A 56,733-nucleotide genomic window follows, 5' to 3' on the forward strand; every position below is an offset into this window, starting at 1 on the left:
TGATCTGCTGGAGCGGCGCCGGCTCGCGGTGACGCTGTGTGTGGCGACGGCGCTGTTCCTGACCGTCACGGCGAGCGCGCCGAACGCCGCGCTGCTGCTGACCGGCACCGCGCTGACCGGCCTGGCGTCGGTCGCCGCACAGGTGGTGGTGCCGTACGCGGCGACCCTGTCGGCTCCGGAGGAGCGCGGCCGGACGGTCGGCACGGTCATGACCGGACTGCTGCTGGGCATCCTGCTGGCCCGCACGGCGGCGGGGCTGCTGGCCGATCTGGGCGGCTGGCGCACCGTGTACTGGGTGAACGCCGTGCTGATGCTGCTGATGGCGGTGCTGCTGCGGCTGCGGCTGCCCGTCCTGCACACCACGGCGGGGCTGCGCTATCCGGCGCTGCTGCGCTCGACGCTGGCGCTGTTCGGGCAGCAGCCGGTGCTGCGGTGGCGGGCGGCGCTCGGCGCGCTGGCGTTCGGGACGTTCAGCGTGCTGTGGACGGCGCTGGCCTTCTTGATGTCCGGGCCTTCCTACGGCTGGTCGGAGTCGGCGATCGGACTGCTGGGGCTGGTGGGCGCGGCCGGTTCGCTGTCCGCTTCGGCGGCCGGACGGCTCGCGGACCGCGGCCTGGTGCACCGGGTGACCGGCGCGGGGGCGGTGCTGCTGCTGGGGTCCTGGGGGCTGCTGGCGGCCGGCGGCGCGGGCGGTGCCTGGGCGCTGGTGGCCCTGCTGGCTGGGGTGATCGTGCTGGACCTGGCGGTGCAGGCGGTGCACATCAGCAACCAGAACCTCGTCTACGCGGTCAGCCCCGAGGCCCGCAACCGCCTCAACTCGGCCTATATGACCGTCTACTTCGTCGGCGGGGCGGTCGGCTCCGCGCTCACCTCCGCGGTCTGGAGCGCGGCCGGGTGGCCCGGGGTGTGCGCGGTGGGCGCCGCGCTGTCGGCGGCGCTGGTCGCGGTGTGGTGCGCGGAGCGGCTGAGCAGCAGGCCCCGGGGCGGCGACGGAACGCGCACCGGGGCCGTGGCGGACTCCCCTGCGGCCGCCCCTTCGGTCACTCCGTGACGGTGTCCGGCTCCGCTCCCGGGGCATCCCGCTCGGCGGCCAGTACGGCGTCGCGGTCGGCGCGGGCCGCGGCCCGCAGCGCCGCTTCCGGATCCACTCCGTCCGCCTCGGCCTTGATGGCCATCGCCAGCAGGGCGTACCCGACGCCCTGGCCCTCGGGCGGTATGACGTCGAGCCCCGCCGTCCGCACCCGGGACGCGAGCTTCGCCGCCAGCGCCAGGCCGGGCTGGGCCACCGGAATGCCCTCGGTCACCGAATCCCGCTGCTTCTCCTCGGCCTTCCTCCGCAGCCAGTGGACCTTGACGTCCTCGGGGGTCTCGGCGCTTTCGTCGCCGAAGACGTGCGGGTGGCGGTGGATGAGCTTGTCGACGATCGTGCCCGCGACGTCGTCGACGGAGAACGGCGCGTCGGGGTCGTCCTGGGCGATCCGGGCGTGGAAGACGACCTGGAGCAGGACGTCGCCCAGCTCTTCGCGCAGCGCCTCGCGGTCGCCTTCCTCGATGGCCTCGACGAGTTCGTACGCCTCCTCCAGGCCGTACTTGGCGAGGTCTTCGTGGGTGCGGATGCCGCTCCAGGGGCAGGCGGTGCGGATCCGGTCCATGACCTGGACGAGATCCAGCAGCCGGGCGCCCGGCAGGTCGTAGGAGCCGGGCAGCAGCTCCAGGTCGGGCATGGTCTCGCGGCCCGACCCGGCGAGCCTGGCCAGCCCGTCGGTCAGCGCGCTCTCGCCGTCGGCGGAGGTGAGGACGACGACGGTGCGGTCCGCGGCGACGCAGTGGTCGACCAGCTCGCGGGCGGTGGGTACGGCGGCGTCGACGGTGATGCCGGCCTCGCGGAGGTAGGGCAGCTGCGGGTGGCCGGCGTCGGCGCACAGCACCGCGTCGGCGGCGCGCAGCGTCTGCCAGGCGTTCCAGGACAGCAGGCCGGGGGCGACGCGGTGGCTGGTGGTGAGCAGGACGAGGCGTCCGGTGCCGCCGCTCTCGGGGCGGGCTTCGGCGCCGGCGTCGGCGAAGGAGGCGTCAGCGTTCACCCCTCGAACGTAGCGCACCCCACCGACAACGCCCCGGGCCGCCCGCGCCCGCGGGGAACGCCCCGCAGGCACGGGAAGGCGCCGCCCTACGCCTGCTGCTTGGTGGCCGGGGCCTTGGTGATCCAGGGGTCCTTGGCCTGGCCGAGAATGACCTGCTTGTCGTTCCACTTTCCGAAGCGCGGGTTGACGTCGATGCCCATCGCGCGGGAGGTCGTGGCGAGCGCGTCGGCGAGCTTCTGCTGGCCCTGGGGGCTGCCGCGGTCCGCGCCGATCTTCTTGGCGAGGCCGTCCAGGAGCAGCTGGTTGCGGACGGTCGCGTCGATCGCGTCCGGGGCGATGCCCTGCTGGAGCCACATCGCCCGCAGCCGCGCGGCGCCGCCCGCACGTTCCTCGGCCGCCGACCGCCACTTCTGCACGTCGTCGCGGTCGACCGTGACCCCCGCCTTCCTGGCGCCGCGCTCCAGGACCCGGTCGAAGATCATGCCGTTGAGGGTGGCCAGGCTGAGCCGGCCGGTGCTCGCGACGAGTTCGGCGCCCTGCGGGGACCTGCCCTGGGCCTCCCGTACGTCCTTCACCTTCGCCTGGAGCTGGGAGACGGTGATCCGCTTGCCGTCGACGATGGCGGCGGCACCGGGGTGCGCTTCGCTGCCGCAGGCGGTCAGCAGCGGGACCGCGGCGAGCAGACCTGCGGTGAGGGATACGGAGAGCGCTGTCCTACGGCGGAACACTTGGCCTCCCGGCAAAGATCGTGAACGAGGCGGCGCGGGGCGTGCGCCCGTGCGGTGGCGGTCGAAAGGGGCGTCCCGGCGGTTGCCGGGACGGTCGGCTCATCGATCTGGCGTTGATCGATGGTAAGGAGTCCCCGTGGTCCAGGCCACTGTTTGGCCAACGATTGCCCGTGAATTTGGGTGCGCACCGTGCCCGCAACGACCGTGCCGGACCGCCGAGTTCCGCTCCGCCCGCCCCGCCGCCGCTACTTGGCGGAGAACCGCGCCGGCGCCTCCGTAGGACTGCCGCCGCCCGGCAGCTTCTCCTGGGGGCAGGTGTCCAGCACCTTCCGCATCGCGTCCCGCTCGCCCTGCGTGACCCACAGGCCGTACTTCTTCTTCACCGCCACCTGGTGCGCCACGTACGTGCAGCGGTACCCCTTGTACGCGGGCAGCCAGGTCGCCGCGTCGCCGTCGCTCTTCTGCCGGTTCGCCGATGCGTCCACCGCGATGAGGTTCAGCGGGTCGTTGGCCAGCGCGATGCGCTTGCGCGCGGGCCACTTCGCGGCGCCCTTCTGCCAGGCGTCGGACAGCGCCACCACGTGGTCGATGTCGACCTTGCTGCTGCCGCGCCGGTAGCGCACGCTCTCGCCCGTGTACGGGTCCTTCTCCAGCGTCCCGGCGACGACGACGCAGTCCCCGCCGCGGAACGAGGGCGCGCGCAGGTCCCGCTTGAGTATGTCGTCGCGGGTGCCGCAGCCGTTGCCGTCGGTGTCGGCCCAGGCGCTGCCGAACCGGTTCCTGGCGTAACCGGTCTTCGGCGCGCGGCCCTTGACGGGGAGCGACGCCACGGCGGCCAGGGCACTGCCCGGCTGCGCGGTGGCGGACCCGTCCCCCTTGGCGTCCTTTCCGCTCCCGTCGGGCGAACAGCCGGTGAGGGCGAGCAGCGCGGCCAGGGCGGCGGCCGTGGTCGCGGTGAGGGTGGCGGGGCGGGCGGGGAGCGCGGTAGGTATCAAGTCGGTTGTCCCATCCGGTTGCTGAGGTCGCGGGCGCGGCCGCGGCGCCGGGCGGACGGGTGTCAGCCGGGCCGGTGGCCGGTCCCGGCGGAGGAGCGTACGCGCGGACTGATGCGCGTGCGCCGGGGCCGTCCTGTTCGACGGCTTCGAGTATCTTTCCGGAAGTTGAGAGTGAGGACCCTCATGGAAACGGCCGCAGCAACGGCGAGGGGGGACGCGGCACCCGCCACCGGAACCGCAGCCTCCGGCGGCCCGGCGCCCGCCCGCCCCCCGAGGCAGCGCGCCGCCCCGCAGGACAGCGGTCCGGTACGGCGCACCGCGCACCGGCTCGGGGAGCGCACGGCGGCCCTGCGCGCGCCCCGTCTCGACCCGTACTGGACGGCCGCGCTCCTCTTCGTCGCGTACGCCGTGATCTCCCTGTGCCGCTACCGCACGATGACCACGGCCTCCTGGGATCTGGGGATCTTCGAGCAGGCCGTCCGCGGCTACGCCCACCTCCGGGCGCCGATAGTCGACCTGAAGGGTCCTGGCAGCAACATCCTCGGCGACCACTTCAGCCCGGTCCTGATCGTGCTCGCCCCCTTCTACCGCCTCTTCCCGTCGGCGATGACGCTGCTGACCGCGCAGGCCGCGCTGTTCGCGCTGTCGGCGCTGCCGGTCACCCGGGCCGCCGCCCGCCACCTCGGCCGCGGCCGCGGCCTGGCCATCGGCGTCGCCTACGGACTGTCCTGGGGCATGCAGAAGGCCGTCGACTTCGACTTCCACGAGATCGCCTTCGCGCTGCCGCTGATCGCGTTCGCCCTCGAAGCGGTGCTGCGCGGCCGCTGGACGGCCGCGGTGTGCTGGGCCGCGCCGCTGGTGCTGGTCAAGGAGGACCTGGGGGTCACCGCGGCCGTCATCGGGGCGCTGGTGCTGATCCGCTCGCGCCGCGCGGTGCCGCTCGCCGTCGCCCTGGTCGCCTTCGGCGTCACCGCGACCGCCGTCACCCTCGGCGTGATCATCCCCGGCTTCAACGGCGCGGGCTCGTACGACTACTGGACGAAGCTCAGCGGTGACGGCGCGGGCGGCCCGGTCATTCCCGTCGACACCGCCGTCCGCACCCTGCTGTGGATCGTGCTGCCCACCACAGGACTGCTCGCGCTGCGCTCCCCGCTGCTGCTGGTCGCGCTGCCCACCATCGGCTGGCGGTTCCTCTCCCACGAGCCGCACTACTGGAGCATCGACTGGCACTACAGCGCCGTCCTGATGCCGGTGGTCTTCCTCGCCCTCGTCGACGCCCTGCCGCGGGCCCGCCGCGCCGCCCGCCCGTGGCTGCGGTCCTACGCCCTGCACCTGCCGGCCGCCGTACTGGCCGCGGCGCTCGCGCTGACCTGCGCCCTCCCGCTGTCCCGGCTCACCGAGGCGGCCACCTACCAGGTGCCGCCGGGCGTCACCGCCGCCGAGCGCCTGCTGGACACGATCCCGGACGGCGCGACGGTCGAGGCCGACATCCAGCCGCTGAGCCATCTCACCGGCCGCACCCGCGTCTTCTGGATCGGCGACACCCGCGGCATCTCCCCCGACTACATCGCCGTCCAGCTCCACGACGGCCGCACCCCACAACAGGCACTCGCCGACGCCGCCCACCGCCACCCCGGCTCCACCTACGTCCCGGCAGGCCATGCCGCGGACCTGGCGGTATTCCACCGGACGTCGGCCCGCTGAGGGGCCTACGGCGGCGCGATGGCCATCGACGTGATCGTTCTCAACGGCGGCTCAGGCTCCGGCACTTCCACGCTCGCCCGCGCCTTGCAGGACGTACTGCCCGGGCCCTGGCCTGCTTTCGGCGTCGACGCCTTCATCGAGGCGCTGCCGCCTGCCCTGCCGGACGCACCGGACGGACTGGTCCTCGGCCCCGACGGCGGGGTGTCCGTCGGCCCGGCCTTCCGGGCGCTGGAGGCTGACCGGCGGCGTGGCATCGCGGCGATTGCGCGGGCCGGGAGCGGGGTGATCCTCGACGAGGTGTTCCTCGACGGCGGGGGCAGCCAGGGCCGGTGGCGGGCGGCGCTGGACGGGCTGTCCGTGCTGTGGGGCGGCGTGCACTGCGCCCCGGCCACCGCCGCCGCCCGCGAGCGGGCCCGTGAGGACCGGGTGACGGGGATGGCGAAGTCCCAGGCCACGCGGGTCCACCGCGGCAGGGACCACGGCCTGGAGGTCGACACCACACACACCGACCCCCTGGAGTGCGCCCGCCGGATCGCGGCCCACCCGGCCGGACGGACGCGGCCCACGACGGCCCGCTGGGGCGTGTCCGGCCGGGAGCGTCCCTACGCATCGGCACGGCCGCTCACGAAGAGGGAAAGGGCCGTGGCGCACCCTCTGCCGACGGTCCCGTCCCTCACCCGCCCAGGATCGTCGTCAGGAACTCCCCCACCCACGCGAGGAGTTCGCGGCCGACCAGCGGCTTGCCGCCGATCTTGCCGGTGGTCGGGCGGGGGACCAGGATCTGCTGGGTGGCGGGCTTGAGGACCGTACGCGGGTGCAGCCGCTTCAGCCGCAGTTCCTGGGACTCGCGCAGTTCCACCGGGCCGAAGCGGATGTTGGAGCCCTGGAGGGTGATGTCGGCGACGCCGCAGGAGCGCGCCAGCATCCGCAGCCCGGCGACCAGCAGGAGGTTCTCGACCGGCTCGGGCAGCTTGCCGTAGCGGTCGGTGAGTTCCTCGCGTACGGCGGCGATGTCCTCCTCCGTCGACGCGGACGCGATGGCGCGGTACGCCTGGAGGCGCAGTCGCTCGCCGGGCGCGTAGTCGTGCGGGACGTGCGCGTCGACCGGCAGCTCGATCTTGACCTCCAGCGGCGGCTCCTCCGCTGCTTTTCCGTCGGCACCCTCCAGTGACGCCCGGTAGTCCGCGACGGCCTCGCCGACCATCCGGACGTAGAGGTCGAAGCCGACGCCGGCGATGTGGCCCGACTGCTCGCCGCCGAGGAGGTTGCCCGCGCCGCGGATCTCCAGGTCCTTCATGGCGACGTACATGCCCGCGCCCATCTCGGTGTGCTGGGCGATCGTCGCCAGCCGCTCGTGGGCGGTCTCGGTGAGCGGCTTCTCCGGCGGGTAGAGGAAGTAGGCGTAGCCGCGGTCCCGGCCGCGGCCCACCCGGCCACGCAGCTGGTGCAGCTGGGAGAGGCCGAAGTTGTCGCCGCGTTCGACGATCAGGGTGTTGGCGTTGGAGATGTCGATGCCGGATTCGACGATCGTGGTCGAGACCAGTACGTCGAACTTCTTCTCCCAGAAGTCGACGACGACCTGTTCCAGCGCCGTCTCGCCCATCTGGCCGTGCGCGGTCTGGATGCGCGCCTCGGGCACGATCTCGCGCAGCCGCGCGGCCGCCCGGTCGATGGACTCGACGCGGTTGTGGATGTAGAAGACCTGGCCCTCGCGCAGCAGTTCACGCCGGATCGCCGCACCGATCTGCTTCTGCTCGTACGGGCCGACGAAGGTCAGGACCGGGTGCCGCTCCTCGGGCGGGGTGGTGATCGTGGACATCTCGCGGATGCCGGTGACCGCCATCTCCAGGGTGCGCGGGATCGGCGTCGCGGACATGGTCAGCACGTCGACGTTGGCGCGCAGCTTCTTCAGCTGCTCCTTGTGCTCGACGCCGAACCGCTGCTCCTCGTCGACGATGACCAGGCCCAGGTCCTTGAACTTGGTCTCGGACGAGAACAGCCGATGGGTGCCGATGACGAGGTCGACGGAGCCGTCCCGCAGCGCCTCCAGTGTGGCCTTCGCCTCGGTGTCGGTCTGGAAGCGGGACAGCGCCCTGACGTTGACAGGGAACTGGCCGTACCGCTCGGTGAAGGTGCCGTGGTGCTGCTGCACCAGGAGGGTGGTGGGCACCAGGACCGCGACCTGCTTACCGTCCTGGATGGCCTTGAAGGCGGCCCGCACCGCGATCTCGGTCTTGCCGTAGCCGACGTCGCCGCAGATCAGCCGGTCCATCGGGACCGACTTCTCCATGTCCTCCTTGACCTCGGCGATGGTGGTGAGCTGGTCGGGCGTCTCCGCGTACGGGAAGGCATCCTCCAGCTCGCGCTGCCAGGGGGTGTCGGGGCCGAAGGTGTGGCCAGGCGCCGCCATCCGCGCCGAGTACAGCTTGATCAGGTCGGCGGCGATCTCCTTGACGGCCTTCTTGGCGCGCGCCTTCGTCTTCGTCCAGTCGGCGCCGCCGAGCCGGTGCAGCGTCGGGGCCTCGCCGCCGACGTACTTGGTGACCTGCTCCAGCTGGTCGGTGGGGATGTAGAGGCGGTCGCCCGGCTGGCCGCGCTTGGCGGGCGCGTACTCGACGAGGAGGTATTCGCGGGTGGCGCCCTGGACCGTGCGCTGCACCATCTCGATGTAGCGGCCGACGCCGTGCTGCTCGTGCACGATGAAGTCGCCGGCCTGGAGGGTCAGCGGATCGATGGTCTTGCGGCGGCGGGCCGGCATCCGGCCCAGCTCCTTGGCGGCCGCCTTCTGCCCGGACAGGTCCGTCTCGGTGAGCACCGCCAGGCGCAGCGCCGGGTCGATGAAGCCGTTGTCGAGGGAGCCGCAGGCGACGTGCACGACGGCGGGGGCGAGCGCGGTCAGCGTGGCGTCGAGCCGGGCGGCGATGCCCTCGCCGCCGAGCACCTCGACGGTGCGGGCCGCGGTGCCGTGCCCCTCGGTGACGAACACCGTGCGCCAGCCGTCGGCCAGCCAGCCCTTGGTGTCGGCGAGGGCGCGCGCGGTGTCCCCGCGGTACGTGTCGGGCGCGTGCATCCCCAGTTTGAGGGTGTCGCCCGCGTCGGGCGCGGTCTCCTCGTCGGCGGCGAACGGGCTCACCGACCACCACATCATGCCCAGTTCGCGGGCCCGCTCCCGGACGTCGGCGATGCCCCACAGGGAGGCGGCACCGACGTCGATCGGCGCGTCACCTCCGCCGGCACTTGCCGCCCAGGACGCCTGGAGGAATTCCTGGCTGGTCGCCACCAGGTCGGCGGCCCTGGTGCGTACTCGCTCCGGGTCGCACACCACCGCCATGCTCCCGGCGGGCAGCACGTCCAGCAGCAGCTCCATGTCGTCGACGAGGACCGGAGCCAGCGACTCCATGCCCTCGACGGCGATGCCCTCGGCGATCTTGCCGAGCAGTTCACCCAGTTCCGGGTGCTGCTCGGCGAGCGCGGCGGCCCGCTCGCGCACCTCGTCGGTCAGCAGCAGCTCCCGGCACGGCGGCGCCCACAGGCCGTGCTCGGCGACCTCAAGGGACCGCTGGTCGGCAACCTTGAAGTAGCGGATCTCCTCGACGTCGTCGCCCCAGAACTCGACCCGGAGCGGGTGCTCCTCGGTCGGCGGGAAGACGTCCAGGATGCCGCCGCGTACCGCGAACTCGCCGCGCTTCTCGACCAGTTCGACGCGCGCGTAGGCGGCCGCCGCCAGCCCGTCGACGACCCGGCCGAGATCGGCGCTGCCGCCCGTGCGCAGGCTGACGGGCTCCAGGTCGCCCAGCCCCTTGACCTGCGGCTGGAGCACCGAGCGGATGGGCGCGACGACGACCGAGACGGGCCCTGCCGTCGGGTCGTCCGCACGCGGGTGGGCAAGGCGGCGCAGCACCGCGAGGCGGCGTCCGACGGTGTCCGAGCGCGGCGAGAGCCGCTCGTGCGGCAGCGTCTCCCAGGAGGGGAACTCCACGATGGTGTTCTCCTCGCCGGCAGGCACCAGGCTGCGCAGCGCCGCCGCGAGATCCTCGGCCTCCCGGCCGGTCGCGGTCACCGCGAGCACCGGGCGTCCCGCGTCCCTGGCGAGGGCGGCCACCGCGAACGGGCGGGCGGCGGGCGGGCCGACCAGATCCACGTGCGGCCGGTGTCCGTCGGCCGCGGCCTGCACCGCTTCGGCGAGCGCCGGGTCCTTGACGACGGCGTCGAGCAGTCCAGCAAGGCTCATGAGAAGGTTCCGTCCCAGCGAGGCGAACAACGCGAAAGGCCCGACACGTCGTACGGGCCGGGGTTGCCCACCTTACGCCCGCCCTCCGACATCCCGCCCCGCGAGCGAACGGCCGCCCCGGGGCGTGCGCCTCTGCCCCCGGGAAGCACCGTTTCGCACGCCGACCCGGCATGGAAGGGTGTCGGCTACACACAACGGCGCCGGTGGGCCGCACCGGCGGGGCAAGGGGGCCGGGTGAACCGCAGCGCCAGGGACAACGCCGTCGGCGGCAGGGCACGCCGCACGGGCACGGGCCGCGCATCCGGCGGCGGCCAGGACACGGCGGCGGGCGCACATGCCGGGCGGCGCGGCCCGGTCGTCGCCGCCCTGATGCTCGGGATGGCGCTGGCCGCGCTGGACTCGACGATCATCGCCACCGCCATCCCGCAGATCGTCGGCGACCTCGGCGGCTTCGCCGTCTTCTCCTGGCTGTTCTCCGGCTACCTCCTCGCCGTCACCGTCACGCTGCCCGTCTACGGCAAACTCTCCGACACCTTCGGCCGCAAGCCCGTCCTCGTCACCGGCATCGCCCTCTTCCTCGTCGGCTCCCTCGCCTGCGCCGGCGCCTGGGACATGGCCTCCCTGATCGCCTTCCGCATCGTGCAGGGCCTGGGCGGCGGCGCCCTCCAGGGCACCGTGCAGACCATCGCGGCCGACCTCTACCCGATGGCGGAACGCCCCAAGATCCAGGCGAAGCTCTCCTCGGTCTGGGCCGCCTCGTCGGTCGCCGGGCCCGCCCTGGGCGGCCTGCTCGCCGGCTACGCCGACTGGCGCTGGATCTTCCTGGTCAACCTGCCCGTCGGCGCCCTCGCCCTGTGGCTGATCGTGCGCTACTTCACCGAGGACCCGCGCAGGGCCGCGGCCGGGGAAACGGGCCGCTCCCCCGGCGCCGCCGCGAAACCGCGGGTGGACTGGCCCGGCGCGCTCGCCGTCTTCGCCTGCGGCGGGCTGCTGCTGACGGCCCTGGTCCAGGGCGGCACCGCCTGGCCCTGGCTCTCCCCGCCGTCGCTGCTGCTCTTCGCCGGCAGCGCACTGTGCGCGGCGGCCACCGTCCTCATCGAGCGGCGCGCGGCGGAACCGGTCATCCCCGGCTGGGTCTGGCGGCGCCGCACCATCGCCGCGGTCAACCTCTCCCTCGGCGCGCTGGGCCTGCTGATGGTCGCGCCGACCGTCTTCCTGCCCACCTACGCCCAGTCGGTGCTCGGCATCGGCCCGACGGCGGCCGGCTTCGTGCTGTCCGTGATGACCCTGAGCTGGCCGGTCTCCGCCGCGCTGAGCAGCCATGTCTACCGCCGCATCGGCATCCGCAACTGCGCGCTGCTCGGCATCTCGGCCGCCGCCCTGATCCTGCTCGCCTTCCCCTTGCTGCCCTACCCGGGCGCGCCCTGGCAGCCCGCCCTGATCATGCTGGCGCTGGGCGCGGCACTCGGCCTCTTCCAGCTGCCGCTGATCATCGGTGTGCAGTCCTCCGTCGGCTACTCCGAACGCGGTACCGCCACCGCCTCGATACTCTTCTGCCGCCAGGTGGGACAGTCCATCGGCGCGGCCCTCTTCGGCGCCCTCGCCAACACCACCCTCAACGACCGGCTGGCCCACGCCCCTTCGGACATCCGCTCCGGTCTGCCCGGCGACCTCGACGCGGTCTCGCACGCCCTGGAGCACGCCGGAGGGCTCACCGCCCGCGCCGCCGACTATCTGCGCCGCTCCGTCGCCCTCACCGTCGACCACGTCTACCTGGGCGCCGCAGCGGCCGCCGTCCTCGCCCTGATCGCCCTGCTCCTGCTGGCCCCGCGCCGCTTCCCGGTCCACGCGGACGCCCACGCGGGCCAGGAAGCCGGACCCCGTACGGGCCAGGAGCCCGCCACCCGTACGGATGCGGGGGCCGAACCCCGTACGGGGGACGGGGCTCCCGCGGGCGACGGGGGCGAAGGCGGGCGCGGCGGGGGCCCGGCCACCGGCTGAGCCGCGCCGCGCCCGGCTCCGTCAGCTGGGCACGCGGGGCAGCTCGGTCTCGATGGTTTCCTCGTTGTCCGGGTGAACGGGGGCACGCCGGTCGGCTGCCGCATCATCCTCGCCGGCCTCCGCGGTCTCCCCCGTCCCGACGGGCTCCGCAGCCCCTGCCGTCCCCGCGGCCTCCCCCGCCGCAGGCCCGGCCGACGGCCCCTCCGGCTCCTCGCCCGGGTCCTTCCCCGTCAGCACCGCGAGGCTGTTGCGGACGTGCTTCATGTGGGAGCGGACCTCGTCGCGCTCCTCCTTGTGCTCGCGCACTATCCGTTCGGTGGCCCGCTCGATGCGCTCCACCTCGACCCGGGCCTGGGCCAGCAGTTCGGCCCCGCGGGCCTCCGCGTCCTCCTGGCGGTGCCGCGCCGCCTCCTGCGTCTCGGCGTGCCGGCGCTCCGCATCGGCCACCACCGCGCGCCCCCGCTCGTCCAGCTCCGCGACCCGCTGCGCCAGCTCCGCTTCGAGACCGGCCAGCTCACGGCCGGCCTCCTCCCACTCCTCGGCCTGCCGACGCTCCTGGTCCCTGAGCATCTCCGTGGTGCGCCGGCCCATCTCCTCGCGCGCGGCCACGGCTTCGCCGCGCCACTCCTCGGCGTCCTTCTTCGCCGCCGCCACCCGCGCCGCCGCGTCCGTCCGCGCCGCGTCCACGGCCTGCTGCCCGCGCTCCTCCGCGTCCTTGCGCCGGGCGCGCGCGACCTCGTCCGCCGCTTCCCTGGTCTCGCGGACGTACGCATCGGTCCGCGCGCGCAGCTGTTCGGCGGCCTCTTCCGCATCGGCGCGCAGCCGCGCCGCCTCGGACTCCGCCGTGGTCAGGATCAGCCGGGCCTGGTCGCCCAGGGACTCGTACGTCTGCGGCGGCATCTTCGCGAGGTGAGCGCGCAGTTCCGCCAGCTCCGTCTCCATCTCCTTGGCGAGCACCGTGAGCCGCGCGGCGCGCTCCCAGCACGAGTCGCGGTCGACCGAGAGGCCCTCCACCCGGCGGTCCACGTCGTCCTGCCGGTAGCCGCGCCCGCGTACGGTCTCGAAACCGTGCGGCGAAACCGATGCACTCATCGTTCAAGCCCCTCTCCGGCGCGCGATCCCCTCGCCCGCCTCCGCGCCGTCCCGCCCGGCCCGCTCGGTCCGGTCAGTCCCGCACACATCTCTCTGGACAGGTCCGAAGTGGCCGCAATGCGACACTCCGCCTTCCTCATCCCACCAGGATGCGTCAATTGTTGTCAGAAGTCGGAATTGGATCATCATCGCGCAGAGCCTGGAACAGCCGCCGCGCGCCCCGTTCGTCCCACTCCAGGACGTCGCCCGCGCCCCCCACCACCACTCCGGGCCGGGCCACCGGCACCGTGACCGCACGGCCGCCCCCACCGGTGATCTTCTTCATCGACCGTCCCATACCCACCAGTTCGGCGACACCCGCCCCCTCGTCCACACGCACCGCGGACAACGCGGCCCCGGCCACCGGCATCCACCGGAACGGATTCAGATACACCCCGGACCCGAGCATCCCGCCCGCCACCGCCGCTGTCAGCCGCCGCTGCCGCCGCACCCGTCCGATGTCGCCCTCCGGGTCGCTGTACCGGGCCCGCGTGTACGCCAGCGCCTGCCGGCCGTTCATCTCCTGGCAGCCGGCCCGGAAATCCGCCCCCGACCTCGCGTCCTTGAGCGGCTTGTCCAGGCACATCCGCACCCCGTGCAGCGCGTCCACGACCCGCACCAGGCCCAGGAAACTCACCTCGGCATACCGGTCGATCCGCAGCCCCGTCGCCTGCTCCACGGTCCGCGTCAGCAGCTTCGGACCGCCGTCCGCGTACGCCTCGTTGATCTTGCGGCGGCCGTGCCCCGGCACCCGGACGTAGCTGTCCCGCGGAATGCTGACGAGATACGGGCCGTGGCCGCCGGAGTGCAGCACCATCACCGTGTCGGTGTTCCGCCCGCCGTCGTTGCCGACGTGCAGCTCCTCGCGCTGGGCCGGCGTCAGACCGGCCCGGCTGTCCGAGCCGACCAGCAGCCAGTTCGTGCCCTTGCCCGCGGCCGGCCTGCCCGCGTAATCCCCGATCGCCGCCACCTGGCGCAGCCGCCCGTCCGCCCACACGTACAGCGCCGCGCCGCCCGCGAAGACCAGTACCACCAAGACCGACAGCACCACCAGAATCCGCCGCCACAGCCGGCGCCGCCCGCCACGGCCCCGCCACCGCGCCCGGCGACCGGCGCGGTACAGCGCCGACGACGACGGTGGTGGCGGTATCGGCTGGCCCATATACGCATCGTCAGGGCCCCGGGCTCGTCCCGCAGCCCGAGCGCCCGCCACCGCGACGCCGCCGCCCGGCACCCGTCACGGAAACGGACGCCCGGCCGCCGCGCACCTCCGGGCGGGCACCGTGCCTACAGCAGCCCGTCCCACATCTGTTCCAGCAGGACCGACCACCACGTCTCCGGCGAACTCAGCGCCGGCGGATCCAGCGCGACCAGCTGCGCCTGGAAGTCGACCGTCCAGTGGCCGGCCTGCTCCGGCGTCAGCCCGTACCGCAGCCGCCACATCCGCCCCAGCATCGCCAGGCAGCGCATGAACTCCGGCAGCCCGCTGTTCACGAACTGCGGCGCCGCAGGCTGCCCGCCCGGCCCCGCCTCCACCGGCACCGCCACGATGTTCGCCGTGCCGTACTGCACACACAGCTGACGGCCGAAGTCGTTGCCCATCACCAGATACGAGCCCGCGTCCGCCGCCGGCTGCACCCCGCGCTCCGCCGCCAGCTCCGCCAGCGTCGGCACCGGACGCCCCGGCTGCGCCTGCGCCCAGAAGAACGGCCCGAAGTCGACCGGCAGACCGGCCCACACCAGCATCTGCGCGACCACGTCGGGCACACCCTGCCGGGACACCGCCCGCTGATCGAAACGGAAGATCCCCTGCGGGCCGAACGACTGCTCCAGCTCCTGCCCGACGGCCTGCGGCGGCGCCGGAGGCACCGGCTGCACCTGCGAGGGATGCGGCAGCGGCACCCGCACCGGCGCGGGCCGCGCGGGACCGTCCGCCACCTGGTGCAACTCGCCCTGATGCTCGACGAGATGACGCACGCCCTGCTGCCGCGACGCGTGGTCCCTGCCGTACGCGGCGGTGTGACTGATCCGCACCTGCGGCCAGGTGTCCCGGATCATCCGGGCGCAGTAGCCGCCCGGCAGATCGCAGCACTCCAGCTCGGTGTGCAGCTCCAGCACCTGCTGCGGCGGAATGTTCATCCCGCGCAGCTCGTGCAGCAGCTGCCACTCCGGATGCGGCGTACCCGGAGCCGACCTGCGCACGATCTTCTGCTCCGAGCCGTCCGGCGCGCGATAGCTCAGCACCGCCATGTAGCCGGGCCCGACAGTCGGCACACCGGCCGGCTGCGGATAGCCGTACGCACCCGGGCCGCCGCCCTGCTGGGCAGGGGGCACAACGGGCGGCCCCGGAGGCGAACCCGCAGGCCCGGCCCCCTGCGGCCCGCCTTGACCACCCGGCCCAGGACCGACGGGCCCAGGACCGGCAGGCCCCGGCGCGACCGCGCCACCTGCGAGCATCGTCGCCGCCGCATGCACCCCGCCACCGGCACCTGCCGACGGCGCGGGGGCAGGCGCGGGCGGAAGCGGCGGGCCACCCTGCCCCGAGGCACCGCGGCCACCCGCCTGCGCCCCGGGCCTGCCGGGCGCACCCGGCGGCTTCGGCGCACCCGGAGGCGCGGGCGGCGGCGGCACACCCGGCCCACCCGCCGCACCACCGGGCCCCGCAGCCCCGGCCGCCCCATCCGGCAGCACGACACCGCCGGCCAGCATCGTCGCCGCCGCGTGCACCCCGCCCCCGGAGCCCGCGCCCTCACCACCGGACGCACCGGACGCACCGGACGCGCCCGCATCACCGGATCCGTCCACCGCGCTCAAGTCCAGCCCACCCGCGTCCAGTTGCGACACCAGCTGCGTCGGCACGTACCCACCGGCCGGCGCACCCGGCGCAGGCTCCTGACCCGCCGCCGCATCGCCCGCCACCGCAGCCCGCGCACCGGGCGTACCCGGAGCTGTGGGCGGCGGCGGAACAGCCGCACCCGCGCCGGGCCCGCCCAACGCGGCACCGTCCGCAAGCATCGTCGCCGCCGCATGCACCCCGCCACCGGCACCTGCCGACGGCACGGGCGGAGGCGGCGGCGGACCACCGGGCCCCGACCCGCCCGGCGCCCCCGCAACCGGCGGCACGGCCCCACCAGGCACCGCACCATCCGGCGGCGGCACATCGGTGACCGGCGCACCGGACGGCGGCGGCAGATCCGACAGCCCCGGCACACCGGGCGGCACCGGCGGCGCGGACGGCATCGGCGGCACGGCACCCGGCCCACCCGCACCCGACGCCCCACCGGACCCGCCCAGGCCCTGCGGCCCCCCGGCACCCGGCCCGTCCGCCGCGGCCGCAATCTGCGTATGCGGCAACTGACTCCCGCCCCGCAACAACTCCGTCTGCGCCTCGGGACGCGCACGCAGCTCCGCCCCGTCCCCCTCACCGGCCTCGTCGATCTCGTCGATACCGGCGAGCGGCGGCGCGAACACCGTCTCGGGCAACCCCACCGACCGGTCCCCGTCCTCCTCGCCCGCACCCGGCTCCCCACCGGCCCCCGACGTCACATTGACCTCGGCCCACGCATCGGCCGACCCACCGGTCCCCGGCACGGCCGACGGCGCGGGCCCGCCCTGCGCCGCACCGCCACGCTCCGCACCACCGGCCGCGTCCGCCACCTCCTGCAACCACTCCGGCGGCGTCAGCAGGAACGACGTCGCCTCCAGATCGATCCGCTGCGGCGCCTCCGCAACCCCGCGCCCCCCGTCCGCGACCGCGCCGTACTCCTCCTCGTACCGCCGGATCACCTCACCCACCGGCAGACCGGGCCACAACGTCGTCTCACCGCTGTCCCGCGCGATCACCAGCCGGCTCCGCCCGCCCTCACCGTGCGGACCGCCCTCCCGGTCCTCCGCCCAGGCCACGAAACCCAGATCGAACTCCCGCACCCGCACCTCACGCTGCTGCGGCCCCGGCACCTCGCCGTTCACCCACAGCTCGGCACGCTCCTGCGCCTGCGCGAACGTCACCACCGCGCTCACCCCTCCACCGGAACGGCCTGCGCGAAGCCGCCGTCCACCATCAGGTTCGCCACCGTCTCCAGCTCCGGCGGATTCCCCGCAAGCCGCAGCAGGAATGCGTCGAAATCCGCGCCGCACGGCAGCAACAGCCGCTCGACCCGCTCCTGAACCGACCAGCCGTCCCGGTCCCGCGCATCGTCATACGGGCAGAACCACACCGAACCCGGCGCCGTACCCCGCACCTTCACCGCGACCACGCCGCCCTGAACGAACGCCACACCCAGAAAATCCTTGGTGAAGTGGTCCCGCAGACACTTGTTCACATAGACCAGATCGTTCACCGCCGCGTCATCGCGCACCGTGAAGAACGGCTGATCCACCAGCAGCCCCAACTCCGCATCCAGCGCCGCCCCCACCGGAGCACACCCGCCCGCCGCCTTCAGGAACGACCGGTACGCGCCCGGCAACCGGTACCCGAGCGACTCCTCGGCCTGCGCCACCTGCTCCTCGCCCACCGAAAGCCCCCGGTGCGGCAGCCCGAAATGCACCGGCCGGGTCTCCTGCAACGGACGCGTACCCCGCTTGTCGTGCGCCACCGCCGCCGTCGCCAGCCCGCCGTGATGCCGCAAAAGCGCCTTCACCTCGACCGGAACCAACTCCAGCCGCCGGGTACCCGCGACGTGATGCCACGTCCAACCGTGCGGCGTCGCCACCGCAGCACCATCGGCCCACAGCTCGTGCCCCTGCGCGTGCATCGCCGCATTCGCCGACACATAGTCCGTCAACCGCAGCTCATCGACGCCAAAACCCTCCGGCGGCTCGGCAATCTCCACCGCCGCCCGCGCGTACGGCGAGAACACCGGGAAACCGTTCCCGTCCATCCGCACACCAGCAGGATGCCGCGCAGCACGGACCGGGTCCGGAAAATGCACAACCTGCCCGGCATAAGCGGTGTTCGGTGGCGCGGCACGCTGCCCGAGCCGACCTGTCGTCATCGCGGTGCCCCCTGGCTGATTCTGGCTACTGCGCACAGCCTATGCCGTGCCGCAAGACCGGACACCGCCCCCGCGCACCCGCGCAGACACGCCCGCGCACACCCCGAACACCCCTCCGCACCCCACCCGCACCACCCCGCCCGACCTGCCCAGTTACCCCTCGCCCGACGAACCGTCACCCACCGGTGACCTCGCCAACAGCCCCCTCGACTACCGCAACACCCAGCACATTTGGCAGGCTGACCCACGCAACCGGGGGGTTTGCAGGGAGGGAAAGCACCATGAGCACCACGGCACACCACACCGCCACCTCAGGCGACCCCCGCATCGGCTGGAGCGGCACCGCCGACACCGAGCGCACCCCCACGCTCCGCCACCGGCGCGACGGCATCCTCCCCACCGTCGGCGCCGCCCTCTCCGTACGCGGCCACACCCTCACCTGCACCGCGAGCAAAGGCGAGCACCCCGCCGCCCTGCACCCCCTCGTCCAGGACTTCCTCGACACCCTCGCCACCGCGCAACGCGAGCGGTTCACCGGACGCTGCCCCGAAGCCGTCCTGCTCTCCCGCCACCTCACCGCCGTCGAAGGCAACCGCGGCAAACGTGCCTCCCGCAAACCCCTCACCAATGGCGAAGCCCGCCGCTCCCTGAAACACTCCAAGATCACCGCCCGTCACATCCGCGAGGACGGCGACCCCCTGCACGGCAGCTACGCCCCGCCCTGCCGCTCCTGCGACGCGCTCCTCGCCCACTTCGGCGTCATGCCCATCGGCAGCACGCCCGCAGGGAGCTGACCCACACCATGCCGCCCGCCGACCCCCGCGACCAGCAGGGCTCCCCCCGCTTCGCCCCGCCCGTCGACATCGCCCTCCACAACGCCGGCTGGACCCCCGGCCGCTGGAACATCAAACAGGCCGAGCACTGGGCCGACGCCCTCCGCGACCACGCCTCCCCCGCAGGCCACCGCCACATCGTCTTCCCCGCGGCCGTCGAAGCCTGGGCCGAATTCGGCGGCCTGCACATCAGCGCCACCGGCCCCGGCCGCCACATCGCCCCCACCCCCTTCGCCGTCGACCCCCTGCACGGCCTCCACCTCGCCCGCACCCTCGGCGACCTCGGCCGCGCCCTCGACACCCACGTCGCCCCCCTGGGTCAGGAACTCCTCAACAGCAGCCAGGCCGCAGGCTCCCCCCGGGCACTCCTCGCCAACGACACCGAAGGCCGCATCTACAGCCTCGACCACACCGGCGACTGGTACCTCGGCCCCGACATGGACCACGCCCTCAGCACCCTCATCCTCGGCACCCGCCCCACCCGCCTCACCACACCCCCGAAACCCGAGCCGGACGCGGCCGCAGCACCGGTCAGCTCCTAGCCGGGCGGTCCGGCCTGCTGGGGCGGTCCGGCCTGGCGGGGCGGACGGGCCTGGCGGGATGGACAGGACGGATGTGACGGTCGAAGAAGTCGGGGCGGCCGGGACGTACGGCGCAGCAACCCTCCGCAGGCACCCCGGACTCACCCCTCCCGTACGCCCCCGGAAACACCAGGCGCCACACCCGCGTCAACGTCGGCGCCCCCGCCCACACCGGATTCACCGACATCGCCCCCATCACCGGCATCACCCGAGCCGCCGCCCACCGGAACACGGTCCGCACCGCCCCCCTCACCGGCAACGCCACCCCCCGACGACGCACCCGCCGAAGCCACCCCCGCCGGCACCACAGCCGACACCCGGAAACCCCCCGCATCCGTCGGCCCCGCAACGAACACGCCCCCCAGCGCCGTCACCCGCTCCCGCATCCCGACCAGCCCGTTCCCCCCGCTGGGCAGCCCCGCATCCACCGTCCCGCCGTCCGACGGACCGTTCTCCACCTGCACCGCCACCTCATCCGCACGGTGCGCCAACCGCACCCGCACCCGCGCACCCGGAGCGTGCTTGTGCACGTTCGTCAGCGCCTCCTGCACCACCCGGTACACGGCCTGCTCCACACCCGCCGCATACCGCCCCCCGGCACCCTCAGCACCCTCGACCGACCGCTCCACCGCCATCCCCGCCGCACGCGACTGCCCCACCAGATCCGCCAGCAACGCCAACGACGGCCCCTCGGCCTCGCCGCCCCCCGCCCCCGAAACCGGCGCCGCCCCCGCACCACCCGCACCACCCCGCCCCGGCCCAGCAGCCGCGACCGACACCCCCGCCGCCGTCACCCCACCCGACACAGCCCCGGCCGGCACCCCGGCCTGCGACGTGGTCGCCTTCGACGCCACCGCGACCAACCGCTCCGGCTCATCCGACGGCCGCGCCACCCGGCCCCCCGAACCCTCCGCCGTCCGCAGCACCCCCAGCATCTCCCGCAACTCGGTCAACGCCTGCCGCCCCATGTCCCCCACCAGACCCGCGTTCCTCGACGCCTTCTCCGGATCCTTCAACGCCACCGCCTGCAACGCCGCCGCGTGCACCACCATCAGACTCACCCGGTGCGCCACCACGTCGTGCATCTCCCGCGCAATCCGCGTCCGCTCCTCGTTACGGGCCCACTCCGCCCGCTCCTCGGCACGGTCCGCCAGCAGCGACAGCTCACGCTCCAGACCGTCCGCCCGCTCCCGCAGGCTCTCCACCAGCCGCCGCCGGGCGCCCACATACAGCCCCCACAACACCGGCGGCGCCGTCACCACCAGCCCCACCGCAACCGACATCACCGGCACGAACCACATCGGCGGATTGAAGTCCTCCTCCGACAACACGTCCTGCCGCAGGCTCAAAAACGTCGAGACCAACGTCCCGACCACCGTCATCCCCGCAAGCAACCCCGTGATCCGACGCGGCACATCCGACGCGGCGAGCGTGTACAGCCCCACCACACTCAGCAGCGCACCCATCTCCGTCGGCATCACCGCGATCGACACCAACACCACGGCAACCGGCCACCGCCGCCGCACCAACAGCACCGGGCCGACCACCAGCCCCAGCAGCATCCCCACCCACACCGGCAGCCGCGCCTCGTCCGAAAAACGCGCCCCCTCAAGCACACACTCGAACGTCGAGGCCACCGCCAGCAACACGTCCAGCACGGCACTGCGCCGGCGGCCCCACCACCACGGCCCGCCCACAGGCGCACCCCGCACGCCCTCTCCTGCACTTGCCCCCGTTGCGGTCATACCGACCAGCGTACGGGCGCCCACCCTGGTCCCCCCGAGCAGTGCCCGAGCACGTTCCCGACCCGTTACGGGCGCTAACCCATGGTTATCCCTCGAACTATTGAATCGTCCACATTTCCGCCCCTTTCGCGCACCCGTACCCGACACCCCGTTCCCATGCCGCACGCCCACGGGAAACCCGACCACGAATCCTTACGCCCCCACGCCGCGGCCCTCCGCCACGCCGGCCTCAGCCGCCGCCCGGAGAACGAGCCGCCCGCGTGGACGAAGCACCCCAACGCCAGGGACGCGAAGCGCTTGAGCGCGCGCCCTACGGTCACAGGGACGGACCTACGACGAGATCCGGGCCGAGCTTGGTGTGTCGAAGAGCTCGATCTCGGCATGGGTCAAAGACCTGCCGAAACCAAAGCCCCGGTGGAAGAAGGTCGAGCAGATGCAGCGCCTGGACACCGCCCACACCGCGTTCCGTGAAGACCGGGACGCTGAACGCCGGCGTTTGACTCGTGAGGCCACTCAGGAGATCGGCGAGATCAGCGACCGGGAACTCTTCCTCATCGGAGTCGGCCCGTACTGGGCCGAGGGCTCAAAGGACAAGGAGTACGCACGACGCGAGAGCCTGACATTCATCAACAGCGATCCGCGCATGATCCAGGTGTACGTGCGCCGGCTGGGCCTGCTTGGCGTTGACCACCACAGGATGCGGTGCAGCCTCCACATCCACGACTCCGCCGACATCTCCGAAGCAACTCGCTTCTGGTCCGAGATCACCGGCGTCCCGGCCGAAGATTCCCTCAAGCCCGGCATCCGCATCGACAACCCAGGCACAAATCACCTCAATCGTGGCGATACATACCGAGGTTGCTTACGGATCTACGTAACGAACCGCGCACGGCTGTACCGGCAGGTGGAGGGACGGTGGAGGCGAATCTCAACCTCGGGATCAACGCCCGCGACCGACGGCACGTCGGGTATCGTCTGACGCGCTGTCCCCCGTGGTGTAATCGGCAACACTGTCGGTTTTGGTCCGACCATTAGAGGTTCGAGTCCTCTCGGGGGAGCTAGCGGCACAGACGCAAAGTCCGGGCCCTGACCGCCAGGTCAGGGCCCGCCCTCGTTTCGACAACAAAACGCACCGGTATCCTTCGGATGACCACCACCCGAAGTAGCCAAGAAGCCGAAGGGCATCCCCGTGAGCGCCAACAGCCCGGCAGCCATCGTCGTTCTCGCAGCGGGTGAGGGAACCCGCATGAAGTCGGTGACACCCAAGGTTCTGCACGCGATCTGTGGTCGCTCCCTTGTGGGGCATGTGGTCGCCGCCTCCCGTGAGCTGGATCCGGAACATCTCGTCGTGGTCGTCGGGCACGCCCGCGATCAGGTGCAGGCGCACCTCTCCGAGATCGACCCCGGCGTGCGCACCGCGGTGCAGCACGAGCAGAACGGCACCGGGCACGCCGTGCGGATGGGCTTGGAGGAGCTGAGCGCGGGCGGTGTGGCGCTGGACGGCACGGTGGTGGTGGTCTGCGGTGACACCCCGCTGCTGACGGGTGAGACGCTGCTGCAGCTGAGCGAGACGCACGCGGCGGACGGGAATGCCGTCACGGTGCTGTCGGCCGAGGTGCCGGATGCGACGGGGTACGGGCGGATCATTCGTGACGGGGCGAGTGGCGCGGTCACGGCGATCGTCGAGCACAAGGACGCGAGCGAGTCGCAGCGGGCGGTCCGGGAGATCAATTCCGGGGTGTTCGCGTTCGATGCGCGGCTGCTGACCGAGGCGTTGGGCAAGGTGCGGACGGACAACAGCCAGGGTGAGGAGTACCTCACGGATGTGCTGGGGATTCTGCGCGCGGCGGGACATCGGGTCGGTGCGGCGGTGGCCGGTGATCACCGGGAGATTCTGGGGATCAACAACCGGGTGCAGTTGGCCGAGGCGCGGCGGTTGCTGAATGAGCGGTTGCTGGAGCGGGCGATGCTGGCCGGTGTGACGGTGGTGGATCCGTCGTCGACGTGGGTGGATGTGTCGGTCGGTTTCGAGGCGGATGCGGTGGTGCATCCGGGGACGCAGCTGCTGGGTGCAACGCAGGTTGCCGCGGGGGCCGAGGTGGGTCCGCATTCGCGGTTGACGGACACGGTGGTCGGGGAGGGCGCGGTGGCGTCGTTCACGGTTGCGGAGGGTGCGCGGATCGGTGCGGGAGCCCAGGTGGGTCCGTATGCGTATCTGCGTCCTGGTACGGATCTCGGGGCGAAGGCGAAGGCCGGTGCGTACGTCGAGATGAAGAATGCGGCGATCGGTGAGGGTACGAAGGTGCCGCATCTGTCGTATGTGGGGGATGCGACGATCGGTGAGTACACGAATATCGGCGCGGCGAGTGTGTTTGTGAATTACGACGGTGAGGCGAAGCATCACACCACTGTCGGGTCGCATTGCCGGACGGGGTCGGACAACATGTTTGTGGCTCCTGTCACGATCGGGGATGGTGCGTACACCGCGGCCGGCTCGGTCATCACCAAGGATGTGCCCCCGGGTTCGCTGGCGGTCGCGCGCGGCCAGCAGCGGAATATCGAGGGTTGGGTCGCGCGTAAGCGGCCCGGGAGCGCCGCCGCGCAGGCCGCTTCGACCGCTCGCCAGGAGTCCGAAGGCGAGCGGTGACCGTGCAGGGGGTGCGCCGTGCGGGGCGTACCGTGATTAGCGCACGCAAACAGGGATTCGAGGAGATTTGCTGTGACCGGGATCAAGACGACCGGCGAGAAGAAGCTGATGCTCTTCTCCGGCCGCGCCCACCCCGAGCTGGCCGAGGAGGTCGCGCACCAGCTGGGTGTGGGCCTGGTCCCGACGAAGGCGTTCGACTTCGCCAACGGTGAGATCTACGTCCGTTATCAGGAGTCGGCGCGTGGTGCGGACTGCTTTTTGATTCAGAGCCACACGGCTCCGATCAATAAGTGGATCATGGAACAGCTGATCATGATTGATGCGCTGAAGCGGGCTTCGGCCCGGAGCATCACCGTGGTCGTGCCGTTCTACGGCTATGCCCGTCAGGACAAGAAGCACCGTGGCCGTGAGCCGATTTCGGCGCGGCTGATCGCGGATCTGATGAAGACGGCGGGTGCGCACCGTATCGTCACGGTCGATCTGCACACGGATCAGATCATGGGCTTCTTCGATGGTCCGGTGGACCATCTGTTCGCGCTGCCGGTGCTGGCGGATTACGTCGGCGCGAAGGTGGACCGGGACAAGCTGACGGTGGTGTCGCCGGACGCGGGCCGGGTGCGGGTGGCGGACCGCTGGTGTGACCGTCTGGGTGCGCCGTTGGCGATCGTGCACAAGCGGCGCGACAAGGACGTGGCGAATCAGGTCACGGTGCACGAGGTCGTCGGTGATGTGAAGGACCGGGTGTGTGTGCTGGTCGACGACATGATCGACACGGGTGGCACGATTTGTGCGGCGGCAGATGCGCTGTTCGCGAATGGTGCGTCGGATGTGATCGTGACGGCGACGCACGGTGTGCTGTCGGGTCCTGCGGCGGATCGTCTGAAGAATTCGAAGGTGAGTGAGTTCGTGTTCACGAATACGCTGCCGACGCCTTCGGAGCTGGAGCTGGACAAGATCACGGTGTTGTCGATGGCGCCGACGGTGGCGCGGGCGATCCGTGAGGTGTTCGAGGACGGTTCGGTGACGAGCCTCTTCGAGGAGCAGTGACGCGGGTTGCCTCGCGGCTGTGATGTAGGTCGGCATTGATCGACTTTGGGGCGGCCTCCCGGCCGGGTAGACTCATGGAGTTGCTCGGCGAGGGAGGCCGCACTTTTGTGTGTGGCTGGTCCGTAATCGACGCGCTCTTCGTAGCAGGTCTGTCGTGGGCCGGGTAACGGTCAGCGGTTTCCTGAGATACGAGGAGTGCAGTCATGGCTGAGGTCAAGCTTGCCGCCCAGGTGCGTACCGATTTCGGTAAGGGTGCGGCGCGTCGTGCGCGTCGTGCGGACCTGGTTCCCGCGGTCATTTACGGTCACGGCGCCGAGCCGAAGCACGTGGCGATTCACAACCACGCGCTGATGATGGCGCTGAAGACCCCGAACGTGCTGCTCCGCCTGGACGTGGACGGCAAGGACGAGCTGGTCATCCCGAAGGCCGTGCAGCGTGAGGCCATCCGTGGCTTCCTGGTGCACGTGGACTTCCTGGCCGTGACCAAGGGCGAGAAGGTCACCGTCGAGATCCCGATCCTGACCGAGGGTGACCTGGCGCCGGGTGCGAACCTGCTGGAGCACCTGCTGAACACGCTGCCGGTCGAGGCCGAGGCGACGCACATCCCGGAGTCGGTCACCGTGTCGGTCGCGGGTCTGGACGCGGGTGACGCGGTGCAGGCCAAGGACATCACGCTGCCTGCGGGTTCGACGCTGGCCGTCGAGGACGACACGGTCGTGCTGCAGGTTGTCGCGGCGCAGGCCGAGGCGCAGGCGGAGTCGGCCGAGGGTGAGGCCGCGTCCTCCGAGGGCTGAGCCGTCGTCCGGTAGGGCGTTTTCCAACCGCTGCCGCGCGCCTTTGGGTGCGGGGTGGCGGTTGGGTTGTTTGGTGGCCCGGTGCCGTGTGGTGCGGGTGGGTTGGCCGGCTCGGCGGTGGCGGGGCCGGATTCGTGGCTCGGTGGGTTGCCGGGCGGATGTGGGAGACGTGGAGATGACGGACGCCGATCCGTGGCTTGTGATGGGGCTGGGTAATCCGGGTCCGGAGTATGCGGGTAATCGCCACAATGTGGGTTTCATGGTGGCGGATCTGCTGGCGGAGCGGATGCGAGGGCGGTTCAAGGCGCACAAGGCGCGGGCGCAGGTGGTGGAGGGGCGGGTGGGTCCTCCGGGTTCTGCGGGGCGTCGGGTGGTGGTGGCGAAGCCGTTGTCGTTCATGAATCTGTCGGGTGGTCCGACGACGGCGTTGCGGGATTTCTACAAGGTGCCGGTGTCGCAGATCATCGCGGTACATGACGAGTTGGACATCGATTTCGGTGCGTTGCGGCTGAAGCTGGGCGGCGGGGACAACGGTCACAACGGTCTGAAGTCGATCACGAAGTCGCTGGGTGCGGAGTATCACCGGGTGCGGTTCGGGATCGGGCGGCCGCCGGGCCGTATGCCGGTGGCGGATTTCGTGTTGAAGGACTTTGCGTCGGTGGAGCGCAAGGAGCTGGACTATTTCGTGGACCGTGCGGCGGATGCGGTGGAGGCGCTGGTCCTTGAGGGTCTTGAGCGGGCGCAGAGTACGTACAACTCGTAGCGGTTCGTGGGGAGTTGGTGTGGTCCCGTGCCCCGTGGGGTGCCGGTCGGAGGTTGACCGGGCGCGGTTCGATGGCCAAGGATCCCGCCATGTCCAGACGGAGTTCGCGCACCAGTACGGTCAAACGGAGTCGTACCCGGCGGGCGGGTGAGAGCGCTTATGGGGTGGTGCTGCTCGTCCGGACCGGGGTGTTGGCGTTGCTGGCGTTGTTGTTGCTGGTGGCGGGGGTGTGGACGTCGTGGGGTACGGCGCAGTACGCGATGCTGGTGAAGGCGCGGGAGCGCGGCACGATGACGGTGGCGGCGTGTGCGGATGACCGGTGTACGGGGCCGTATGTGCCGACGGAGGGGGACGGGCGGCGGCGGGCGAAGGTGTCGGTCGCGCGGGCGGCGGCGCCGGGCAAGGGGCAGCGCGTCGAGGTGACGGTGAAGCCGGGGACGGCGGATGCGGTGCGAACCGGGCTTGCCGGGATTCTGCATGCGTGGGTGCCGTTCGGGGGTTCGTTGTTGCTGGCGGCGCTGGTGGTGGCCGGGGGGCTGCGGTGGCGGCGGACGGCGTGGGCGGTGGGGTTGTGCGGTGCGGCGCTGCTGGTGGCGGCGTTCGCGGCGTTGTAGGGGTACGTAGCGGCGGACGGCGGCGGCCCGCCTCCTGGTGAGTGCCAGGAGGCGGGCCGTTGTGGTGTGCGGGGTGGGTCAGCCGGTGTTGCGCAGGCCGGCGGCGACGCCGTTGACGGTGAGCAGCAGGGCACGGGCGAGGACCGGGTCGGCCTCTTCGCCGCGGGCTGCGGCCTCGCGCTGGCGGGCCAGCAGGGAGACCTGGAGGTAGCTGATCGGGTCGAGGTAGGCGTCGCGGATGTGGAAGGTCTGGCGCAGGACCGGGCTGGAGTCGAGGAGTTCGCTCTCGCCGGTGATGCGCAGGACTTCGGCGACGGTGAGTTCGTGCTCGGCCTTGATGACGTCGAAGACGTGCTTGAGCTCGTCGGGGACGAGGGTGTCGACGTAGTGCTGGGCGATCCGCAGGTCGGTCTTGGCCAGGGTCATGGCGACGTTGGACAGGAAGTTGCGGAAGAAGTGCCAGTGTTCGTGCATTTCGTCGAGGACGGTGCCGAGGCCGGCTTCGCGGGCGGCCTTGAGGCCGGTGCCGACGCCGTACCAGCCGGGGACGATCTGGCGGGACTGGGTCCAGCCGAAGACCCAGGGGATGGCGCGGAGTCCGTCGAGCCCGGCGCCGGAGTCGGGGCGGCGGGAGGGGCGGGAGCCGAGGTGGAGTTCGGCGAGCTGGTCGACGGGGGTGGAGGCGAAGAAGTAGGCGGGCAGGTCGGGGTCTTCGACGAGGTTGCGGTAGGAACCGTGGGCGGCGTCGGAGACGGTTTCCATGGCGGCGTCCCAGCGGGCGAGTGCCTCGTCGGACTGGCGGGGTTCGGTGTGCAGGGCGGACGCCTGGAGCGTTGCGGCGACGGTCAGTTCGAGGTTTTCGCGGGCCAGGGACGGCACGAGGTACTTGTCGGAGATGACCTCGCCCTGTTCGGTGACCTTGATTTCGCCTTCGAGGGTGCCGTAGGGCTGGGCGAGGATCGCGTCGTGGGAGGGGCCGCCGCCGCGGCCGACGGTGCCGCCGCGGCCGTGGAAGAGGCGCAGGCGTACGCCGTGCCGGTGGGCGACGTCGCGCAGCAGGCGCTGGGCGCGGTGGATTTCCCACTGGCTGGTGGTGATGCCGCCGAACTTGGAGGAGTCGGAGTAGCCGAGCATGACTTCCTGGACGTCGCCGCGGAGGGCGACCAGGCGTCGGTAGGAGGGGTCGGAGAGCATTTCGTCGAGGAGCAGGTCGGCGATCTTCAGCTCGTCGGTGGTTTCGAGGAGCGGCACGATGCCGATCTTGGCCCAGCCGGCGTGCAGGTCGATGAGGCCGGCTTCGCGGGCGAGGACGGCGGCGGCGAAGACGTCGTCGGAGCCGGCGCACATGGAGATGATGTACGACTCGATGACCTCGGGTCCGAAGGTCTTCTTGGCCTTGAGGATGGTGCGGAAGACGCCGAGGGTCTTGGCGCCGGCTTCGTCGAGGGGGGCCGGGGTGGGGGCCAGGGGGCGGCGGGAGCGCAGTTCCTTGGCGAGGAGCTTGCGGCGGTAGTCGCGGGGCATGTCGACGTAGCGCCAGGATTCTTCGCCGAGGCGGTCGAAGAGCTGGCCGAGTGCGTGGTGGTGGGCGTCGGCGTGTTCGCGGATGTCCATGGTGGCGAGCTGGAGGCCGAAGGCGGCGATGGTGCGCAGGGTGCGTTCCAGGCGGCCGTCGGCGACCAGGCCGCCGCGGTGGGCGCGCAGCGAGGTCTGGATGAGGGCGAGGTCGTCGAGGAGTTCGGCGGTGCCGAGGTAGTCGCGGCCGGGGACGTGCGGGGTGTCGCCGGCGAGCCGGTCGCGGGTGTTGACGAGCTTCTGCCGGATGCAGGTGGCCTTGAGGCGGTAGGGCTCTTCGGAGTTGAGCCGCTTGTAGCGGGGGCTGATCTCGGGGAGGAGTTCCAGGTCGCGCTGGAGGGATTCCAGGAGTGCGTCGGTGGCGCCGCAGTTGCGGATGGAGTTGGAGAGGGCGCCGCGCAGTTCGTCGACGTGCTCCAGGGCGTCGGTGATGCCGTGTTCGTGCTGGAGGATCAGGACGTCCCAGGTGACCTGGGGGGTGACGTTGGGGTTGCCGTCGCGGTCGCCGCCGATCCAGGTGCCGAAGGTCAGCGGGCGGGTGCCGGCGGGGAGTTCGGTGCCGGCGCGCTCCAGTTCGGCGGCGAGGTCTTCGAGGACGTCGCCGACGGCGCCGCGGCCGAGTTCGTCGAGGTAGTAGATGGCGTTGCGGGCCTCGTCGGTGGGCTCGGGGCGGGCGACGCGCAGTTCGTCGGTCTGCCAGATGAGGTCGATGCTCTCGGCGAGGCGGAGGTTGGTGCGGCGGCGCTCGGTGATGTCCGTGTGGTCGAGGAGTTCAGCGACCTTGCGGAGCTTGGTGAGGACGGAGCGGCGGGCGGCTTCGGTGGGGTGTGCGGTGAAGACGGGGCGTACGCCGAGGTGGGCGGCGGTCTCCCGGAGGTGTTCGGGGTCGGCGTCCTTGAGCATGTCGGCGGTGCGGCTGAGGATGCCGCCTTCCGCGGCGCGCCTGGCGCGCAGCTCGCGGCCGCGGTGGACCTGCTCGGTGACGTTGGCGAGGTGGAAGTAGGTCGAGAAGGCACGGACCAGCTTGGCGGCGGTGGCGAGGTCGGTGTCGCCCAGGAGCCGGGCGGCGGCCTCGCCGTCGGAGCGGGTCAGGGCGCGGACCTGTTCGACGAGGTCGAGGAGTTCTTGCCCTTCCTGGCGGACGAGGGTCTCGCCGAGGAGGTCGCCGAGACGGCGGATGTCGGCGCGCAGGGCGATGTTGTCGCTGCGCTCGCCCTCGGCGGCAAGGCCGTTGGCCCGGCCGTTTCCGCTGGACGTGGGCTCGGCGGCGGAGGTGTTGTCGGCACTGCTCACAGGTGCGGCTCCTTGCAGCTCTTCAGGAGGGGGCGTCACACCGCGACGGTTTCCAGGGGGCGGACGGCGCTCCCTGGGGGCGGCGCCCGCGTCTCCTGCGGGGTGGCGGGTGACGGGTGGGCACGTCTGGGCTTTGTGGGCGGGGTGCGGACCGCGCTGTCCGACGCCCCCAGGATAGGTCTCCCGTTCGGAGGGTCGTCACACCGTCCGCTGTGTGGGCATCTGTGCGGGTGGGGCCCGGGGCCGGGGCAGTGGTCGCAGGTCACGGCTTTGCGGGTGTCGGGGTAGGGGTGTCCGCGTGGTGGGTACGGGCCTGTCACGGCCTTGCCCGCGGCCTCGGCGCTGCCATACTTACGAGACCGTAGGTTACGGTCCCGTAGCCGTAGCCGTGCCCCGAGCCCCCGACGAGGGACACCAACATGACCGCTGGTCCAGAAGCCGTCGAAGAGTCACCCACACCGGCCGGCGCACCGCTGCCGTCCGCGACGCTGGGCGGTGACAGCAAGCGCTCCCTTGAGCAGATCACCCTGCTGCTCTTCATCACGGTGCCGTTCCTGGCGCTGCTGGCCGCGGTGCCGCTGGCGTGGGGATGGGGGGTGAGTTGGCTGGATCTGGGGCTGATGGTGGCGATGTACTACGTCGGCTGCCACGGCATCACGATCGGCTTCCACCGGTATTTCACGCACGGCGCGTTCAAGGCGAAGCGGCCGCTGCGCGTCGCGCTGGCGATCATGGGGTCGATGGCGGTGGAGGGGCCTCTAGTGCGCTGGGTGGCGGATCACCGCAAGCACCACAAGTTCTCGGACGCGGAGGGCGACCCGCATTCGCCGTGGCGGTTCGGCGAGACGGTGCCGGCGCTGATGAAGGGCCTGTGGTGGGCGCACATCGGCTGGATGTTCAACGAGGAACAGACGCCGCAGCACAAGTACGCGCCGGATCTGATCAAGGATCCGGCGATCCGGGCGGTCTCCCGGCAGTTCATCGTCTGGACGACGGTGTCGCTGCTGATTCCGCCGTTGGTGGGCGGCCTGGTGACGATGTCCTGGGCGGGTGCGCTGAGCGCGTTCTTCTGGGGTTCCCTGGTCCGGGTGGCGCTGCTGCATCACGTCACGTGGTCGATCAACTCCATCTGCCACGCGGTCGGCAAGCAGCCGTTCAAGTCCCGTGACCGTTCCGGGAACGTGTGGTGGCTCGCGGTCCTCTCCTGCGGTGAGTCGTGGCACAACCTGCACCACGCGGACCCGACGTGCGCGCGTCACGGCGTGCTGAAGGGGCAGCTGGATTCCAGCGCCCGGCTGATCCGCTGGTTCGAGAAGGCGGGCTGGGCGTACGACGTGCGGTGGCCGAACGCGTCCCGGATCGATGCCCGGCGCAAGCAGAAGGCGACCCAGGCGGCATGATTGACGGGTGGCGATCGACGGCAGCAGCGTGAGCAACGGCAGCAAGGGAACCTCCTCCGGCGCGGGTACCAGGCGGACCCGCCGCGTCCGGATGACCGGAGCGGAGCGCCGTGAGCAGCTGCTCGACATCGGTCGCACCCTCTTCGCCGAGCGCGGCTTCGAGGGCACGTCGGTCGAGGAGATCGCCGCGAAGGCCGGCGTCTCCAAGCCCGTGGTCTACGAGCACTTCGGCGGCAAGGAGGGCCTCTACGCGGTGGTCGTGGACCGCGAGATGCGCCGGCTGCTGGACATGGTGACCGGCGCGCTGACCGCCGGCCACCCTCGTGAGCTGCTCGAACAGGCGGCGTTCGCGCTCCTCGACTACATCGAGACCTTCACCGACGGCTTCCGCATCCTGGTGCGCGACTCCCCCGTCGCCCAGTCGACGGGCACCTTCGCGTCCCTCATCAGCGACATCGCCACCCAGGTCGAGGACATCCTGGGCCTGGAGTTCAAGGCCCGCGGCTTCGACCCGAAACTGGCCCCCCTCTACGCCCAGGCCCTCGTCGGCATGGTCGCCCTCACCGGCCAGTGGTGGCTCGACGTCCGCAAGCCCAAGAAGGCCGAGGTCGCCGCCCACCTCGTCAACCTCGCCTGGCACGGCCTCGACGGCCTGGAGGCGAAGCCCCGGCTGATCGGCCATCGGAAGAACTGAGGGCGGGGCGCTTGTGGGTGAGGCGTTGGCGGCCTCGGAGGAAAACTTTTCATTTCCCGGATAACCGGTCATGGGCGACATCTCGGATTTCCCGCGATGTCGCCCATCCAACTCCCTTTCCGGGCCCATTGCGGCTCCCTCTTGGCCGAATATCAACATGCCTCGATGCAGGTCACGCCGCTCATCACGATACGGTGACAGCGACGTCGACATCGGGCACGGCACCCCTGCACTGACCCCTCATTCGACCGTCGTCGAAAACACCGGGCGAGCACGAGGAAATCAGACATGTCCACCGATTTCAAAATCGACGTCGGCCGCATACAAGAAATGCTGAACAAGCTCGCGCATGCAGACGAACGCATGCGGGACGCTCAGCGACGCCTGAACAAGGTGGGGCCGAAGGCTTTGGGCACCGACGGCCTGGATGATGCCTGCGATGAGTTCCAGGACCAATGGGGCGATGGCATCAAGCGCATCGCGGACGCCGCCAAAGACATCCACGAAAAACTTGGGACGACGCTGGATGCATACAAGGCGGGCGAAGAAGAGAACGCCAAGATGCTCGGCAAGAAGTAACTGCGGAATCAGCAAGAAGATCGGTCCGGAGGGGCATCCATGTCTTGGCGCAGCATGTTCATCGAAGACGACTCGGCCTGGCCCGGCGTCGGGTTCAACCCCGCAAAGGGAGACCTGCACGCGATCCAAGCCCTGGCGTCCGACGTGAAATCCGTCGGTGACGAACTGGACGAACTGGATCACCTCCTCAAGACCGTCGGCAAGAGCGACGGTGCCTGGGAGGGAGAAGCAGCCCAGAATTTCGCGAAGAAACTTGGCGAGCTTCCGAAATTCCTCAAACAGGGCACCGATTCCATGCACGACTGCGCCAAGGCGCTACGCGGCTGGCACACGCATCTCCAGGAATTCCAGGACAAGGCAGGCAAGATCGAGACGGAGGCAGCCTCGGCCCGTAAGCAGGCAGATGCGGACCACGATCACTACAACGACCTCTATCAGAAGTACCTACCGTACTTCGGCCGGCCCATGGAGCCCGAGAAGGCAAAGAGGATCAACGACGAGATGGATGCGGCGTCCGACAGGTCGAAGCATTCCAAGGACAAACTCGACGACCTCGTCCGCGAAGCGGAGCGCATCCGGTCCCAGTGGAAGGACCGCGCCGGTGAAGCCGAGCGCGCCATCCTCAAAGCCTCGGAGAACCGCCCACCGGACATTCACTGGTGGAAGCGGGCCGTCGACGGCCTCAAAAAAGGCTGGCGGGAGTTCAAGGACTGGCTCGTCGACCATGCCGACCTCTTGTCGACCATTTCGGCGGGCCTGGCCGCAGCCGCCCTGGCCTGCCAGGTGGTACCGGTCGGCGGCCAGGTCGTCGGCGCTCTGCTCGGTGGGGCTTCCGCGGCCTGCGCGGCCGGTGCGATGGCCGGCCACTGGATGGGAAACGCGCGGGGCAACGGCACGCCTGGCTGGAAGATCGGGCTGGATGCGCTGGGGGTGATTCCGGGTGTGGGGGGCCTGGCCAAGGGTGCCACCGCGGGCTTCAAGGGAGCTGCCAAGGGCGCGAGTCTCTTGGGGAAACTGGGCTCGGCCGGCCGGGGGCTGGGTGGCGCGAGAACGGCCGAGGAGATCGCCAAGGGGCTCGGGCAGCCGCTGAGCATGAGGGCGGTCAACTTGGGGCTGAAGAAATCGTTCGGTGAAGCGGCTCAGCTCTCGGACAAGGCACAGGCCGCCACGCAGTTGGTCATCAAGGGCGGCTCCACGGTCAACGGCACTGTCCATCAGGTTGCGGAACATCTTGGCGGCGACAAGCAGACGGTCGCGCCGGGGCCGTCCGGTCAGCAGTTCCACAAGACCCTGGCAGCCTGAGCAGAGAAGAGATCAACAGGTGTCGTACGCAGTCGCCGAAGACGGCGGAACAGCAACAGTGCTGCCGCCCGAGCGGCAGCCCTCCCGGCTGCACATAGGCTGGATCATGCCGCCCTTCATCCGCGAGCTCCCGGTGGACGCGCCGGACGCGGACACCGCCGCGGAACGCCTGCACGCACTGGCCACGGAGCTTCTGCCCGACCACTCGGTGGACGATCAGTACCTCTTCGCGCTCATGCTCGGCGCGCAGCTGGAGCCGATGGCGGAAGCCGATGTGATCTATGCCGGTCTCTGTGTCCTCGAATCGGATGGTCAGCCCAGCGCCTCCACCATCGTCGTCAGTCAGGTACCGCACGAGAGCGAGGATGACGAGCGGTTGCTGCGGCAACTCCACGAACTCCTTGAGCGCAAACACCCGCAGGATGATTACCGGCGGGTGGAACTGCCTTGCGGACCCGCATTCACCCGCATCGGCTCATCGGATTTCGTTCTTGCCGCGGGGGTGTCGCCCACCGGCCAGGATCTCCCTGTCCGGCAGTCGCAGATCCAGGTGTACATCCCCCTGCCCGGCAGCCGGGAAATGCTGATCTTCGCGCTCGACAGCCCGTCGGCAGATGCCTGGGGCCTGCACTCCGAACTGTTCGCCGAGATCCTCAAAACCATCGACTGGGGCACGGACCAGGAGATCGAGGATTACCGGGCCATCCGGCAGGGCGGCCCGGCGGCGGCCACGGCGCCGGACCCTGTGGTGGAGCAGGAGCTGTACTGGCACTCCAGTCGCCTGCTGGACGTGGTCGCACTGCGCGGGCGCGTGGACGGAGACGGAAAGGTCAACTCGATTACCTGCGAAGCGTGTTGGGGCAAGGGGCTGCGCACCTCTTGTTCTGCCCAGCACAACTGGCGTGTCTCCGGGGTGGAGACCAGTGCTCTCCCGGATGCGCTCTCCCGGATCACCGCGTCGTTCACCGCCCAGGGGTGGCAGACAGAATCTGCGGGAGCGGGCCAGGGAATACGTGCGCTGGCCGGAGATTCCGCGCCACAGCGGTCATTGGGTTTCACCTTCATGGTGTCCGCAGAGGCGGCGGAGGGCGCACTCACGGCCGTGGTGAAGTCCCCGTGCAGCCGCGTTGCCACGGCCGTTGATTCACTGTTCGGCTGACGGCGCCGGCAGCAGGGGATGACCATGTCACGGCAGGGAACGTGGCTTGGTACCTCATTCCGCCTGCCGCACCTCTGGCATTCCGATGACGACATTTCAAGGGGTTGGCATATATGTGGGACAAGCTGGAGCGAAAAATTGTGGAGGCCCTGGAAAGCGGGGGGTGTGGGGCCTTCGCCGGTGGTTTCGCCGTTGACCGGACCGGCACCAACAGCGGCGAGGCCGCCGGCTACGTGCCGCGGGCGAGGAGACCTGAAGTTCTGGTGGGGCACGGCGGGGCCTGCGCGCCTTTGGTGAGGCTCGGAAGTGTTCTTTTCGGGATCCTGACCAATGATGTGCCGGCCCTGGCGCCCACCAAGGCCACCGACGACCTTGCGGTACGGAAGCAGCGGCAGGCGGGCAACGGGGCGTTCTTCGGCACCTGGGACAGCCTGGCCGGGCAGTGGCTGGCGGCCGGTCAGCCGCACAGCGCATCGGGGGTGACCACGGCGGTGGCCCTGGCCGGCGACCGGATGCGGTTTGTGTACGTACAGTCCCGGCGCGTGTCGGGAAAGCTGGGAGATGCGGTGGAGTTGGGAGCGGAATTTCCGCGTGCCGCGCTTTCCTGGACCCGACTGCGGGACAGTTCCAAGGACGTCCAGTTCGGGTTTGCGGACGGTTCGTGGGGGACATTGCTCGTGCCCGATATGGATGATTTCCTGGAGCATTTCCCGGAGACGCTGAGCCGTAAAGAGCCTATTCCGTGACGGTGCCTGTCGCTTCCAGGAACTCCAGTCGGTTCCCCGCCGGGTCGATGGCGTAGCAGCGGCGGTGGCCCGGGAGGTTGTCGTCCCAGGTGATGGGGGTGCCGGTGGTGGTGAGGCGGGCGGCGAAGGCGGTGATGTCGTGGACGCGGATGCCGGGGTGGGCCTTGGGGGACGGGTGGTGGTCGGGGTCGATGCCCAGGTGGAGGTGGGCCGTGCCGGACCGGAACCAGCAGCCTCCGCGGGCGGCGAGTGCCGGGGGCTTGGGGACTTCGGTCATGCCGAGGGTGCCGGCGTAGAAGGCCCGTAGGGCGGGTTCGCTGCCCGGGGGTGCCGCGAGCTGGATGTGGTCGAGTCCGGTGATCACGGCACACCTCCTGGTGGGCGGATTACGGCCGGCGGGGCGTGGATCCCCCGCTCACGGCTTGCGTGCGACCGCGAAGATGCGGCGGAAGGGGAAGGCCGTGCCGTGGCGGCCGGGCGGGTATGCCTTGCGCAGCAGGTCGCGGTATTGGGAGAGGAATTCGTCGCGGGCGGGCAGGTCGTCGGCGAGGGCGGTGAGGACGGGGCGCAGGGCGGTGCCCTTGACCCAGTCGAGGACCGGGTCCTCGCCCTGGAGCATCTGCACGTAGGTGGTTTCCCAGACGTCGGACGTGCAGCCGAGGTCGGTGAGGAGTTCGAGGTAGCCGACGGGTTCGAGGATGTGGACGTAGCGGCGGCCGTGGTCACCGAGGCGGGCGCGCCATTCGGGGGCGTCGCACAGCTCGCCGAGCAGGGCGTGGCTGGGCGAGGTGAAGTTGCCCGGCACCTGGAAGGCGAAGGTGCCGCCGGGGGTGAGGGCGTCGATCCAGCGGCCGAAGGAGTCGGGGTGGTTGACGACCCACTGGAGCGCCGCGTTGGAGACGATCAGGTCGTAGCGCTCCGTGGGGGCCCAGTCGGTGGCGTCGGCGGGGCCGAAGTCGATGAGGCCGCCGCCGGGGGTCGGTCCGGCGTAGGAAGCGGCCTGTTCGAGCATGTGGGGCGAGCTGTCCAGGCCGGTGATGTGGGCGTCGGGCCAGCGGTCGGCGAGGAGGACGGTGACGTTGCCGGGGCCGCAGCCGAGGTCGGCGATGCGGGCGGGACGGCCGGCCGCAGGCAGCTCCGGTATGCGGGTGAGCAGGTCGCGGAACGGGCGGGTGCGGTGCCCGGCGTGCCGCAGGTACTGCTGTGGATCCCAGGTGGGTGCAACGTGCATGGGCAAAACCCCTCTGCTGGTACAGGGCCGGTACTGGGCCGTCGCGGGTTCGGTTCAGGCCAACCCGCCGGAATCACGGGTTCCCGCCGACATGCCCAATAGTCGGCGAAAATATATCTCGACGTCAAGAGACTTCATGTCGACAGACCCTTTACACTGATCGTCATGGAGGACGAGGTCGACCGACTGGTCGCAGCATGGCGCCGAGAGCGCCCGGACCTCGACGTGGAACCACTTGAGGTCCTCAGCCGAGTCTCCAGGCTGGCCAGGCATCTCGACCGGGCCCGCCGCATCGCCTTCTCCGAGGTCGGCCTCGAACCCTGGGAGTTCGACGTGCTCACCGCCCTGCGACGGGCCGGCGCACCGTACCAGCTCTCACCCGGCGCGCTGCTGACGCAGACGCTGGTGACCTCCGGGACGATGACCAACCGCATCGACCGGCTCGCCAAGAAGGACCTCGTCGAGCGGCTGCCCGACCCCAGCGACCGGCGCGGCGTGCTGGTCCGGCTGACCCCGGCAGGCCGCGACAAGGCCGACGAGTCACTGGCCGGACTCCTCACCCAGGAGCGCGCCATTCTCGCCGAACTCTCCCGCCAGCAGCGCGCCGAACTGGCCGGTCTGCTGCGCCGGTTGACCGGACCCTTCGACAACATTCCGGGGTGAGCGGCGGGGTGCCACCGGTGCCCGAACCGCAACCCGGCCGCCCCGGGAGCCGTGCGGGTCCGGCAGCGCCCCCGTCCGACTCCTGCCCGCCGCCCGGAACGGCCGCCTCCCGCTCTGACGGCCCCTTGCCCGGCGCCGTCCGGTGGGCTTGGATCGCGCCATGAGTCCGCGCGCACCACACCCGGTATCCGGTGGCCCCTTCGGCAGGCGGTTCCAGGGCCGTACGGTCGTGGTGACCGGTGCCGCCGCCGGTATCGGGGCGGCCACCGCCGACCGGCTGGCGGCCGAGGGCGCCGCGGTGCTGCTGCTGGACATCGACGACCCGCGCGGCGAGCACGTCGCGCGGCGGATCAGGGCGGCCGGCGGGCTGGCCTCGTTCGAGCACTGCGACGTGGCGAGCGAGGACGGCTGGCAGCGTGCCGTGGACGCCGCGCGGCAGCGGTACGGACCGGTCGACGGGCTGGTCAGCAACGCGTTCCTGCCGTACGTGGCGGCCGCGGACGACACTCCGCTCGCGGACTGGGAACGGCAGCTCGCGGTCAACCTCACCGGCTCCTTCCTCGGCGTCCGCGCCGCCCTCGGCGATCTGCGCGAGCGGGCCGGATCCGTGGTGCTCACCTCGTCCGTGCACGCCCTGATCGGGCTGCCGGGACGGCCCGCGTACGCCGCGTCCAAGGCCGGACTGACCGGTCTTGCCCGCCAGTTGGCCGTCGAGTACGGGCCCGAGGTGCGGGTCAACAGCGTGCTGCCGGGGCCGGTGCTCACCGCCGCCTGGGACGGCATCGGCGAGGAGGAGCGGCGGGCCAGCGCTGGGGAGACCGCGGCGCGGCGCCTTGGCCGGCCCGAGGAGGTCGCCGCGGCCATCGCGTTCCTGCTGTCCGGCGAGGCGTCGTTCGTGACCGGCGCGAGCCTGGTGGTGGACGGCGGCTGGAGCGTCTACAAGAACTCTTCCTGAACATCGGGCCCCGGCCCGCGCCACGCCTTGAAGCCGGGCGCCGGAGGCTGAATGCTGAGCCGGAGCTGAGCCTGCATCCTCAACCGGCAGGGCCACGGCCCGCCGGATCCGACCCAGGGGGTCCGATGGGCATCCGATTCGGCGGCGACTACAACCCCGAGCAGTGGCCCGAGGAGGTGTGGGCCGAGGATCTGGAGCTGATGCGGACGGCCCGCGTCTCGATGGTCACCGCCGGGATCTTCTCCTGGGCCAGGGTCCAGCCCCGGCCCGACGTATGGGACTTCGGCTGGTTCGACCGGGTCATGGACGGCCTCGCCGGGGCCGGCATCGACGTCTGCCTGGCGACGATGACCGCGTCCCCGCCGCCGTGGCTGAGCCACGCGCACCCCGAAATGCTGCCCGAGGACGCGGACGGGCGGCGGCGCTGGCCGGGCGCCCGGCAGCACTACTGCCCCTCCAGCCCCGTCTACCGCAGCCACGCCGTCCGCCTCGTCGAGCAGCTCGCCGCCCGCTACGCCGGACATCCCGCGCTCGCCCTGTGGCACATCGGCAACGAGTACGGCTGCCACACCCGGCAGTGCTTCTGCGAGGTGTCAGCCGCCGACTTCCGGCGCTGGCTGCGGGACCGCTACAGCACCGTCGACGCGCTCAACGCCGCCTGGTCGACGGCCTTCTGGTCGCAGGCGTACGGCGACTTCGACGAGGTGCTGCCGCCGCGCACCGCACCCACCTTCCCCAACCCCGCCCAGCAGCTGGACTACCTGCGGTTCGGCGACGAGGCGCTGCGGGCCTGCTATTTGGCCGAAAAGGACGTGCTGGACCGCCTCTCGCCCGCCATTCCCGTGACCACCAACCTGATGCCGCAGCACAAGCCCGTCGACGCGTTCGCCTGGGCGCCGCACCTGGACACGATGGCGCTGGACTTCTACCAGGACCCGCACGTGCCCGACGACCACATCCGGGCCGGCTACGCCTTCGACCTGATGCGCTCGGCGGGCGGCGGGCGGCCCTGGCTGCTCCTCGAACAGGCGCCCGGCGCGGTCAACTGGCGGCCTCGTAACGGCCCCAAGCCGCCCGGCACGATGCGGCTGTGGAGCTGGCAGGCGGTGGCACAGGGGGCGGACGCGGTGCTGTTCTTCCAGTGGCGGCAGTCGCTGGGCGGGGCGGAGAAATTCCACTCGGCGATGCTGCCGCACGCCGGGACCGACACCCGCATCTTCCGCGAAGTCACCGCTCTGGGGCGCGAGTTGGCCGCCGTACCGGAGATCGCGGGGACGCGGTCGCGGGCCGACGTGGCGCTGCTCGCCGACTGGAACAGCTGGTGGGCGCTGGAGCTGGACTCCAAGCCGTCGACCGCGCTCGACCTCGCGCAGCTCACGCTGGAGCACTACCGCCCGCTGTTCGAGGCCGGTGTGGCCTGCGACATCGTGCCGCCGGGACGCGACCTGACCGGCTACCGCATGGTCGTCGTCCCACACCTGTATCTGCTGACCGCCGAGGACGCGCGGCGGCTGACCGGATACGTACGCGACGGCGGGCGGCTGGTCGTGTCGTTCTTCTCCGGCATCGTCGACGCCCACGACCGGGTGCACCCCGGCGGCGCCCCCGCGCCACTGCGCGAGCTGCTGGGCCTGCGGGTGGAGGAGTTCTGGCCGCTGGCCGCCGGAGTGTCCGTCGCGGTGGGCGGCGGCTACACGGGGCGGGCGGACCTGTGGTCGGAGGCGATCGACCTCGAAGGGGCCGAGGCCGTGGCCCAGTTCACCGAGGGCGACCTCGCGGGGCGGCCCGCGGTGACCCGGCACGGCTACGGGCGCGGCACCGCCTGGTACGTCGGCACCCGCCTCGAACCGGCCCTGCTGCGGGCCCTGTGGGACGACGTACGGGAGGCGGCCGGCGTGCTGCCCGTCCTGCCGGGGCTGCCCGACGGAGTGCAGGCGGCGGTCAGGGAGGGCGCGGGCGGGCGGTTCCTGTTCCTGCTCAACCACGGGGGCACGACGGCCGATGTCGCGCTGCCCGAGCCGATGCGGGACGCGTTGGCCGGGGACGCGGCGGCCGTGGAGCGGGTCACGCTGGCCGCCCGGGGGGTCGCGGTCCTCACCGCGGTGGGGCAGGGCGGCTGACCGGCCTGTCCTGAGCTTCCCTACCGCAGCGACACGGGCGCGGCTGCGGTCGGCTCCACGGGGCCCACCCCGGCGCGGCGGGCCAGTGCCACGGCGGCCAGGGTGGAGTGCACGCCGAGCTTGCCGAGGACGTTCTGCATGTGGGTGCGAACGGTGTGCGGGGAGAGGAAGAGCCGCTCGGCGACCGCCTTGCGGCCCAGGCCCGCCACCATGCAGCGCAGCACCTCGCGCTCGCGCGGGGTCAGCGACTCCACCAGCCGCTCGCTCTCCGTACGGTGCTTGCGGGCCGCGGTCAGCTCGCGCAGCACGCCGGTCAGCAGGGCGGGCGGCAGATGCGTTTCCTCCCGCAGCACGCCGCGGATGACGGACAGCAGCCTGGAGAGCGAGCAGTCCTTGGCGACCCAGCCCTGGGCGCCCGCCAGGAGGGCGGCCGCGGCGCGGCGCGGGTCGTCGCGTTCGGCGAGGACGACCGTGCGCAGCGCGGGATGGCTCGCGCTGACCGCGGAGACCAGGGTGATGCCGTCGAAGGCGGTGGCACGTACGGCGCCGTCCCGGGCCGCGGGCTGCGGAGGCACCGCGGTCAGCTGGGGCGCGGGGCCGTTGAGGTCGGCGTCGGCCAGCAGGACGTCGAAGGGACGGCCCTCGGCGGCCGACCGGTCGAGGGTGCGCAGCGCGGCGTGGCCGCTGCCTGCCGCCGCCACGCAGACGTCCGCCTCTGCCGCCAGTGCGGCGGCCAGGGATTCGGCGAAGATGCGGTGGTCGTCGACCACCAGTACCCGGATGCGTTGCACGAAGACCCCCTGTCTCGGGGAACGGACCTTAGCGGGCACGGGGCCCGGGGGACAGTTCACCGCAACTGCACGGCCGCCGCCGTGCCGACATGGTTACCCCGCCCCGGACGCCGTACCCGCCCTCCGCGGCCGTGTCGGGCGCCGAGGGGTACCGCTCTCCCCTGATCGACGCCGGCCCCCACCGGCGCTGATCTCAGCATACGGACGGGTTCGTACGGTGGGGGAAAAATGCCGAAACTCGTGGCGCGCGGCTCCTGTTCACGCCCGCGCGCAGGCCGGTCCCGCGCGCCGCCCGGTGTCACGCGAGGCGGCGCGCCCCGGGTCCTGGGACCGCGGTGAAGATCCGCGGCGCGGTATGTCCGGCCGCCGCGAAGGCCGCGGTGACGGCCGCGTCCACGGCGTCCGCCTGCACGTCGTCGACGAGCACGATCGCCGAGCCGCCGAAGCCGCCGCCGGTCATCCGCGCCCCGACGGCGCCCGCCGCGAGCGCGGCGTCGACGGCCAGGTCCAGCTCGGCGCAGGAGACCGCGAAGTCGTCGCGGAGCGAGGCGTGGCCCGCGGTCAGCAGCGGCCCGATGGCGCGGATGTCGCCCGCGTCCAGGTGCGCGACGACCTCTTCGACCCGGCGGTTCTCGGTGACGACGTGCCGCACCAGCGCACGGATGTCCGGCGCGTCCGCCAACATCGCGAGCGCATCGGTCAGTTGGGCGTAGGGGACGTCGCGCAGTGCGGGCACGCCGAGCACCCGCGCACCGCGCTCGCACCCGGCGCGCCGCTCGGCGTACGCGCCGTCCCCCAGCTCGTGCTTCACCCGGGTGTCGACGACCAGCAGCCGCAGGCCCTGGGCGGCCACGTCGAACGGGACCTGGCGGCTGTGCAGGTCGCGGGTGTCGAGGAAGAGGGCGTGGCCTTCGGTGGCGCAGGCGGCCGCGGTCTGGTCCATGATCCCGCAGGGCACGCCGACGAACGCGTTCTCGGCGCGCTGCGCCAGCCGGGCCAGGCGCTGCGGGGCGAGGCCGAGCGCGTAGAGGTCGTTGAGGGCGAGCGCGGTGACGACCTCCAGGGCGGCCGACGAGGAGAGGCCGGCGCCCGTGGGCACGGTGCTGTCGAAGTGCAGGTCGGCGCCGCCGACCGGCAGTCCGGCTTCCCGCATCGCCCGGACGACACCGGCCGGGTAGGCGGCCCAGCCTTCCGCCCGTCTCCCGTCACCGCCCCAGGTGGAGGCGCTTCGCGCCGCAGTGTCCCTTGGCGCGGGCCGCAGGTCGTCGGTGCGCAGTTCGACGATGCCGCCGTCCACGTTGCCCGAGTGCAGCCGCAGGATGCCGTCGGTGCGGGGCGCGGCGGCGGCGATGGTGGTGTGCGTCAGGGCCAGGGGCAGCACGAAGCCGTCGTTGTAGTCGGTGTGTTCACCGATGAGGTTGACCCGGCCCGGCGCCGCCCAGATTCCTGCGGGGGCGGCGCCGTGGACCGCGCGGAAGGCCGCTTCGGTGGGCGCGGCGCCGTGTTCCGCGGCCGGTGCGGCGGCTTCGTGCGCGGTCATGAGGGGCTCCTTGGTTCGGGTCTACTCTGCCGGGCGCCGGGTGAACTCCCAGGCATCGGCGACGATTTCGGCGAGGTCGGTACGGGTGGGGCGCCAGCCGAGGCGGTCGGTGGCGGTCCGGGCCGAGGCGACCAGGACGGCCGGGTCGCCGGCCCGGCGCGGGGCGGCGATCTCGGGGACGGGGTGCCCGGTGACCTTGCGGGCGGTCTCGATGACCTCGCGGACCGAGAAGCCGTTGCCGTTGCCGAGGTTGCAGATGAGGTGCTCGCCGGGCGACACGCGGCGCGCGGCGCCTCCCGCGCGGGAGGCCGGCGGGCAGGAGGCCGCTTCGAGGGCGAGGAGGTGGGCGTCGGCGAGGTCGGCGACGTGGAGGTAGTCGCGTACGCAGGTGCCGTCGGGGGTCGGGTAGTCGTCGCCGTAGACGGAGATCGCGGCGCGCTTGCCCTGGGCGACCTGGAGGACGAGCGGGATGAGGTGCGATTCGGGGTCGTGCCGCTCGCCGTAACTCCCGTACGCGCCCGCGACGTTGAAGTAGCGCAGCGACACGGCGGCCAGGCCGTGGGCCGCGGCCTCGCCGCTGATCATGTGGTCGACGGCGAGCTTGCTCGCGCCGTAGGGGCTGGTGGGCGCGGTGGCGGCGGACTCGGTGATCGGGGTGGACGCCGGCTCGCCGTAGGTGGCGGCGGTGGAGGAGAAGACGAGCGTGCGGACGCCGGCGGCGCGCATCGCGGCTAGCAGGTCCATGGTGCCGCCGACGTTGTTGCGCCAGTACTTCTCCGGGTCCGTGACGGACTCGCCGACCTGGGAGAACGCGGCGAAGTGCAGGACGGCGTCGTAGGAGGCGTCGAGGTGCGCGGCGGCGTCCTGGATGCGGCCCTCGATGAAGCGGGCGCCTTCGGGGACGCCTTCGCGGTGGCCGGTGGAGAGGTCGTCGAGCACGGTCACGTCGTGGCCGGCCTCCAGCAGATGCGCGGCGACGACGCTGCCGACATATCCCGCTCCGCCCGTGACCAGGTACTTCTTGCTCACTTGCTGGCTACCTCTCGCAGTCGCTCGGCCGCGGCTTCCGGCGGCACATCGTTGATGAACACGTTCATGCCGGATTCGGAACCCGCGAGAAACTTCAGCTTTCCCGGAGTACGGCGAATGGTGAAGAGCTCAAGGTGGAGCGCGAACTCGGCGCGGTCCGCGGCGCGTACGGGCGCCTGGTGCCAGGCGGCGATGTACGGGGTGCGGGCGGCGCCGGGTGTGCGCGGTCCCCGGCCGTCACCTTCGTCGAAGATCCGGTCGAACCTCCGCAAGAGTTCCAGGTAGACCTGTGGGAACTCTGTGCGGGCCGCGTCGTCCAGGGCGGTCAGGTCGGGCACCCGGCGGCGGGGGTAGAGGTGCACCTCGTAGGGCCAGTGGGCGGCGTAGGGGACGAAGGCGGTCCAGTGGTCGCCCTCCAGGACGATGCGGCGGCCTGCGGCGCGTTCGTCGGCGAGGACGTCGTCGAAGAGGTTGCGGCCTCCGGTGGCCTCGCGGTGCGCGGCGAGCGAGGCGAGCATCCGCTCGGTGCGGGGGGTGGTGAAGGGGTAGGCGTAGATCTGGCCGTGCGGGTGGCCGAGGGTGACGCCGATCTCGGCGCCGCGGTTCTCGAAGCAGAAGACCTGGGCCACCTGTGGGAGTTGGGACAGGGCTGCGGTGCGGTCGGTCCAGGCGTCCAGGACCAGGGCGGCCTGCGCGGGGGTGAGGTCGGCGAAGGACGCGTCGTGGTCGGGGGTGAAGCAGACGACCTCGCAGCGGCCGCTGTCGCCGGCGAGCGAGGGGAAGCGGTTCTCGAAGACGACGACGTCGTAGTCGGCCTCGGGGATCTCGGAGAGCCGGCCTGCGCGCGAGGGGCAGAGCGGGCATTCGTCGGCCGGCGGGTGGTAGGTGCGGCCCTGGCGGTGCGAGGCGATGGCGACGGCGTCGCCGAGCAGCCGGTCGTGGCGGATCTCGGACGCGGTGGAGACCGGGTCGAGGGGGCGGCGGTCGGGGGCGGTGCGGGCGGGGGCGGCGCGGGAGTCGTAGTAGATGAGCTCCCGGCCGTCCGCAAGCCGGGTCGTCGTCTTCTTCACGGGAGCTCCTCACCAGCGACCAAACACAAACGAACACAATGAAGCACAACCCAACAGCGCCGTCAACACAGCGCCGACGCAGGGGTGTTTGGCGCTCTCCAGCCGGACGTTACCCGGCCTTTCGGGGCAAACAGTCCGTCGCGATCTCCCTTGGCCAAACTGAAACGAACAGAAGTGTTCAGTTTCCAGAACCTCGCGCGTAGGTTTTTGTGCGTTCCACGCGAGCACAACGATGTGTCCCGGGGGGGGCACCCCCAGACCCCCGGAAATGAGTGCCCACATGATCACCTTGGCCGAAGGGCTCCGGCTCCCCACCAACGCGCTCGACTACACGATCCTGGCCCTCTACTTCGCCGTCGTCCTCGGCATCGGCATCGCCGCCCGGCGCAGCGTGAAGACGAGCCTGGACTTCTTCCTCTCCGGCCGGTCACTGCCCGCCTGGGTCACCGGCCTCGCATTCGTCGCCGCCAACCTCGGCGCCACCGAAATCCTCGGTATGGCCGCCAACGGCGCGCAGTACGGCGCCTACACCGTCCACTGGTACTGGATCGGCGCCATCCCCGCGATGGTCTTCCTCGGCCTGGTGATGATGCCGTTCTACTACGGCTCCAAGGTCCGCTCGGTGCCGGAATTCCTGCTGCACCGCTTCGGCCCGTCCTCGCACCTGCTGTCGTCGGTGATCTTCGCCGTCTCGTCCGTGCTGATCGCCGGCGTCAACCTCTACGCCATGGCGATCGTCCTCCAGGCGCTCCTCGGCTGGCCGCAGTGGGTCGCGATCGTCGTCGCCGGCTTCTTCGTCCTCGCGTACATCACGATCGGCGGCCTCTCCTCGGCGATCTACAACGAAGTGCTCCAGTTCTTCGTCATCCTCGCCGCGCTGATCCCGCTGACCATCGTCGGCCTCAAGCGCGTCGGCGGCTGGCACGGCCTGACCGACTCGCTGTCCTCCTCGCACGGCGACGCCTTCCTGACCGCCTGGAAGGGCACCGGCATCGGCGAGGCCAACCCGCTCGGCGCCAACTGGCTGACCATCGTGCTCGGCCTCGGCTTCGTGATGAGCTTCGGCTACTGGACGACCAACTTCGCCGAGGTGCAGCGCGCCCTGTCCGCGAAGAACCTCTCCGCCGCCAAGCGCACCCCGCTGATCGCCGCCTTCCCCAAGATATTCATCCCGCTGGTCGTGGTCGTCCCCGGCCTGATCGCCCTCGTCATGGAGCCCTCACTGGGCAAGTCCGATGACGGCCTCCAGTACAACGACGCCATCCCGGTCCTGATGCGCGACCTGCTGCCCAACGGCGTGCTCGGCATCGCCGTGACCGGCCTGCTCGCCGCCTTCATGGCCGGCATGGCCGCCAACGTGTCGTCCTTCAACACCGTTTTCACCAACGACATCTGGGCCGCGTACCTCAAGAAGGGCCGCCCGGACGGCTACTACCTCAAGACCGGACGCGTGGTCACCGCCGTCGGCGTGCTGATCGGCATGGGCACCGCCTTCATCGCGTCCAGCTTCAGCAACATCATGAACTACCTCCAGACGCTGTTCTCCTTCTTCAACGTCCCGCTGTTCGTGGTGTTCATCATCGGCATGTTCTGGAAGCGGACCAGCGCCGCCGCCGGATTCTGGGGCCTGCTCTCCGGCACCGCCGCCGCGATGATCAACTACTTCTGGCTCTACAAGCAGGGCATCATCGCCATCCCCTCCGAACAGGGCGCCAACTTCGTCTCCTCGATCGTCGCCTTCGTCGTCGGCGCCGTGGTGATGCTGATCGTCACCCTGCTCACCGAGCCCAAGCCGGCCGAGAAGCTCGCCGGACTCGTCTACGGCACACGCTCCCCCGACATGGAAGAGCTGCCCGCCGACGGCGACGACGCGTGGTACCGCAAGCCGGCCCTGCTGGGCTGGGGCGCGGTCGTCCTCGCCGCCCTCTGCTACATCCCCTTCTCCTTCTGAGCCTGCCGAGGACTGCACCCATGAGCGACTACCAGCACGAAGTCGAGGAACTGGAACGCGAGTCCGCGACCGCCGCGCGGCTCTTCGACGTACGGCGCATCATCGGCGGCCTGTTCGTCGTCTACGGCGTGATCGTCACCATCGCGGGCATCACGGCATCCGACGCCGACCTCAAGAAGGCCCAGGACATCAACATCAACCTCTGGACGGGCCTGGGCATGCTCGCCCTCGGACTGTTCTTCCTCATCTGGCTCAAGCTGCGGCCGGCCGTCCCGCCGACCGCCGAGGAGATCCGCGAGGACCTGGCGGACGGGCCCCCGGCCCACTGACCTGAGCGGCCCCACGGCGGGGACGGCTGACCGCGGCGCCCACCCGGGCCGCGGTCAGCCGCCGGCCCCCGCCATCCGCTCCAGCAGCCCCGTACGCGCCGCCAGCGCCGCCGCCTCAAGACGCGAGCCGACCTCCAGCTTCATCAGCACCCGCTGCACATGCGTACGCGCGGTGCTCGGCGCCGTCCCCATCCCCGCCGCGATCTGCCGGGTGTCCTCGCCGTCGGCGACCCGCATCAGCACCTCGACCTCCCGCGGGGTCAGCAGCGCCAGCAGCCGCGCCCCCTCGTCGTCCGGCTGCGCCACCGGATGCAGCAGCTCGTCGAACGCCTGCTGCAACAGCTGCGGGGCGACGGCCGCGTCACCGGCCCGCGCCCGCAGCATGGCGCGCTCCACACCCTCGATCCGCTCGTCGTGCCGGACATAGCCGGACGCCCCGGCCGCGAAGGCCGCGCCGATCCCCCGCGGGCTGGGCACCGGGCCCAGCACCACCACGGCGATCTGCGGCCGCTCCCTCTTGATCCGCGCGACCGGGTCGAACGCGCCCTGCGCGGCCGGCTCGGCCGTCCCCAGCAGGCACACCTCAGGCGCCCTGCTGACCACCAGATCCGCGGCCCCGGCACACGGCGCGGCCGCCGCGAGCACCCGGTGACCGCGCAGTTTCAGGGCCGAGGCGAGCGCCTCGGCAAGCAGACGGTGATCGTCAACCACCATGAGCCGCACGCCCATCCAGCACCCTCTCCATCCGGCGGGGCCGCCCCCGGCCCCCGCCGGGCCCCTCCGTCCACGGGAAGCTACACGCTCGTAGGGCGATACGCGCCCCCGCGGTACGGAAGTCGGCCGGATTACCGGGATGCGGCGGCCACGGGGCCGGTTGCCGCCGGTGCCCCCGGGCCGCGGCCCGGCGCCCCGCGGCTCAGGCTTCCTCGGCCAGCTCCAGCCAGCTCATCTCCAACTCCTCGCGCTGGCCCGCCAGTTCACGCAGCTGCGCGTCCAGACCCGCGACCTTCTCGAAGTCGGTGGCGTGCTCGGCGATCTGCGCGTGCAGCTTCGCCTCCTTGTCACCGATCTTGTCCAACTGCCGCTCGATCTTCTGGAGTTCCTTCTGCGCCGCGCGGTTGACCGCCGCCGCCTTCTTCGGCGCCGCCGCCTGCGCGGGCGCCGGAGCCGCCGCCTCGCTCATCCGCTGCCTGCGCTCGATGTACTCGTCCAGGCCACGCGGCAGCATCCGCAGCGCCGCGTCACCCAGCAGCGCGAACACCCGGTCGGTGGTCCGCTCCACGAAATACCGGTCGTGGCTGATGACGATCAGCGAACCGGGCCAGCCGTCGAGCAGGTCCTCCAGCTGCGTCAGCGTCTCGATGTCGAGGTCGTTGGTCGGCTCGTCCAGGAACAGCACGTTCGGCTCGTCCATCAGCAGCCGCAGGATCTGCAGCCGCCGCCGCTCACCGCCCGACAGATCGCCGACCGGCGTCCACTGCTTCTCCTTGCTGAAGCCGAACTGCTCGCACAGCTGCCCCGCGGTCATCTCCCGGCCCTTGCCGAGATCCACCCGCTCCCGCACCCGCTGCACCGCCTCCAGCACCCGCAGCGCCGGATCCAGCTCGGCGACCTCCTGCGAGAGATACGCCAGCTTGACGGTCTTGCCGACCACCACCCGGCCCGCCACCGGCTGCCGCTCGCCCTGCGAACGGGCCGCCTCCGCCAGCGCCCGCAGCAGCGACGTCTTGCCCGCGCCGTTCACACCGACCAGACCGATCCGGTCGCCGGGGCCCAGCTGCCAGGTCAGATGCTTCAGCAGCACCTTCGAACCGGCCTGGACCGTGACGTCCTCCAGCTCGAACACCGTCTTGCCCAGCCGGGAATTGGCGAACTTCATCAGCTCCGCGGTGTCCCGCGGCGGCGGCACGTCCGCGATCAGCTCGTTCGCCGCCTCGATCCGGAACCGCGGCTTGCTGGTACGCGCCGGGGCACCGCGCCGCAGCCACGCCAGCTCCTTGCGCATCAGGTTCTGCCGCTTGACCTCTTCGGTGGCCGCGATCCGCTCCCGCTCGGCCCGCGCGAAGACGTAGTCGCTGTAGCCGCCCTCGTACTCGTGCACGTCACCGCGCTGCACGTCCCACATCCGCGTACAGACCTGGTCCAGGAACCACCGGTCGTGCGTGACGACCACCAGCGCCGAGCGACGGGCCCGCAGGTGCTGGGCCAGCCAGGAGATGCCCTCCACGTCGAGGTGGTTGGTCGGCTCGTCGAGCACGATCAGGTCCTGCTCGGCGATCAGCAGCTTGGCCAGCGCGATCCGGCGCCGCTCGCCACCCGACAGCGGCCCGATGACGGTGTCCAGACCCTGCCCGAAACCCGGCAGGTCGAGGCCGCCGAAAAGACCGGTCAGCACGTCACGGATCTTGGCGTTGCCCGCCCACTCGTGGTCCGCGAGATCGCCGATGACCTCGTGCCTGACCGTCGCCTCCGGATCGAGCGAGTCGTGCTGCGTCAGCACCCCGAGGCGCAGGCCCCCGGAATGCGTCACCCGGCCGTCGTCCGCGCTCTCCAGCTTCGCGAGGATCCGGATCAGGGTGGTCTTGCCGTCCCCGTTGCGCCCGACGACGCCGATCCGGTCCCCCTCGTTGACGCCGAGCGAGACACCGTCGAGCAGGGCACGCGTCCCGTAGACCTTGCCGACGGCTTCCAGATTGACGAGGTTGGTGGCCATTGCTCTCCTGCGCTTCCCCACGATGCGCTTCACATCGATCGACCGTTCCAGCCTAGTCGGCGCGGGAAAGGGCTCAGCCCGGACGTGAGCATCCGTACCGATGCCGGGCAGGGCCCGACGGACATAGCGTGCCCTCATGAGCAATGAGCAGACGCCCGCCGTCCTTCCGCCGTCGGCCGGGGACCGGTCCGCACCCGTGGTGCCGTCCGTCGCGGGCCGCGTCGTCATCGGCCTGCTCCTGCTGGGGTTCGCCGGGGTGACGGCGCTGTTCGGGCCGTTGCTGGTGATGGCGGGCGACAACTGCTTCGAGGGGGATGCCCGTGCCATCTGCTCGCCGGGCGGACAGCGGACGGTCGGCGCGCTGCCGCTCGCGGCCGGTTTCGCCGCCGCCGTCCTCACGGTCGCGGGGCTGAGCAGCCGCCGTAGGACGGGCGGGATCTGCCTGGCGGCCGCGGTGGTCCTGCCCGCCCTGGCGTGGGGGGTGTCGCTGGCGATCGTGGGGGCCTGAGACCTGCGGGCCGACAGGTCGATGAAGGATCCCCGCCCCTACGGGGAGCGGCGGGGCCGCTGGATACCGGCGGCCTCAGCAGCGCCCGCCCCCACCGGACGACCACGCGTTGAGTGTCCTCACGGCCTCCTCCAGCGCCTGGCGTCTGGCGTCCTGATCCGCAGGACACTGCCGCTCCTCCGACGCGGGTACGTACGCGGGCACGTACGGCCGGACGAGGCGCTGGTCCTCGCCGCACAGGAGGAACAGGCCGGGCGGCACCCGGGCGGCGTATACGAGGCGCCGCCTCAACGACTGGCTGCCTTACGCAGAACCTCGGTGAGCTGGCGCGCAGTAGCCGCGTTGCAGTTGCCGAGGGCGACGAGCGGGACGCCGTAGCTGCCCGCGAATCCGGGCAGGTCGATGCCGAGCGACGGCAGCGTGATGCCGTTGTCCTTGAGCGCGGTACGCAGCTCCTCGGCGCTGTCGTGTACGTCGTCGGGGGTGAAGTGGTGAATGGGCATGCGGCTACACCTTCCTGTGCGCTGCGTTCGGCGCGTTGACGCTTGGAACGCCCCTTGGATCGGGCCGCCCAACGGGCATGCAGACGGCGGCACTTGGGGAGTTCCCCGCGTGCTGCACGGCACTACTCGGACCGTAGGGGCAAATATGCGCCGTAGCAATGTTGGCGCCCAGCATTAGCTAGGTTGGGTGGACCGTCCGCACCGTCACGCGCGAAACTGTGCGCAAAAAGGGGAAGGTGACATGCCGCCGAGGGACAACCCAACGGCCCGCCAAGTTCGACTCGGGTGCGAGCTACGCAAGTTGCGTGAGCGCGCGGGCAAGACCGCCCGAGAGGCGGCGGGGATGGTTTCGACCGACCAGGCCAAGATCAGTCACATCGAGTCAGGGCGCATCGGAGTCAGCGAAGACCGCATCCGCCGGCTCGCCGTCTTTTACGCCTGCGATGACGAGGCCCTTGTCGAGGCGTTGTGCGCCATCGCGCGCGAGCACCGTGGACAGCACTGGTGGGACGACTATCGCGGCGTGCTCGCTCCCGGGTTTCTCGACATCGCTGAGCTTGAGCACCACGCCACAGGTCTGCGATATCTACAGCCCGTCACGTTTCCGGGCATTCTCCAGACCGCGGACTATGCACGCGCCCTGTTCACCGGCGCCATTCCGCAGCTTCCCAACGACGAGCTGAAGGCCCGCGTCGAGCATCGCATGAAGCGACGGGAAATCTTGGATCGAGATGATCCGCCGAAATTCCTGGCCGTCATTCATGAAGCGGCACTGCGCATGCGTGTAGGCGGCCGAAAGGTTGCGCGCGGGCAGCTCGAACACCTCTTGTCCATGTCCGAGCACCCCGGCTTGACCCTCCGGGTCATCCCGTTCACGAGCGAGGACTTCATCGATGTGACACAGACAGTGATGTACGCGAGCGGCGTCGCCCCACAGCTCGATACCGTTCACATCGACACCGCAGTCGGCGACAGCCTCTTGAATGCAGCCGCCGACCTCGACCGCTATCGCACACTGCTCGACCGCGCCGAACAGGCGGCACTCACACCCGAAGAGTCACGAAGATTTATCCACCACGTCACAAAAGAACCGTGAGAGTCAGGGAATGAACAGCGAAATCAAGTGGCAGAAGTCGAGCTTCTCCAACTCCAACACGCAGTGCCTCGAAACAGCCATAGTCGCCGGTGAAATACTCCTACGCGAAAGCGACGACCCCACCACCATCGTCAAAACCACCCCGGAAAAACTCGCCGCCTTCATCCTCGGCGTGAAGAACGGCGAGTTCGACCACTTCGTCGGCTAGTGGACCGTCGCTAGAGGACCGTCGCCCCCACCGCCGGTGAGACCGCCGTGCGTACCGCGCCGCAGGTGCCCGACGCGGTCAGGGCTGCCGCCACCCGCTGTGCCGCCTCCGGGTCCTTGACCAGGAACGCCGTCGTCGGGCCGGATCCCGAGACCAGGGCGGCCAGGGCGCCCGCCTCCGTGCCGGCGTCGAGGGTCGCGGTGAGGGAGGGGCGCAGGGACAGGGCGGCGGGCTGGAGGTCGTTGGTGAGCGCGCCGGCGAGTGCGGTGGCGTCGCCGGACTCCAGTGCGGTCAGGACCGCGGCGGACGCCTCGGGCGCGTGGACGTCCGTGCCCTGTGTGAGGCGGTCGAACTCGCGGTAGACGGCGGGGGTGGACAGGCCGCCGTCGGCTACCGCGAAGACCCAGTGGAAGGTGCCGCCGACGGTGAGCGGGGTCAGCAGCTCGCCGCGGCCTTGGCCCAGCGCCGCCCCGCCGACCAGGCTGAACGGCACGTCGCTGCCCAACTCGGCGCAGATGTCCAGGAGTTCCTCGCGCGAGGCGCCCGTCGACCAGAGGGTGCCGCAGGCCAGCAGGGCACCGGCCGCGTCCGCGCTGCCGCCCGCCATGCCGCCGGCGACCGGGATGTCCTTGGCGAGGTGGAGGTGGACGCCGGGCGCGATGCCGTGCCGGGCCGCGAGCAGTTCGGCGGCGCGGGCGGCCAGGTTCGTCCGGTCCAGCGGGATCTGGTCGGCGCCGCGGCCATCGGCGGTGATCCGCAGGGTGTCGGCGGGGGTCGCGGTGACCTCGTCGTAGAGGCCGACGGCGAGGAAGACGTTGGCCAGGTCGTGGAAGCCGTCCGGGCGGGCGGCGCCGACCGCCAGCTGGACGTTGACCTTCGCCGGTACCCGGACCGTGACCGATGCGCTCATGCCGCGCCCCCCTTGGCCTGGCGGATGCCGGGCGCCCCGCCTGAGCCCTTGTGCTCGGCGATCCGCGCGAACTCCTCGACGGTCAGCGCCTCACCGCGGGCCTGCGGCGAGACGCCGGCGGCGACCAGCGCGGCCTCCGCTGCCGCCGCCGAACCCGCCCACCCCGACAGCGCGGCCCGCAGCGTCTTGCGGCGCTGCGCGAACGCGGCGTCGACGACGGCGAAGACCTCGTCCCGGGTGGCGGTGGTCTCGGGCGGCGCCGCCCGGCGGACCAGCGAGACCAGTCCTGAGTCGACGTTCGGGGCGGGCCAGAAGACGTTGCGGCCGATCGATCCGGCGCGCTTGACCTCGGCGTACCAGTTCGCCTTGACGGACGGCACGCCGTAGACCTTGTTGCCGGGACGGGCGGCGAGCCGGTCGGCGACCTCGGCCTGGACCATGACCAGGGTGCGGTCGATGGTCGGGAACGTCGCGAGCATGTGCAGCAGCACCGGCACCGCGACGTTGTACGGCAGGTTGGCGACCAGCGCGGTGGGCGCGGCCCCCGGCAGCTCGGTGACCTGCATCGCGTCCTGGTGGACCAGCGCGAAGTGGTCGGCGCGGCCGGGCATACGGGCCGCGACGGTGGCGGGCAGCGCGGCGGCCAGCACCTCGTCGATCTCGACGGCGGTGACCCGGTCGGCGGCCTCCAGCAGCCCCAGGGTCAGCGAGCCGAGGCCGGGGCCGACCTCGACGACGACATCGTCGGGCCGCACCTCGGCCGTCCGTACGATCCGGCGGACGGTGTTGGCGTCGATGACGAAGTTCTGGCCGCGCTGCTTGGTGGGACGCACGCCCAGCGCGGCGGCCAGCTCGCGGATATCGGCGGGGCCCAGCAGGGGGCCGGACTCGTCGCTGGTGCTGCTCTCACTCATCCCGAAGCCTCGCCGCGCGCCGCCGTGGTCACCCACGGTGCGCGCCTTTCCGTTGTTCGCTCGCTGCGCTCGTTCACCGCTGAAGCTTACGGCCGCGCGCGGGCACCCGGCTCCCGGCGGCCCGGCTGCTGCGTCCGCGGTCAGTATCCGAAGGCGCGCGCGGTGTTGGCCGCGACCGCGGTGGCCAGTGCGTCCTCGGTCAGGCCCTTGACCTCGGCCATCGCCCGGAGCGTGACGGGGATGAGGTAGGGCGCGTTCGGGCGGCCGCGGAACGGCGCGGGGGTGAGGAAGGGCGCGTCGGTTTCGACGAGGACCAGTTCGGCGGGGGCGACGGCGAGGGCGTCGCGCAGCGTCTTGGCGTTCTTGAAGGTGACGTTGCCCGCGAACGACATGAAGTAGCCCGCCGCGGCGCAGATCCCGGCCATCTCGGCGTCGCCGGAGAAGCAGTGGAAGACGACGCGCTCGGGTGCGCCCTCCTCGCGCAGGATCCGCAGGACGTCGTCGTGCGCCTCCCGGTCGTGGATGACCAGGGCCTTGCCGTGCCGCTTGGCGATCTCGATGTGGGCGCGGAACGAGCGCTGCTGTGCGGCCATGCCGTCGGGCCCGGTGCGGAAGTGGTCGAGGCCGGTTTCGCCGACGCCGCGGACCTGTGGCAGGGCGGCCAGCTCGTCGATGCCGGCCAGGGCCTCGTCGAGGGCGCCGTCGCCGCCGGCCTCACGCGCGCCCTGTCGTGGGGTGCCGTCGGGGTCGCCCAGGACGATGCGGGGCGCTTCGTTGGGGTGCAGGGCGACGGTGGCGTGCACGGCGTCGTGGGCGGCGGCGGTCTGTGCGGCCCAGCGCGACCCGGCCAGGTCGCAGCCCACCTGGACGACGGTCGTCACGCCGACGGACGCGGCCTTGGCGAGGGCCTCGTCGACGGTGCCCGCCTGCATGTCGAGGTGGGTGTGCGAGTCGGCGACCGGCACCCGAAGCGGTTCGGGCAGCGGCGGCGGGGCGTCATTCCGGTCCATGGCCGCGATCCTATGAGGACCGCGGCCATGCCTCACGTCCGGGCGCAGGGCAGGACGGCGGGCCGCGTGCCCTGCGGGGTCATCGCGTCACTTGCGGTGGTGGTGGAAGGGGTGCAGCAGGTCGGAGAGGTGCCAGTGGTGGTCTCCGGCGCTCTCGGCGGCCGTGCTGCCGGTGCCGCGCACCGGGCGCTCCGCTTCGGCGGACGCCTCGGCCTCGCTGACCGGCTTCTTCGCCGCGTGACCGGTGTGACGCTGGTACATGCTCTCCATCGCGTGCGACACCGTCGAGACCCGGCCCGCACGCATGATGCGCACGACGTTGCTGGTGCAGTTGCCGCACTTCGGGCTGGTCAGGGGCGACGGCACCCGTTCGCCGTCCGCGTAGTAGACGACGTGCGTGGCACCGGTCGCGTCTATGTGGTGCTCTATCTCGTACGCCTGCTCCCAGCCGTATCCGCATCGCATGCAGGCGAAGGCATACGCCTCGTGCGCCGCGGGCTCGGTCCTGGGCTCGGGGTGGGTGCCGGTGGTGGGGATATCCGCGATGTCGCTCATGTGCCGCTCCTCTTGTCCGCAGGACAAGGTCTCCGGGGACCGTGCGTCCCACCTCCCAGTGGACGCCCTTCCCGGCTGCGGTGCAGCTGACGTTCTTACCTATTGGCCCAGATTTGGCCCTACGCAGGGAGAACGTCTCACTGCTCGGCCCTTCCTTTACCTTCCAGGGTAGTCATTTACCCGCCCGAGGACAGATCGAGATCATTTCCCCGCGGAAGGGGCGGTCCTGGCCGCGTTCTTGGCCGCAACGACGGCATCGAAAACCTCGCGTTTGGGCAGCTTCGCCTCGGCGGCGACCGCGGCGATGGCCTCCTTGCGCCGCTCCCCCGCCTCCTCACGGACCTGCACCCGGCGCACCAGTTCCTCGGGCCCCAGATCCTGCGGCCCGGTGTCCGGCGCGCCCTCGACGACGACGGTGATCTCGCCACGCACGCCCTCGGCCGCCCACGGCGCCAGCTCGCCGAGCGTGCCGCGCTTGACCTCCTCGTACGTCTTGGTCAGCTCGCGGCAGACGGCGGCCCTGCGGTCGGCGCCGAAGACCTCGGCCATCGCGGCGAGGGTGTCGTCGAGGCGGTGCGGGGCCTCGAAGTAGACGAGGGTGCGGCGCTCGTTTGCGACCTCGCGCAGCCGGGAGAGGCGTTCGCCCTGCTTGCGCGGCGGGAAGCCCTCGAAGCAGAAGCGGTCGACGGGCAGTCCTGACACCGCGAGCGCGGTCAGTACGGCGCTCGGGCCCGGTACGGCGGTGACCTTGACGCCGCGCTCGACGGCGGCGGCGACGAGGCGGTAGCCGGGGTCGGAGACGGACGGCATCCCGGCGTCGGTGACCAGCAGCACCCGCGCGCCGCCGGCCAGCGCGTCGGCCAGCTCGGGCGTCCTGGCCGCTTCGTTGCCCTCGAAGTAGGACACGATCCGTCCGGTCGGGGTGACGCCGAGCCCCTGCGTCAGCCGCCGCAGCCGCCGGGTGTCCTCGGCGGCGATCACATCGGCGGCCGCCAGCTCG

General features: G+C 71.5%; 49 protein-coding genes, 1 tRNA gene and 1 pseudogene (2 of these 51 only partly in view). 27 read left to right on the forward strand and 24 right to left on the reverse strand.

Annotated features, from left to right (window positions below; translation table 11 throughout):
* Positions 1–1,051, forward strand: the 3' portion of a protein-coding gene (locus LIU39_RS09160) for an MFS transporter (protein ID WP_372463829.1). Its footprint begins 275 nt before the window's first position; 1,051 of the gene's 1,326 nt are visible here — the last part of the coding sequence; its start codon lies off the left edge, out of view; it ends in the stop codon at positions 1,049–1,051.
* Here LIU39_RS09160 and LIU39_RS09165 read toward each other — a convergent pair.
* From LIU39_RS09165 to LIU39_RS09175, 3 genes are all read right to left on the reverse strand, one after another.
* Complete coding sequence (locus tag LIU39_RS09165; protein ID WP_227046101.1) at positions 1,041–2,081, reverse strand: nucleoside triphosphate pyrophosphohydrolase; 1,041 nt, start codon at positions 2,079–2,081, stop codon at positions 1,041–1,043. The two genes, LIU39_RS09160 and LIU39_RS09165, sit on opposite strands and share 11 nt — an antisense overlap.
* Positions 2,082–2,167: 86 nt before the next feature.
* Entirely contained in the window at positions 2,168–2,809 is a 642-nt protein-coding gene (locus tag LIU39_RS09170; protein ID WP_227046102.1) for a SurA N-terminal domain-containing protein, read from the reverse strand.
* A 245-nt stretch (positions 2,810–3,054) separates the two neighbouring features.
* Positions 3,055–3,804 (reverse strand): HNH endonuclease family protein, encoded by a 750-nt coding sequence (locus LIU39_RS09175; RefSeq protein ID WP_227046103.1) that lies wholly within the window; start codon positions 3,802–3,804, stop codon positions 3,055–3,057.
* 183 nt (positions 3,805–3,987) lie between these two features.
* On the opposite strand from LIU39_RS09175, the gene LIU39_RS09180 reads away from it, so the two are divergent.
* Both LIU39_RS09180 and LIU39_RS09185 read left to right on the forward strand, forming a co-directional pair.
* A complete protein-coding gene (locus tag LIU39_RS09180) occupies positions 3,988–5,508 on the forward strand; it encodes a DUF2079 domain-containing protein (protein WP_227046104.1) in 1,521 nt (506 codons plus the stop codon).
* Positions 5,509–5,526: 18 nt separating this feature from the next.
* A pseudogene (locus LIU39_RS09185) lies at positions 5,527–5,991 on the forward strand (phosphotransferase-like protein); the annotation flags it as partial.
* Positions 5,992–6,181: 190 nt separating this feature from the next.
* Here the strand turns inward: LIU39_RS09185 and mfd are convergent.
* A complete protein-coding gene (mfd, locus tag LIU39_RS09190) occupies positions 6,182–9,739 on the reverse strand; it encodes a transcription-repair coupling factor (protein ID WP_227046105.1) in 3,558 nt (1,185 codons plus the stop codon).
* 234 nt (positions 9,740–9,973) lie between these two features.
* On the opposite strand from mfd, the gene LIU39_RS09195 reads away from it, so the two are divergent.
* Positions 9,974–11,740 carry an MFS transporter gene (locus LIU39_RS09195; protein WP_505016420.1) on the forward strand — a complete coding sequence of 589 codons (1,767 nt, stop codon included), beginning with the start codon at positions 9,974–9,976 and terminating at the stop codon, positions 11,738–11,740.
* A 21-nt stretch (positions 11,741–11,761) separates the two neighbouring features.
* Here LIU39_RS09195 and LIU39_RS09200 read toward each other — a convergent pair whose 3' ends face one another.
* The 4 genes from LIU39_RS09200 to LIU39_RS09215 all read right to left on the reverse strand — a co-directional run bounded on the left by LIU39_RS09200 (position 11,762) and on the right by LIU39_RS09215 (position 17,865).
* Positions 11,762–12,832 carry a coiled-coil domain-containing protein gene (locus LIU39_RS09200; RefSeq protein ID WP_227046106.1) on the reverse strand — a complete coding sequence of 357 codons (1,071 nt, stop codon included), beginning with the start codon at positions 12,830–12,832 and terminating at the stop codon, positions 11,762–11,764.
* Between the two features lie 154 nt (positions 12,833–12,986).
* The gene (locus LIU39_RS09205) at positions 12,987–14,033 is read right to left on the reverse strand and encodes an LCP family protein (protein WP_264482572.1); all 1,047 of its coding nucleotides are present in this window, start codon (positions 14,031–14,033) and stop codon (positions 12,987–12,989) included.
* Between the two features lie 125 nt (positions 14,034–14,158).
* Positions 14,159–16,882, reverse strand: coding sequence for an SUKH-4 family immunity protein (locus tag LIU39_RS09210; protein WP_227046220.1), 2,724 nt, complete (start codon positions 16,880–16,882; stop codon positions 14,159–14,161).
* A 5-nt stretch (positions 16,883–16,887) separates the two neighbouring features.
* On the reverse strand, positions 16,888–17,865 hold the full coding sequence (locus LIU39_RS09215) for an SMI1/KNR4 family protein (protein ID WP_227046107.1): 978 nt from the start codon (positions 17,863–17,865) through the stop codon (positions 16,888–16,890).
* A 281-nt stretch (positions 17,866–18,146) separates the two neighbouring features.
* Between LIU39_RS09215 and LIU39_RS09220 the strand changes: the two genes are divergently transcribed.
* A complete protein-coding gene (locus tag LIU39_RS09220; RefSeq protein ID WP_227046108.1) occupies positions 18,147–18,659 on the forward strand; it encodes a YwqJ-related putative deaminase in 513 nt (170 codons plus the stop codon).
* Between the two features lie 8 nt (positions 18,660–18,667).
* Positions 18,668–19,240: an SUKH-3 domain-containing protein gene (locus LIU39_RS09225; RefSeq protein WP_227046109.1), complete on the forward strand. Its 573-nt coding sequence runs from the start codon at positions 18,668–18,670 to the stop codon at positions 19,238–19,240.
* Between the two features lie 140 nt (positions 19,241–19,380).
* Here the strand turns inward: LIU39_RS09225 and LIU39_RS09230 are convergent, their stop codons facing one another.
* Entirely contained in the window at positions 19,381–21,024 is a 1,644-nt protein-coding gene (locus LIU39_RS09230) for a histidine kinase (protein ID WP_227046110.1), read from the reverse strand.
* 358 nt (positions 21,025–21,382) lie between these two features.
* Here LIU39_RS09230 and LIU39_RS09235 point away from each other — a divergent pair, with 358 nt between their 5' ends.
* The 7 genes from LIU39_RS09235 to LIU39_RS09265 all read left to right on the forward strand — a co-directional run bounded on the left by LIU39_RS09235 (position 21,383) and on the right by LIU39_RS09265 (position 26,889).
* Positions 21,383–22,003 carry a hypothetical protein gene (locus LIU39_RS09235; RefSeq protein WP_227046111.1) on the forward strand — a complete coding sequence of 207 codons (621 nt, stop codon included), beginning with the start codon at positions 21,383–21,385 and terminating at the stop codon, positions 22,001–22,003.
* A gap of 7 nt (positions 22,004–22,010) precedes the next feature.
* Positions 22,011–22,082: transfer RNA gene (locus LIU39_RS09240), tRNA-Gln, on the forward strand.
* Between the two features lie 131 nt (positions 22,083–22,213).
* On the forward strand, positions 22,214–23,671 hold the full coding sequence (glmU, locus tag LIU39_RS09245; RefSeq protein ID WP_227046112.1) for a bifunctional UDP-N-acetylglucosamine diphosphorylase/glucosamine-1-phosphate N-acetyltransferase GlmU: 1,458 nt from the start codon (positions 22,214–22,216) through the stop codon (positions 23,669–23,671).
* 72 nt (positions 23,672–23,743) lie between these two features.
* A complete protein-coding gene (locus LIU39_RS09250) occupies positions 23,744–24,718 on the forward strand; it encodes a ribose-phosphate diphosphokinase (RefSeq protein ID WP_227046113.1) in 975 nt (324 codons plus the stop codon).
* A gap of 203 nt (positions 24,719–24,921) precedes the next feature.
* Positions 24,922–25,512, forward strand: a complete 591-nt coding sequence (locus tag LIU39_RS09255; protein ID WP_227046114.1) for a 50S ribosomal protein L25/general stress protein Ctc — start codon at positions 24,922–24,924, stop codon at positions 25,510–25,512.
* Positions 25,513–25,687: 175 nt separating this feature from the next.
* Positions 25,688–26,275 (forward strand): aminoacyl-tRNA hydrolase, encoded by a 588-nt coding sequence (pth, locus tag LIU39_RS09260; RefSeq protein ID WP_227046221.1) that lies wholly within the window; start codon positions 25,688–25,690, stop codon positions 26,273–26,275.
* A gap of 89 nt (positions 26,276–26,364) precedes the next feature.
* The gene (locus LIU39_RS09265) at positions 26,365–26,889 is read left to right on the forward strand and encodes a hypothetical protein (RefSeq protein ID WP_227046115.1); all 525 of its coding nucleotides are present in this window, start codon (positions 26,365–26,367) and stop codon (positions 26,887–26,889) included.
* A 78-nt stretch (positions 26,890–26,967) separates the two neighbouring features.
* Here LIU39_RS09265 and ppc read toward each other — a convergent pair whose 3' ends face one another.
* On the reverse strand, positions 26,968–29,757 hold the full coding sequence (gene ppc / locus LIU39_RS09270) for a phosphoenolpyruvate carboxylase (protein WP_372463830.1): 2,790 nt from the start codon (positions 29,755–29,757) through the stop codon (positions 26,968–26,970).
* 419 nt (positions 29,758–30,176) lie between these two features.
* Between ppc and LIU39_RS09275 the strand changes: the two genes are divergently transcribed.
* From LIU39_RS09275 to LIU39_RS09300, 6 genes are all read left to right on the forward strand, one after another.
* On the forward strand, positions 30,177–31,157 hold the full coding sequence (locus LIU39_RS09275) for an acyl-CoA desaturase (protein ID WP_227046116.1): 981 nt from the start codon (positions 30,177–30,179) through the stop codon (positions 31,155–31,157).
* A 7-nt stretch (positions 31,158–31,164) separates the two neighbouring features.
* Complete coding sequence (locus tag LIU39_RS09280) at positions 31,165–31,851, forward strand: TetR family transcriptional regulator (RefSeq protein WP_372463831.1); 687 nt, start codon at positions 31,165–31,167, stop codon at positions 31,849–31,851.
* A gap of 288 nt (positions 31,852–32,139) precedes the next feature.
* Positions 32,140–32,430 (forward strand): WXG100 family type VII secretion target, encoded by a 291-nt coding sequence (locus tag LIU39_RS09285; RefSeq protein ID WP_227046117.1) that lies wholly within the window; start codon positions 32,140–32,142, stop codon positions 32,428–32,430.
* A 54-nt stretch (positions 32,431–32,484) separates the two neighbouring features.
* Positions 32,485–33,732 (forward strand): WXG100 family type VII secretion target, encoded by a 1,248-nt coding sequence (locus LIU39_RS09290; protein ID WP_227046118.1) that lies wholly within the window; start codon positions 32,485–32,487, stop codon positions 33,730–33,732.
* A gap of 19 nt (positions 33,733–33,751) precedes the next feature.
* Positions 33,752–34,891, forward strand: a complete 1,140-nt coding sequence (locus LIU39_RS09295; protein WP_227046119.1) for a hypothetical protein — start codon at positions 33,752–33,754, stop codon at positions 34,889–34,891.
* A 113-nt stretch (positions 34,892–35,004) separates the two neighbouring features.
* Positions 35,005–35,637, forward strand: coding sequence for a hypothetical protein (locus tag LIU39_RS09300; protein ID WP_227046120.1), 633 nt, complete (start codon positions 35,005–35,007; stop codon positions 35,635–35,637).
* Here the strand turns inward: LIU39_RS09300 and LIU39_RS09305 are convergent.
* Positions 35,627–36,001 carry a VOC family protein gene (locus tag LIU39_RS09305; RefSeq protein WP_227046121.1) on the reverse strand — a complete coding sequence of 125 codons (375 nt, stop codon included), beginning with the start codon at positions 35,999–36,001 and terminating at the stop codon, positions 35,627–35,629. The genes LIU39_RS09300 and LIU39_RS09305 overlap by 11 nt on opposite strands.
* Before the next feature lie 51 nt (positions 36,002–36,052).
* On the reverse strand, positions 36,053–36,868 hold the full coding sequence (locus LIU39_RS09310) for a trans-aconitate 2-methyltransferase (protein WP_227046122.1): 816 nt from the start codon (positions 36,866–36,868) through the stop codon (positions 36,053–36,055).
* Positions 36,869–37,033: 165 nt separating this feature from the next.
* Here LIU39_RS09310 and LIU39_RS09315 point away from each other — a divergent pair, with 165 nt between their 5' ends.
* From LIU39_RS09315 to LIU39_RS09325, 3 genes are all read left to right on the forward strand, one after another.
* The gene (locus LIU39_RS09315) at positions 37,034–37,531 is read left to right on the forward strand and encodes a MarR family winged helix-turn-helix transcriptional regulator (protein ID WP_227046123.1); all 498 of its coding nucleotides are present in this window, start codon (positions 37,034–37,036) and stop codon (positions 37,529–37,531) included.
* A gap of 160 nt (positions 37,532–37,691) precedes the next feature.
* On the forward strand, positions 37,692–38,486 hold the full coding sequence (locus LIU39_RS09320) for an SDR family NAD(P)-dependent oxidoreductase (protein ID WP_227046124.1): 795 nt from the start codon (positions 37,692–37,694) through the stop codon (positions 38,484–38,486).
* A gap of 125 nt (positions 38,487–38,611) precedes the next feature.
* Positions 38,612–40,606, forward strand: a complete 1,995-nt coding sequence (locus tag LIU39_RS09325) for a beta-galactosidase (RefSeq protein ID WP_227046125.1) — start codon at positions 38,612–38,614, stop codon at positions 40,604–40,606.
* A gap of 20 nt (positions 40,607–40,626) precedes the next feature.
* Here the strand turns inward: LIU39_RS09325 and LIU39_RS09330 are convergent, their stop codons facing one another.
* From LIU39_RS09330 to galT, 4 genes are all read right to left on the reverse strand, one after another.
* On the reverse strand, positions 40,627–41,397 hold the full coding sequence (locus LIU39_RS09330; protein WP_227046126.1) for a helix-turn-helix transcriptional regulator: 771 nt from the start codon (positions 41,395–41,397) through the stop codon (positions 40,627–40,629).
* A 298-nt stretch (positions 41,398–41,695) separates the two neighbouring features.
* Positions 41,696–42,937, reverse strand: a complete 1,242-nt coding sequence (gene galK / locus LIU39_RS09335; protein ID WP_227046127.1) for a galactokinase — start codon at positions 42,935–42,937, stop codon at positions 41,696–41,698.
* Positions 42,938–42,958: 21 nt separating this feature from the next.
* On the reverse strand, positions 42,959–43,966 hold the full coding sequence (galE, locus tag LIU39_RS09340) for a UDP-glucose 4-epimerase GalE (protein WP_227046128.1): 1,008 nt from the start codon (positions 43,964–43,966) through the stop codon (positions 42,959–42,961).
* The gene (gene galT, locus LIU39_RS09345; protein WP_227046129.1) at positions 43,963–45,036 is read right to left on the reverse strand and encodes a galactose-1-phosphate uridylyltransferase; all 1,074 of its coding nucleotides are present in this window, start codon (positions 45,034–45,036) and stop codon (positions 43,963–43,965) included. The genes galE and galT overlap by 4 nt, the downstream gene beginning before the upstream one ends.
* A gap of 280 nt (positions 45,037–45,316) precedes the next feature.
* On the opposite strand from galT, the gene LIU39_RS09350 reads away from it, so the two are divergent.
* Together LIU39_RS09350 and LIU39_RS09355 are read left to right on the forward strand one after the other, a co-directional pair.
* Positions 45,317–46,987: a sodium:solute symporter family protein gene (locus LIU39_RS09350; protein ID WP_227046130.1), complete on the forward strand. Its 1,671-nt coding sequence runs from the start codon at positions 45,317–45,319 to the stop codon at positions 46,985–46,987.
* Between the two features lie 20 nt (positions 46,988–47,007).
* A complete protein-coding gene (locus tag LIU39_RS09355) occupies positions 47,008–47,316 on the forward strand; it encodes a hypothetical protein (protein WP_227046131.1) in 309 nt (102 codons plus the stop codon).
* 54 nt (positions 47,317–47,370) lie between these two features.
* On the opposite strand, the gene LIU39_RS09360 is transcribed toward LIU39_RS09355, so the two are convergent.
* Both LIU39_RS09360 and LIU39_RS09365 read right to left on the reverse strand, forming a co-directional pair.
* The gene (locus tag LIU39_RS09360) at positions 47,371–48,045 is read right to left on the reverse strand and encodes a response regulator transcription factor (RefSeq protein ID WP_227046132.1); all 675 of its coding nucleotides are present in this window, start codon (positions 48,043–48,045) and stop codon (positions 47,371–47,373) included.
* 187 nt (positions 48,046–48,232) lie between these two features.
* Entirely contained in the window at positions 48,233–50,029 is a 1,797-nt protein-coding gene (locus LIU39_RS09365; RefSeq protein ID WP_227046133.1) for an ABC-F family ATP-binding cassette domain-containing protein, read from the reverse strand.
* A 136-nt stretch (positions 50,030–50,165) separates the two neighbouring features.
* Between LIU39_RS09365 and LIU39_RS09370 the strand changes: the two genes are divergently transcribed.
* A complete protein-coding gene (locus LIU39_RS09370) occupies positions 50,166–50,537 on the forward strand; it encodes a hypothetical protein (RefSeq protein WP_227046134.1) in 372 nt (123 codons plus the stop codon).
* Positions 50,538–50,824: 287 nt separating this feature from the next.
* On the opposite strand, the gene LIU39_RS09375 is transcribed toward LIU39_RS09370, so the two are convergent.
* A complete protein-coding gene (locus tag LIU39_RS09375; protein WP_227046135.1) occupies positions 50,825–51,040 on the reverse strand; it encodes a hypothetical protein in 216 nt (71 codons plus the stop codon).
* Between the two features lie 241 nt (positions 51,041–51,281).
* On the opposite strand from LIU39_RS09375, the gene LIU39_RS09380 reads away from it, so the two are divergent.
* Positions 51,282–52,136 carry a helix-turn-helix domain-containing protein gene (locus tag LIU39_RS09380; protein WP_227046137.1) on the forward strand — a complete coding sequence of 285 codons (855 nt, stop codon included), beginning with the start codon at positions 51,282–51,284 and terminating at the stop codon, positions 52,134–52,136.
* Between the two features lie 10 nt (positions 52,137–52,146).
* On the forward strand, positions 52,147–52,344 hold the full coding sequence (locus LIU39_RS09385; protein ID WP_227046138.1) for a DUF397 domain-containing protein: 198 nt from the start codon (positions 52,147–52,149) through the stop codon (positions 52,342–52,344).
* A 10-nt stretch (positions 52,345–52,354) separates the two neighbouring features.
* Here the strand turns inward: LIU39_RS09385 and LIU39_RS09390 are convergent, their stop codons facing one another.
* The 5 genes from LIU39_RS09390 to rsmI all read right to left on the reverse strand — a co-directional run.
* Positions 52,355–53,254, reverse strand: a complete 900-nt coding sequence (locus LIU39_RS09390; RefSeq protein WP_227046141.1) for a 4-(cytidine 5'-diphospho)-2-C-methyl-D-erythritol kinase — start codon at positions 53,252–53,254, stop codon at positions 52,355–52,357.
* Entirely contained in the window at positions 53,251–54,168 is a 918-nt protein-coding gene (gene rsmA / locus LIU39_RS09395; RefSeq protein ID WP_227046143.1) for a 16S rRNA (adenine(1518)-N(6)/adenine(1519)-N(6))-dimethyltransferase RsmA, read from the reverse strand. The genes LIU39_RS09390 and rsmA overlap by 4 nt, the downstream gene beginning before the upstream one ends.
* Before the next feature lie 140 nt (positions 54,169–54,308).
* Positions 54,309–55,178 carry a TatD family hydrolase gene (locus tag LIU39_RS09400; protein ID WP_227046145.1) on the reverse strand — a complete coding sequence of 290 codons (870 nt, stop codon included), beginning with the start codon at positions 55,176–55,178 and terminating at the stop codon, positions 54,309–54,311.
* Between the two features lie 87 nt (positions 55,179–55,265).
* Positions 55,266–55,733: a hypothetical protein gene (locus LIU39_RS09405; RefSeq protein WP_227046146.1), complete on the reverse strand. Its 468-nt coding sequence runs from the start codon at positions 55,731–55,733 to the stop codon at positions 55,266–55,268.
* Positions 55,734–55,934: 201 nt separating this feature from the next.
* A protein-coding gene (gene rsmI, locus LIU39_RS09410; protein ID WP_227046147.1) for a 16S rRNA (cytidine(1402)-2'-O)-methyltransferase crosses the window boundary here: on the reverse strand, positions 55,935–56,733 show its 3' portion. It continues 71 nt past the right edge of the window; 799 of the gene's 870 nt are visible here — the last part of the coding sequence; its start codon lies beyond the right edge, outside the window; it ends in the stop codon at positions 55,935–55,937.

The sequence above is a fragment of the Streptomyces pinistramenti genome, assembly GCF_020564935.1.
GTDB lineage: Bacteria > Actinomycetota > Actinomycetes > Streptomycetales > Streptomycetaceae > Streptomyces > Streptomyces pinistramenti.

What these genes read in the sequence shown, in the direction of transcription:
- LIU39_RS09405 (WP_227046146.1), bottom strand. Translation starts at nt 55,733, where the DNA reads ATGAGCGACATCGCGGATATCCCCACCACCGGCACCCACCCCGAGCCC.
- rsmA (WP_227046143.1), bottom strand. Translation starts at nt 54,168, where the DNA reads ATGAGTGAGAGCAGCACCAGCGACGAGTCCGGCCCCCTGCTGGGCCCC.
- LIU39_RS09310 (WP_227046122.1), bottom strand. Translation starts at nt 36,868, where the DNA reads ATGCACGTTGCACCCACCTGGGATCCACAGCAGTACCTGCGGCACGCC.
- LIU39_RS09265 (WP_227046115.1), top strand. Translation starts at nt 26,365, where the DNA reads ATGTCCAGACGGAGTTCGCGCACCAGTACGGTCAAACGGAGTCGTACC.
- pth (WP_227046221.1), top strand. Translation starts at nt 25,688, where the DNA reads ATGACGGACGCCGATCCGTGGCTTGTGATGGGGCTGGGTAATCCGGGT.
- mfd (WP_227046105.1), bottom strand. Translation starts at nt 9,739, where the DNA reads ATGAGCCTTGCTGGACTGCTCGACGCCGTCGTCAAGGACCCGGCGCTC.
- LIU39_RS09350 (WP_227046130.1), top strand. Translation starts at nt 45,317, where the DNA reads ATGATCACCTTGGCCGAAGGGCTCCGGCTCCCCACCAACGCGCTCGAC.
- LIU39_RS09375 (WP_227046135.1), bottom strand. Translation starts at nt 51,040, where the DNA reads ATGCCCATTCACCACTTCACCCCCGACGACGTACACGACAGCGCCGAG.
- LIU39_RS09325 (WP_227046125.1), top strand. Translation starts at nt 38,612, where the DNA reads ATGGGCATCCGATTCGGCGGCGACTACAACCCCGAGCAGTGGCCCGAG.
- LIU39_RS09320 (WP_227046124.1), top strand. Translation starts at nt 37,692, where the DNA reads ATGAGTCCGCGCGCACCACACCCGGTATCCGGTGGCCCCTTCGGCAGG.
- LIU39_RS09200 (WP_227046106.1), bottom strand. Translation starts at nt 12,832, where the DNA reads ATGAGTGCATCGGTTTCGCCGCACGGTTTCGAGACCGTACGCGGGCGC.
- LIU39_RS09180 (WP_227046104.1), top strand. Translation starts at nt 3,988, where the DNA reads ATGGAAACGGCCGCAGCAACGGCGAGGGGGGACGCGGCACCCGCCACC.
- LIU39_RS09360 (WP_227046132.1), bottom strand. Translation starts at nt 48,045, where the DNA reads ATGGGCGTGCGGCTCATGGTGGTTGACGATCACCGTCTGCTTGCCGAG.
- LIU39_RS09275 (WP_227046116.1), top strand. Translation starts at nt 30,177, where the DNA reads ATGACCGCTGGTCCAGAAGCCGTCGAAGAGTCACCCACACCGGCCGGC.
- LIU39_RS09285 (WP_227046117.1), top strand. Translation starts at nt 32,140, where the DNA reads ATGTCCACCGATTTCAAAATCGACGTCGGCCGCATACAAGAAATGCTG.
- LIU39_RS09400 (WP_227046145.1), bottom strand. Translation starts at nt 55,178, where the DNA reads ATGGACCGGAATGACGCCCCGCCGCCGCTGCCCGAACCGCTTCGGGTG.
- LIU39_RS09380 (WP_227046137.1), top strand. Translation starts at nt 51,282, where the DNA reads ATGCCGCCGAGGGACAACCCAACGGCCCGCCAAGTTCGACTCGGGTGC.
- LIU39_RS09300 (WP_227046120.1), top strand. Translation starts at nt 35,005, where the DNA reads ATGTGGGACAAGCTGGAGCGAAAAATTGTGGAGGCCCTGGAAAGCGGG.
- LIU39_RS09255 (WP_227046114.1), top strand. Translation starts at nt 24,922, where the DNA reads ATGGCTGAGGTCAAGCTTGCCGCCCAGGTGCGTACCGATTTCGGTAAG.
- LIU39_RS09230 (WP_227046110.1), bottom strand. Translation starts at nt 21,024, where the DNA reads ATGACCGCAACGGGGGCAAGTGCAGGAGAGGGCGTGCGGGGTGCGCCT.
- LIU39_RS09315 (WP_227046123.1), top strand. Translation starts at nt 37,034, where the DNA reads ATGGAGGACGAGGTCGACCGACTGGTCGCAGCATGGCGCCGAGAGCGC.
- LIU39_RS09290 (WP_227046118.1), top strand. Translation starts at nt 32,485, where the DNA reads ATGTTCATCGAAGACGACTCGGCCTGGCCCGGCGTCGGGTTCAACCCC.
- LIU39_RS09390 (WP_227046141.1), bottom strand. Translation starts at nt 53,254, where the DNA reads ATGAGCGCATCGGTCACGGTCCGGGTACCGGCGAAGGTCAACGTCCAG.
- LIU39_RS09220 (WP_227046108.1), top strand. Translation starts at nt 18,147, where the DNA reads ATGAGCACCACGGCACACCACACCGCCACCTCAGGCGACCCCCGCATC.
- LIU39_RS09205 (WP_264482572.1), bottom strand. Translation starts at nt 14,033, where the DNA reads ATGGGCCAGCCGATACCGCCACCACCGTCGTCGTCGGCGCTGTACCGC.
- LIU39_RS09355 (WP_227046131.1), top strand. Translation starts at nt 47,008, where the DNA reads ATGAGCGACTACCAGCACGAAGTCGAGGAACTGGAACGCGAGTCCGCG.
- LIU39_RS09215 (WP_227046107.1), bottom strand. Translation starts at nt 17,865, where the DNA reads ATGACGACAGGTCGGCTCGGGCAGCGTGCCGCGCCACCGAACACCGCT.
- LIU39_RS09365 (WP_227046133.1), bottom strand. Translation starts at nt 50,029, where the DNA reads ATGGCCACCAACCTCGTCAATCTGGAAGCCGTCGGCAAGGTCTACGGG.
- LIU39_RS09370 (WP_227046134.1), top strand. Translation starts at nt 50,166, where the DNA reads ATGAGCAATGAGCAGACGCCCGCCGTCCTTCCGCCGTCGGCCGGGGAC.
- galK (WP_227046127.1), bottom strand. Translation starts at nt 42,937, where the DNA reads ATGACCGCGCACGAAGCCGCCGCACCGGCCGCGGAACACGGCGCCGCG.
- LIU39_RS09385 (WP_227046138.1), top strand. Translation starts at nt 52,147, where the DNA reads ATGAACAGCGAAATCAAGTGGCAGAAGTCGAGCTTCTCCAACTCCAAC.
- LIU39_RS09225 (WP_227046109.1), top strand. Translation starts at nt 18,668, where the DNA reads ATGCCGCCCGCCGACCCCCGCGACCAGCAGGGCTCCCCCCGCTTCGCC.